Source organism: Lentibacter sp. XHP0401 (genome assembly GCF_025751535.1).
Lineage (GTDB): Bacteria > Pseudomonadota > Alphaproteobacteria > Rhodobacterales > Rhodobacteraceae > Lentibacter.
On sequence record NZ_JAOWLC010000014.1, the window covers coordinates 57,672 to 115,342 of the forward strand.

The 57,671-nt window shown below is 55.1% G+C and carries 46 protein-coding genes (2 of these 46 cut by a window edge); 7 read left to right on the forward strand and 39 right to left on the reverse strand.

Annotated features, from left to right (window positions below):
• The 13 genes from OE750_RS16290 to OE750_RS16350 all read right to left on the reverse strand — a co-directional run.
• Positions 1 to 370 carry the 5' portion of a 2,4'-dihydroxyacetophenone dioxygenase family protein gene (locus OE750_RS16290; protein ID WP_263765369.1) on the reverse strand. It extends 158 nt beyond the left edge of the window, so 370 of the gene's 528 nt are visible here — the first part of the coding sequence; the start codon lies at positions 368 to 370; the stop codon falls past the left edge of the window.
• A gap of 72 nt (positions 371 to 442) precedes the next feature.
• Complete coding sequence (locus OE750_RS16295; protein ID WP_263765370.1) at positions 443 to 1,099, reverse strand: GntR family transcriptional regulator; 657 nt, start codon at positions 1,097 to 1,099, stop codon at positions 443 to 445.
• A gap of 14 nt (positions 1,100 to 1,113) precedes the next feature.
• Complete coding sequence (locus OE750_RS16300) at positions 1,114 to 2,709, reverse strand: GMC family oxidoreductase (protein WP_263765371.1); 1,596 nt, start codon at positions 2,707 to 2,709, stop codon at positions 1,114 to 1,116.
• Between the two features lie 471 nt (positions 2,710 to 3,180).
• A complete protein-coding gene (locus OE750_RS16305) occupies positions 3,181 to 3,936 on the reverse strand; it encodes an alpha/beta hydrolase (RefSeq protein ID WP_263765372.1) in 756 nt (251 codons plus the stop codon).
• A gap of 524 nt (positions 3,937 to 4,460) precedes the next feature.
• A complete protein-coding gene (locus tag OE750_RS16310; protein ID WP_263765373.1) occupies positions 4,461 to 5,798 on the reverse strand; it encodes a tyrosine-type recombinase/integrase in 1,338 nt (445 codons plus the stop codon).
• An 882-nt stretch (positions 5,799 to 6,680) separates the two neighbouring features.
• Positions 6,681 to 7,214 carry a carboxymuconolactone decarboxylase family protein gene (locus tag OE750_RS16315; protein WP_263765374.1) on the reverse strand — a complete coding sequence of 178 codons (534 nt, stop codon included), beginning with the start codon at positions 7,212 to 7,214 and terminating at the stop codon, positions 6,681 to 6,683.
• A 4-nt stretch (positions 7,215 to 7,218) separates the two neighbouring features.
• Complete coding sequence (locus OE750_RS16320) at positions 7,219 to 8,091, reverse strand: carbon-nitrogen hydrolase family protein (protein WP_263765375.1); 873 nt, start codon at positions 8,089 to 8,091, stop codon at positions 7,219 to 7,221.
• Positions 8,088 to 9,743 (reverse strand): ABC transporter ATP-binding protein, encoded by a 1,656-nt coding sequence (locus tag OE750_RS16325; protein ID WP_263765376.1) that lies wholly within the window; start codon positions 9,741 to 9,743, stop codon positions 8,088 to 8,090. Before OE750_RS16325 ends, OE750_RS16320 begins: the two co-directional genes overlap by 4 nt.
• The gene (locus OE750_RS16330) at positions 9,740 to 10,606 is read right to left on the reverse strand and encodes an ABC transporter permease (protein ID WP_263765377.1); all 867 of its coding nucleotides are present in this window, start codon (positions 10,604 to 10,606) and stop codon (positions 9,740 to 9,742) included. Before OE750_RS16330 ends, OE750_RS16325 begins: the two co-directional genes overlap by 4 nt.
• Entirely contained in the window at positions 10,603 to 11,547 is a 945-nt protein-coding gene (locus OE750_RS16335; RefSeq protein ID WP_263765378.1) for an ABC transporter permease, read from the reverse strand. Before OE750_RS16335 ends, OE750_RS16330 begins: the two co-directional genes overlap by 4 nt.
• 72 nt (positions 11,548 to 11,619) lie before the next feature.
• A complete protein-coding gene (locus tag OE750_RS16340) occupies positions 11,620 to 13,203 on the reverse strand; it encodes an ABC transporter substrate-binding protein (protein WP_263765379.1) in 1,584 nt (527 codons plus the stop codon).
• Between the two features lie 31 nt (positions 13,204 to 13,234).
• Positions 13,235 to 14,725 carry a M81 family metallopeptidase gene (locus OE750_RS16345; RefSeq protein WP_263765380.1) on the reverse strand — a complete coding sequence of 497 codons (1,491 nt, stop codon included), beginning with the start codon at positions 14,723 to 14,725 and terminating at the stop codon, positions 13,235 to 13,237.
• Positions 14,722 to 16,050 carry an aspartate aminotransferase family protein gene (locus OE750_RS16350; RefSeq protein WP_263765381.1) on the reverse strand — a complete coding sequence of 443 codons (1,329 nt, stop codon included), beginning with the start codon at positions 16,048 to 16,050 and terminating at the stop codon, positions 14,722 to 14,724. The genes OE750_RS16345 and OE750_RS16350 overlap by 4 nt, the downstream gene beginning before the upstream one ends.
• 238 nt (positions 16,051 to 16,288) lie before the next feature.
• Here OE750_RS16350 and OE750_RS16355 point away from each other — a divergent pair, with 238 nt between their 5' ends.
• On the forward strand, positions 16,289 to 17,185 hold the full coding sequence (locus OE750_RS16355) for a MurR/RpiR family transcriptional regulator (RefSeq protein WP_263765382.1): 897 nt from the start codon (positions 16,289 to 16,291) through the stop codon (positions 17,183 to 17,185).
• An 18-nt stretch (positions 17,186 to 17,203) separates the two neighbouring features.
• A complete protein-coding gene (locus tag OE750_RS16360; RefSeq protein ID WP_263765383.1) occupies positions 17,204 to 18,679 on the forward strand; it encodes a M81 family metallopeptidase in 1,476 nt (491 codons plus the stop codon).
• Positions 18,680 to 19,017: 338 nt separating this feature from the next.
• On the opposite strand, the gene eda is transcribed toward OE750_RS16360, so the two are convergent.
• From eda to OE750_RS16440, 16 genes are all read right to left on the reverse strand, one after another.
• The gene (gene eda, locus OE750_RS16365; RefSeq protein WP_263765384.1) at positions 19,018 to 19,668 is read right to left on the reverse strand and encodes a bifunctional 4-hydroxy-2-oxoglutarate aldolase/2-dehydro-3-deoxy-phosphogluconate aldolase; all 651 of its coding nucleotides are present in this window, start codon (positions 19,666 to 19,668) and stop codon (positions 19,018 to 19,020) included.
• 3 nt (positions 19,669 to 19,671) lie between these two features.
• Positions 19,672 to 21,480, reverse strand: coding sequence for a phosphogluconate dehydratase (gene edd, locus OE750_RS16370; RefSeq protein ID WP_263765385.1), 1,809 nt, complete (start codon positions 21,478 to 21,480; stop codon positions 19,672 to 19,674).
• A gap of 99 nt (positions 21,481 to 21,579) precedes the next feature.
• Positions 21,580 to 24,981 carry a translocation/assembly module TamB domain-containing protein gene (locus tag OE750_RS16375; RefSeq protein WP_263765386.1) on the reverse strand — a complete coding sequence of 1,134 codons (3,402 nt, stop codon included), beginning with the start codon at positions 24,979 to 24,981 and terminating at the stop codon, positions 21,580 to 21,582.
• Positions 24,982 to 25,013: 32 nt separating this feature from the next.
• Positions 25,014 to 26,771: an autotransporter assembly complex protein TamA gene (locus tag OE750_RS16380; protein ID WP_263765387.1), complete on the reverse strand. Its 1,758-nt coding sequence runs from the start codon at positions 26,769 to 26,771 to the stop codon at positions 25,014 to 25,016.
• 223 nt (positions 26,772 to 26,994) lie between these two features.
• Positions 26,995 to 27,726 (reverse strand): peptidase, encoded by a 732-nt coding sequence (locus OE750_RS16385; protein WP_263765388.1) that lies wholly within the window; start codon positions 27,724 to 27,726, stop codon positions 26,995 to 26,997.
• Between the two features lie 35 nt (positions 27,727 to 27,761).
• Positions 27,762 to 28,559, reverse strand: a complete 798-nt coding sequence (locus OE750_RS16390) for a transglutaminase family protein (RefSeq protein ID WP_263765389.1) — start codon at positions 28,557 to 28,559, stop codon at positions 27,762 to 27,764.
• Positions 28,560 to 29,501 (reverse strand): alpha-E domain-containing protein, encoded by a 942-nt coding sequence (locus OE750_RS16395; RefSeq protein WP_263765390.1) that lies wholly within the window; start codon positions 29,499 to 29,501, stop codon positions 28,560 to 28,562.
• A gap of 1 nt (position 29,502) precedes the next feature.
• Positions 29,503 to 30,927, reverse strand: a complete 1,425-nt coding sequence (locus OE750_RS16400) for a circularly permuted type 2 ATP-grasp protein (RefSeq protein WP_263765450.1) — start codon at positions 30,925 to 30,927, stop codon at positions 29,503 to 29,505.
• Between the two features lie 403 nt (positions 30,928 to 31,330).
• Positions 31,331 to 33,370 (reverse strand): NADH:flavin oxidoreductase, encoded by a 2,040-nt coding sequence (locus OE750_RS16405; protein ID WP_263765391.1) that lies wholly within the window; start codon positions 33,368 to 33,370, stop codon positions 31,331 to 31,333.
• A gap of 27 nt (positions 33,371 to 33,397) precedes the next feature.
• Complete coding sequence (locus OE750_RS16410; protein ID WP_263765392.1) at positions 33,398 to 33,913, reverse strand: hypothetical protein; 516 nt, start codon at positions 33,911 to 33,913, stop codon at positions 33,398 to 33,400.
• Positions 33,906 to 36,704, reverse strand: a complete 2,799-nt coding sequence (locus OE750_RS16415; protein ID WP_263765393.1) for a 2Fe-2S iron-sulfur cluster-binding protein — start codon at positions 36,702 to 36,704, stop codon at positions 33,906 to 33,908. Before OE750_RS16415 ends, OE750_RS16410 begins: the two co-directional genes overlap by 8 nt.
• Positions 36,701 to 36,967 (reverse strand): sarcosine oxidase subunit delta, encoded by a 267-nt coding sequence (locus OE750_RS16420; protein ID WP_263765394.1) that lies wholly within the window; start codon positions 36,965 to 36,967, stop codon positions 36,701 to 36,703. The genes OE750_RS16415 and OE750_RS16420 overlap by 4 nt, the downstream gene beginning before the upstream one ends.
• Before the next feature lie 11 nt (positions 36,968 to 36,978).
• Positions 36,979 to 38,229 (reverse strand): sarcosine oxidase subunit beta family protein, encoded by a 1,251-nt coding sequence (locus OE750_RS16425; RefSeq protein ID WP_263765395.1) that lies wholly within the window; start codon positions 38,227 to 38,229, stop codon positions 36,979 to 36,981.
• Positions 38,226 to 38,894, reverse strand: coding sequence for a TetR/AcrR family transcriptional regulator (locus OE750_RS16430; protein WP_263765396.1), 669 nt, complete (start codon positions 38,892 to 38,894; stop codon positions 38,226 to 38,228). The genes OE750_RS16425 and OE750_RS16430 overlap by 4 nt, the downstream gene beginning before the upstream one ends.
• Positions 38,895 to 38,905: 11 nt before the next feature.
• Entirely contained in the window at positions 38,906 to 40,450 is a 1,545-nt protein-coding gene (locus OE750_RS16435) for a trimethylamine methyltransferase family protein (protein WP_263765397.1), read from the reverse strand.
• A 1-nt stretch (position 40,451) separates the two neighbouring features.
• Positions 40,452 to 42,854 (reverse strand): GcvT family protein, encoded by a 2,403-nt coding sequence (locus OE750_RS16440; RefSeq protein ID WP_263765398.1) that lies wholly within the window; start codon positions 42,852 to 42,854, stop codon positions 40,452 to 40,454.
• Between the two features lie 275 nt (positions 42,855 to 43,129).
• Here OE750_RS16440 and OE750_RS16445 point away from each other — a divergent pair, with 275 nt between their 5' ends.
• Both OE750_RS16445 and OE750_RS16450 read left to right on the forward strand, forming a co-directional pair.
• Positions 43,130 to 44,845 carry a bifunctional sulfate adenylyltransferase/adenylylsulfate kinase gene (locus tag OE750_RS16445; RefSeq protein ID WP_263765399.1) on the forward strand — a complete coding sequence of 572 codons (1,716 nt, stop codon included), beginning with the start codon at positions 43,130 to 43,132 and terminating at the stop codon, positions 44,843 to 44,845.
• 143 nt (positions 44,846 to 44,988) lie between these two features.
• Entirely contained in the window at positions 44,989 to 45,834 is an 846-nt protein-coding gene (locus OE750_RS16450; RefSeq protein ID WP_263765400.1) for a M23 family metallopeptidase, read from the forward strand.
• Between the two features lie 4 nt (positions 45,835 to 45,838).
• On the opposite strand, the gene OE750_RS16455 is transcribed toward OE750_RS16450, so the two are convergent.
• Positions 45,839 to 46,066, reverse strand: a complete 228-nt coding sequence (locus OE750_RS16455) for a DUF1150 domain-containing protein (RefSeq protein ID WP_263765401.1) — start codon at positions 46,064 to 46,066, stop codon at positions 45,839 to 45,841.
• 13 nt (positions 46,067 to 46,079) lie between these two features.
• Positions 46,080 to 46,499, reverse strand: a complete 420-nt coding sequence (locus OE750_RS16460; protein ID WP_263765402.1) for an Hsp20 family protein — start codon at positions 46,497 to 46,499, stop codon at positions 46,080 to 46,082.
• Positions 46,500 to 46,662: 163 nt separating this feature from the next.
• Here OE750_RS16460 and OE750_RS16465 point away from each other — a divergent pair, with 163 nt between their 5' ends.
• The 3 genes from OE750_RS16465 to OE750_RS16475 all read left to right on the forward strand — a co-directional run bounded on the left by OE750_RS16465 (position 46,663) and on the right by OE750_RS16475 (position 48,505).
• Positions 46,663 to 46,887, forward strand: a complete 225-nt coding sequence (locus OE750_RS16465) for a YdcH family protein (protein WP_263765403.1) — start codon at positions 46,663 to 46,665, stop codon at positions 46,885 to 46,887.
• Between the two features lie 66 nt (positions 46,888 to 46,953).
• Complete coding sequence (gene purE / locus OE750_RS16470; protein ID WP_263765451.1) at positions 46,954 to 47,442, forward strand: 5-(carboxyamino)imidazole ribonucleotide mutase; 489 nt, start codon at positions 46,954 to 46,956, stop codon at positions 47,440 to 47,442.
• Positions 47,435 to 48,505 carry a 5-(carboxyamino)imidazole ribonucleotide synthase gene (locus OE750_RS16475; protein ID WP_263765404.1) on the forward strand — a complete coding sequence of 357 codons (1,071 nt, stop codon included), beginning with the start codon at positions 47,435 to 47,437 and terminating at the stop codon, positions 48,503 to 48,505. The genes purE and OE750_RS16475 overlap by 8 nt, the downstream gene beginning before the upstream one ends.
• 6 nt (positions 48,506 to 48,511) lie before the next feature.
• Here OE750_RS16475 and OE750_RS16480 read toward each other — a convergent pair whose 3' ends face one another.
• The 8 genes from OE750_RS16480 to OE750_RS16515 all read right to left on the reverse strand — a co-directional run.
• Positions 48,512 to 50,692: a DEAD/DEAH box helicase gene (locus OE750_RS16480; protein WP_263765405.1), complete on the reverse strand. Its 2,181-nt coding sequence runs from the start codon at positions 50,690 to 50,692 to the stop codon at positions 48,512 to 48,514.
• Between the two features lie 130 nt (positions 50,693 to 50,822).
• The gene (locus OE750_RS16485) at positions 50,823 to 51,590 is read right to left on the reverse strand and encodes an amino acid ABC transporter ATP-binding protein (protein WP_263765406.1); all 768 of its coding nucleotides are present in this window, start codon (positions 51,588 to 51,590) and stop codon (positions 50,823 to 50,825) included.
• 16 nt (positions 51,591 to 51,606) lie between these two features.
• Positions 51,607 to 52,905 (reverse strand): amino acid ABC transporter permease, encoded by a 1,299-nt coding sequence (locus OE750_RS16490; RefSeq protein ID WP_263765407.1) that lies wholly within the window; start codon positions 52,903 to 52,905, stop codon positions 51,607 to 51,609.
• A gap of 3 nt (positions 52,906 to 52,908) precedes the next feature.
• The gene (locus tag OE750_RS16495) at positions 52,909 to 54,129 is read right to left on the reverse strand and encodes an amino acid ABC transporter permease (protein ID WP_263765408.1); all 1,221 of its coding nucleotides are present in this window, start codon (positions 54,127 to 54,129) and stop codon (positions 52,909 to 52,911) included.
• A gap of 145 nt (positions 54,130 to 54,274) precedes the next feature.
• Positions 54,275 to 55,294 (reverse strand): amino acid ABC transporter substrate-binding protein, encoded by a 1,020-nt coding sequence (locus OE750_RS16500; protein WP_263765409.1) that lies wholly within the window; start codon positions 55,292 to 55,294, stop codon positions 54,275 to 54,277.
• A 197-nt stretch (positions 55,295 to 55,491) separates the two neighbouring features.
• A complete protein-coding gene (locus OE750_RS16505; protein ID WP_263765410.1) occupies positions 55,492 to 56,211 on the reverse strand; it encodes an ATP12 family chaperone protein in 720 nt (239 codons plus the stop codon).
• On the reverse strand, positions 56,208 to 56,873 hold the full coding sequence (locus OE750_RS16510) for an HAD-IA family hydrolase (protein ID WP_263765411.1): 666 nt from the start codon (positions 56,871 to 56,873) through the stop codon (positions 56,208 to 56,210). The genes OE750_RS16505 and OE750_RS16510 overlap by 4 nt, the downstream gene beginning before the upstream one ends.
• Positions 56,870 to 57,671, reverse strand: the 3' portion of a protein-coding gene (locus tag OE750_RS16515; RefSeq protein WP_263765412.1) for an RluA family pseudouridine synthase. Its footprint extends 242 nt past the window's final position; 802 of the gene's 1,044 nt are visible here — the last part of the coding sequence; its start codon lies beyond the right edge, outside the window; its stop codon occupies positions 56,870 to 56,872. The genes OE750_RS16510 and OE750_RS16515 overlap by 4 nt, the downstream gene beginning before the upstream one ends.

The window sequence follows — 57,671 nt, forward strand, 5'->3', positions numbered from 1 at the left end:
TTTCCTCCACATCGTCGGGCACAACTAAGGTGTGGGTCTCACCGGGCGGTTCGTAGACATAGCCGCCTTCTTCCGCGACCCAATCATGTTCCAAATAGTGCCAACGCCCTTTCAAAACCCACCCATGAACCGGTTGTGGATGACGGTGGCGAGAAAGCACACCAGCTTTGCGAACCTTCAGAAGGTTCATCCAGTAGCCCTGCGAACGGTTCAGGCACAAAGGCCTGAACCATACGTTTTCAGCCTGAGGAACCCACAACCGTTCGTCGCAATTAGCAGCGTTGGGGATAACAATTTCTTCCAACGCATCTTTAGGAAAAGGCAGTTGGTAAGGTGTGCGAGGGTCGTGATCGTCGCCTTGAAGTGGCATTTCAATCTCCTTATGAAGTGCAAGGTAACATGTTTGTTAAACGTAGGTAGATCAACCGATCATGTCTGAAGGTTAGTCGGTTAGGATAATGTTGTAATAGGCACGGGTATTTTCGATATGACGCCGCAGAACTTCTTGGAGCCCCGTCAGATTTCCCGCACCAACTAGATCGCGGATTTCAAGGTGTTCCGTAATTGATGACTCGTTGTGCGTCTTAACTGTGGAAAATCGATGACGAAGAGCTGCGAAGGTTGATGATACCTGCGCCTCAAAAGTCGCCAACAGCAATGGAGACTGTGCGGCCTTAAACAGTGCAAGATGGAACTCCGTATCCAACTTCTGATATTTGTCTTGCTGTCCCTTCTCCAACGCATCTGTCATCTGCAAACATATATCAGTCAGCATTTTTTGGCAGTCGGCTTGGCCCACGTGAAGTGCAAGTCGTGCCGCCTCCAGCTCAAGAGCGGTTCGAAGGTGACACAACGATGTCAAATATTCGGGCTCAGGCTTGAAAACGTAAGTCCCTGACTGCGCACGGACCTCTACGAGACCTTCTGTCTGCAGACGCCCGAAAGCAGCTCGGATCGGAGCCTTCGTAACGCCGTATATATCCACAAGCTGGTTTTCAGATAGCTTCTCACCAAGCTTATAAGTACCGTCAATGATGTCACTACGAAGGCGTTCCAGAACAACCTCGGATATCTGTTTGGGTCTCTCGATCTTACTCATCCTGCAGCCTCCTCTTACTCGTTCAACATAAAGCGCGCAGCGCGCTCGGCGACAACAAGAGTTGTCGAATTGGTGTTGCCCGAGATGATCGTCGGCATCGCAGAAGCATCGGCAACGCGCAGCCCTTCGATACCTTTGACCTTCAAGTCGGCCGTCAAAACAGCTCGGCTATCATCTTCACGCCCCATGCGGACAGTCCCAACCGGATGGTAGACTGTTTTGACGAATTTTTTAGCGTGATCTTCCAGCGCGGCATCGTCCTGCAGGTCTGGCCCAGGAAAGACTTCTTTGGTAATAATTTCCCGGAGCGGTTCCTGATCAAGTATCTTGCGCGCAATCTTGAGGCCACCGACCGACAACCGTAGATCTTCTGGGTCTTCGAAGTAGTTTGGGTCCACCAATGGCTGTGTGTTCGCATTGTTGTTTGCAAGCCGCACTGACCCACGCGAGCCAGGCCGCAACACGCAAGAGTTGATCGTCAAACCATATGTAGGCTTAAGGTCGGTTGTGTCAGGGTCCAGATAGACCGAAGGCACACAAAACTGCTGTATCGTTGCTTCTTGTGACAGGTCATCGGGATGGAAAAACGAGCCCGCCTCGACACCATTTGACGCCACAGGCCCTGACTTGAACATCATATATTGAAGCCCGTTACGGATCTGGTTGAATCCTTTGTCCTGCCCGAAATATCCGTGTCCAGGCTTTGTGAATGCCAGCACTGGCACCTCGGTATGGTCCTGCAAGTTTTGCCCCACTCCTTCATGATCCACGAGGGTTTCGATCCCGTGCTCTTTGAGGTGAAAATGCGGACCAATCCCCGACAGCATCATAATCTTAGGCGTTGCTATTGCGCCTGCACAAAGAGCGATCTCGGAATTGGCTTTGACGGTTTCGGTCACGCCTTTGCGGGAATACTGCACGCCCGTCGCACGGCCGTTTTCTATAACGATTTTGTGGACTAAACAGCCCGTCAGCAGATCAATATTGCCAGTCGCCTTCATGGCTGGACGCAAAAAAGCAGATGACGCTGAGCAGCGTCGGCCGTTTTCAACCGATAGCTGAAAATACCCTGCTCCCGTCTGGCGCGGACCATTGAAGTCATTGTTAAATGGTATGCCCGCAGCCTGTGCTGCCAAAACGTAACTGCGGCTTAGATCGCAGATCTGCACCGGATCCGATACTTTCCATGGACCACCAATTGAGTGTAGTTCATCCTGCAAACGATTGTTATCTTCCATCTCCTTGAATATTGGCAAAAGTGCGTCCCATCCCCATCCCTCATCATCAGTGGCTTCTACCCAAGGCGTATAGTCGCCAGCCTGACCGCGGATGTAGACCATAGCATTTACTGAAGAACCTCCGCCCACCACTTTGCCAGTTGGCACCACGGGCTGACGACCGTGCAACCGCTGCTGAACAGTCGATTGATAAAACCACATGAATTTCTCAGTGCCGAGAAGCTTAACAAAGCCAGCAGGCATCGAGATAAGCGGATTTTTGTCGCTACCGCCCGCTTCAAGCACTAGAATTTTAGCGCCGGCATAGGCCAGCCGAGCCGCTAGAAGTGAGCCCGAAGACCCACCGCCAACGACGATGTAATCGTATGTCATATTTCCTCCCAGCGACAAAATCGCTTCCTTGCAACATTGGTAAAATGTAACATGTCAGTCTGTCAAGTTTTCAATTTGGACTTTTTTGAAAATTATACACCAGTCGCTACTGCACTTAAGTTTCACTTACTTTCTCTGTCGAGGGTATTTACAATTGTTTCCATTTGAACCACTCGATCAGCAGCATCCAGTCGCAATTATACGCCGAATAGACTGAATACCCTTCCGTTTTCAACGCCGCTCTGCGCGATACGAAGTGTAAAAAATGGCGCAACACATACTGCCATTTATGTCTGCGTTTTGCAGTTAGCCTTGTTGAGGTTCGGTCATCTCTCGAGCAACGGCAAAACGTCCCATGGGCAAGTGAGACGAGCCTTGGCTAGCTTTCTCCGCGGTGCTTTGTTCGCGCGTCATGACGTGGAGCAGATGATTTTCACAACCGATCTTAGCAAGATTAGATGAAACGGGGGCCTAACCATCGGCGATTTCTTGAAAGAACCGTCCCAAAGTATCGACAATGATGTCTTTGTCATTGTCCAACGTTGCGACATGGTATGATTCATTCAGCCAACGCAAGCGGACGTCATCAGATGAAACGTTTGCCAAAATATGGCGTGCGTTTGCAGCAGGCACAACATGATCTTCACGCGATTGGATAACCTGTATCGGGCAAGAAATACTCTTAAGTTTTGTATCCGTCCCCATGACCAGTGTCATCAAATGGCTCAACGAAGCTGACGGAATCTCTGTATAAGCAAGTTCTTTCGCGTTAGGATCCTTGATGTCAGAGCCGACACCTGGGAGGTATTCTGGCTTGGACGTCATGAACAGGACCTCGGCGATCTGATCATTCAGAATATGTGCCGCCGCGTTGATAGGCGCGATCGCCTGCACCATGTTAGGGTAACGCGCCGCAAGAGAGAGTGTAAGCGTTCCACCCATAGACAGCCCCGCCACAAACACCTTGGATCTGCGGGCGGCGAGATCCTTCAAGGCGCGGTCGGCTTCTTCTATCCAGTCCTCTTCATTGCTGGCTGCCATATCCTGCACCGTAGTTCCATGGCCAGGCAATCGGGCTCCGACAGTCGTGAAACCGAACCGCTTGTTCAACTGCTCGCCAACGTATCGCATGCTTTGCGTGGTCCCAGTAAAGCCGTGGATCAATAGCACCCCGATATCGTTGCCTGCGAACTCAAATGGTTCAGCACCTTCAAGAATATTTGTCATGTCGTATCTCCCACTTTCCCAACTAATGAATGCCGTCGGGTTTCCCCACGCTCATCGTGCGAACAATGAGATTATTTAGATGTCCTTACTTGTCTTAGCTTGAGAAATTTAGGTATGAAGTCAACAGGCGACATAGCCCCGTCGGCCTAGCTGACCTTTATCGTCAAGAACGGATGTTGGCGCGGCAACGTACTAATGTTTGCCCGGGGTGTGCATGACGTGATTATATAAAAGATAACATTTTCTTTTTTTAGGTGAGATTTCCTGAGGTGAAGATTCCTCCTCAATCCGCATTTAATTCCAAAAAAATTTTATGCTGGATCAGTTTCTATTGCTGGTGCAAAGCCCAGAAAAATCAGGCTGATCTATGCGTCTCCTATCCCCAAATGGCGCCCCAAAAGAATGCCGTTAAGACGCAAAGAAACGGTTCTCATCTTTGTCGCAAACACCACCTAGGCCCCATGCGGAACGTTTGTTATCTGGAGCGCTACTAGAGCCCCCCCCGAAGTTATCTGCCTATATAATTATGAAATCGGAGGACCCTCAATGGTCTCATACACATCAGCCAGACTGTTTAAAGCGGTTTTCTGAGGGTCTTGATACTCTACGATCCGCAAGTCGGATAAATAAGACTCCAGAGCTCGGCTCGTTCCTTCACGGCTGTGGTCAATACGGTGAGCCAGAATTCTATCGATCGTTCCTAGGTCGGTTCCAATCAATCGCAGGATTGATGCGGATGTCCGACGCAGATCATGTCGGTGCCATTCAGAAGTTCCACTTTGGCGTTGGATAGCTTTAGTTATCCGGTTCCAATTTCCAAGTGGCGTATTTTTCGTTGATGGAAAAACGAGGGCTTCAGGCATCTGCCGTTCGTAGCTCGGGAGCGATTTTAAAAGATCGAGTGCTGACCGGGATAAGGGCAAGGTCTGAGATCTTGGGAGCCCGCGCGTCGTTTTAACCTCAGGCTTGAACCATTCTTCTTTGCTGAAATCGACATGTTTCCAGCGCATCTGCACGACTTCATCCAGACGAGCGGCGGTTAACAGAATGAACTTCAATGCGATTGGTCGAACGTCAACAATACCGTTCATGCGCATTTTTAATTCTGGCCTTGCAGGATAGGTCAACCAAGGCAGAACCGCTGCAATCTCGTCACGTTCCAAAACGTGGTCCCGCTCACCTCGAATTTCCGGGTCTTCACTGGCCGGATCGATCGTATCGCGGAGATCCGGGACTTCAAGCGTTGGCAGCCGTTTTCGCCCAGATGCTCTGAAACGTTCACGGCCAGCAGCCCAATCGAGGACTGGCATCAAATAAAGGCGTGCTTTCTGAGTTTGACCGTTGGCGCTGCCCTTGCCGGAAAGGGGAATATAACCCAAAAGGGCATCAGCCAATTCATCCGCTGTGATGTCTACGACACGGCGATTTAGAAGCTTTGCAAATACTGCCTGAATTCGCCGTTCAGCTTCCGATCTGTCGGACTTTTTTGACGACTGCCAGATTTTCAGTGTTTCAGATTTAAGGCTCTTATACTCATCGATCAATTCCTGAAGTGTTGGAGCCTCACTACGTGCGTTTGCCTCCGCCTTAAGCACCTTATTAATGTTGCCCTTGGCACTTTTGATTTCAGCGCGTTTCTTTGCTGCCTGGGCACGAGCTTGTTTAAGAGAAATATCCGGATAAGCGCCGAGACTGACCCTCTGCTCAACACCGTCGAGGGAGCGAACACGAACCGAAAAAGTTTTATTCCCGATCGGAGTCATTCGCATCGTGAGCCCTGGCTCTCGGGTGTCGACATAATCCTCACGCTTTGCAGGAATATGTTTTTTAATGAATGCATCGGTCAGTTCGAGCTTGGCCATGTTGCGGTATCCTCAGCCTACTTAATACTACCCCCAGTATCTTGGGGACGCACTGGGGACGCAAATGGAGTCTGAGAGTTATCCACAGAATTCGTAAGAACTTCGCTCTGAAGCAGGTATAAAAGGCCTTGAATTTTTCGTAACTGTATGTTTTTAAAATATTTATACTCTGTAGAAATCATGCTTCTCAGCGAGTATTCCATACAACTCATTTCCTGTAGATTAAAAAGGATCAGGATTGAAAATCCTCGTGTCGGTGGTTCGATTCCGCCCCCGGGCACCACTTCAAATCATTGATATTTAAGTCGGAAATTCACCAGGCGGTGTGGAAAAGACCGGACTCCTATCTGGGGATGCATGGGGGCGCAATCCGTTTCGCACTCGTAGTCTTTAGAGAGTTCTCCGGATTCGGATTTCGGGGATTATCGCGGCTGCGGTCTGTCTGGAATATCCCATGCGACCGGACAGAAGAGAGGGCCCGAACAGCCCACCGCCAAAGGGGACTTCCCCTTCGAGGCGCAAATTTGGAAGCCGCTCAAATATCATGGGCATGGCAACTTCACTCACAAGGCAACGCGATACCCATGCGCCAGCGCGGAAATGCCGGACCGGCATCGAAGGCAATAGAAGCGCCTGTATCTTGCCTGATGTCAAAAATCCCATGTCGATCACTCCCATAACCCCCGACAACTCCCGCCAGGGGCAGGGGTGCACATGGGCATTTCTCAGTGATAATCCTGACCTCTACCAGGTCAGTTTTAAGTGACATTCAACATCCTATGTCCGGATCACCGGCTGGAAGAAATTACGTTCGATCCGGCAGTAGAAAACATTTGAGCACCTTCTGCGCGAATAGTGTTTGAGCCTGCCGCCTGAGCTCGCTCACACGAAATCGCCTAATTCAATCGAGATATCGGGATCAATGGGGGTTTTGTAGGTCTGAAGCAGGTAACCAAGTACCGAATAAAATCCCACCGTCGCGATCAGATCGATCACTGCTTCACGCCCAATGATGGACGCGAGTTCCGCCTCTTGCTCCAGCGACAATTGCTTTTCGTCGATCAGTGCATCAACCGCTCGCACGATGAGCCCATCTTCCCCGACTGGCATGTCGCGGATCGCTGCAATCCGTGCATCATCCATGCCGAGGGATCGCGCCCGACTTACGTGATGCGCCCATTCATAGTCAGAACCAAGCCTAACGCCGGTGCGCAAAATCACAACTTCTGCGCGGATCGGGCCAAGACTGCTATCTTTCACGATATGCTGGCGAAGTGGTGCCCAAGCCCGCAAAAGCGCAGGATGATGCGCCATGGTGCGGTAGACGTTCAGCGCTCCGGCAAACCCGCTGCGCATTTCTGCAATTTCGGCGGGCCATTGCGCATCGGTGAGAGGAGGGCATGGGGTGTCCATCATCCTCTCAATCCTCCAGCGGGTTGAAAAACGGCGCATAAAGCGCGAGGCGGCGGTCCGCCCAAATTCCGGTAAAACTGCGATAACGCGTAACCGCATCTAGATCTATCTGAAGGCGCAGCACGCCTTCTTTATCGTGATCCAGCTCACCTAAGAGCGTACCATCCGGTGCCAAACCACACGATCGGCCGAAAAACCGCTGATCACCGTGTGTTCCAGCTCGATTGCAGCTTAGAAAGAAAACGCCATTCTCAACCGCGCGCGTGTAGGCACGGTGAAGAAACAATCCTTCATCCATGACAGGAGCGCCATCAGGGCCGAAAGATGCCCAAACAGAGGTGACAATAGATGCGCCTTGCTGAGCAAGAATGCGTGTCACCTCAGGGAAGCGAATATCATAGCAAATCTGCATTCCCAGCCGGGTTCCCAACGCGGAAAAAACCGGGATTTTATCGCCCGGCGTGAAATAGAGTTTCTCGTTCTGCCACTGGTGGGTTTTTATATACTGAGTGATATTCCCTTCCGGCGTGATCAAGATCGAAGCATTGTAGATAATCCCATTGCGGAGCTGGTCTTGCATCCCAAGTCCCAAAACAAGCGTCACATGCTTCTCTGCCGCAAGACGGGCCAACGCTGCAATCTCCTCACCTTTTGGATCAGCGCAAGCAGCGCATAGCGCTTCGCCATAATGCGGAACATCTGAAACAAACGCCCCTCCCGGCACCAGCGGTTCTACATAACCTGTGTTGGCAAGTTCGGGGAAAACAATCAAATCGGCGCCAGCCTGCGCCTCAGCAGCAATGAATTCATAGATGCGGGCAAAGTTATGTGCGGGCGCGAGCGGTTTTGCATCAAACTGGACAAGACTGGCGTTTATCATACAAGCGCCCCAATGTTGCGGCCTTTTGCAAAATCCCAATCGCGGCCGGGCGCGGCATTGATCAAATCGCGAGTGTAGGCATGTTGGGGATGTGCCAAAACCTGTTCGGCGGGACCAAACTCAACAACCTTCCCACGCTGCATTACCATCACATCATCACAGATCTGAGCGGCAACGCGCAAATCATGGGTGATGAAGAGCACAGCGAGATTTTGGCGCTTTTGAACTTCTGCCAACAATTCCAATACCTGTGCCTGCACAGAGACGTCCAGTGCCGAAACGGCCTCATCTGCCACGATCACATCAGGGGACATCATAAGCGCGCGGGCGATTGCGATCCGCTGCCGCTGCCCCCCTGAAAATTGATGCGGGTAGCGATCCAGACTTTCACGCGGGAGGCGAACGATCTCTAGTATATCACCAGCACGGGCCATCGCTTCTGCTCGAGCTTCTCCCGAATTCAACGGCCCTTCAATGAGGCTTTCGCCGACTCTTAGTCGAGGATTGAGCGAGCGGTTAGGGTCCTGAAATATCATTTGCACGGCACGCCGCGCTTCTGCGAGTGCCTTTTGCCCTCTCAGAGGCACAATATCATTTCCATTAACGACTACAGCCCCACTCGTTGGGTCTTCCAGACGCAAAATGCATCGCGCGACGCTGGATTTCCCAGAACCGCTTTCGCCCACGATGCCCAGTGTCCGCCCTCGATCAAGCCGGAAGCTAACATCATTGACGGCATGCACCGAATGCTCCTCATGGCCAAGCAGTTTTGAGATGAAGGACTGAAAACTGAAAATTTTGTTGACCCCGATCAATTCCAGCACTTTCTCCTGCCCCTCTTGAGGCCGGGCCTTGCGCGGTGTCAGAGACGGCACAGCGGCCAAAAGATCACGGGTGTATTGCTCTTTTGGTTGACTTAGGACGTCTTGAACCTTTCCAGTCTCTACGATCTCTCCGTGGCGCATAACGCAGACACGATCCGCAATATCGACGACAACGCCCATATCATGGGTAATAAACAAAACGGCGGTGTTCTGCTCCTCTTTCAAGCGCTGGATCAGCTCGAGAATTTGCTTTTGTGTTGTCACGTCTAGTGCGGTCGTCGGTTCATCAGCGATCAGAAGCTTTGGTTTCAAAGCCAGCGCCATGGCAATCATAACACGTTGCCGCTGGCCCCCGGAAAGCTGGTGGGGGAAGCTATCATAAATCCGGGCAGGATCAGGAAGGCTCACCGATTCAAACGCTTCCAGCGCTGCGGCTTTGCGTTCGGGCTTGCGCATATCGCGGTGCGCGCGAAACACTTCATCCATTTGCAAACCGATGGTGAGCACCGGATTTAGCGCCGTCATCGGTTCTTGAAAGATCATCGCCATTTCAGAGCCGCGCAGCGCTCTGGTTCGGCTTGGACTGGCTTTGGTGATATCCTCATCATTCAAAAGCACCTCGCCGCCCGCCACGGCTAACTCACCGCGCGGCAGCAAATCCATTGAAACAAGCGATGTTACGGATTTGCCAGACCCGCTTTCCCCCACAAGACAAAGCGTCTCTCCAGGGAAAATATCAAAACTGATACCTTTCAAAATTTCCGCGGGGTTACGAGCCGTCGTTACGACCTTCAGGTCACGAACAGAAAGAACGGGAGCAGACGTCATATGGATCGTCCTTTCATCTTAGGGTCAAGCCTGTCGCGCAGCGCATCTCCCAGAAGGTTGATCGACAAAATGCACAGCGACAGAACGATTGCAGGCCAATAGACAAGCCAAGGGTTCAGCGCAAAGTAGAGCCTTCCTTCAGCCATAATATTTCCCCAGGTCGGGGTTTCAGTCCCTATCCCGACACCCAGAAATGACAATGCCGCTTCGGTCAGAATGGCGGATGCATAAATATATGTGCCTTGGACAATGAGAGGCGCGATGGTGGATGGCAAAAGGTGACGCCAGATCAGCCGCAAAGGCGGCGTTCCAAGCAAAACGGCTGCGTCAACAAATGTCTCGGACCGTGTAGAGAGCACACGTGAACGCACGAGCCGAACCACCTGTGGAATTTCAGGAAGCATAATCGCGATGATAACGGTTGTTAGCCCCGCATCCGTTAGGGCGACGATTGCGATCGCCAAGAGGATGCCCGGAATAGCCATCATCCCGTCCATCATTCGCATAAGCACTGCATCCAACCCACGGAACCAGCCAGCAAGCAACCCAAGCGGAAGCCCGATAACCAAGGCTCCGATCGACACTCCCGCCCCTACAAGCAAGGAGACCTGAGCGCCATAAATCACGCGCGAATAGAGATCGCGGCCATAACTATCGGTGCCCATCCAATATGTGTCATCCGCTGGCTTCAGTCGCATCATAGCATTTAGCTGGGTGGGCTCAAAATTGGCCACCGCAGGCGCAAACACCGCAATTGCGACGATTATAACAAGCACTACCAACGCCAACACTGTTGTCCAGTGTGGTGGATTCGTCAGCAGGCGGCTGCGTGGGGCTTTCTGGGCACTTTGCGATGGCTTCATTGGTAACGAATCCTTGGGTCTGTCAGTGCATAGGAAAGATCAATAAGAAGATTGATCACAACGTAGGTGCCTGCTGTGAGCAGGATAATTGCCTGGATCAGTGGGTAGTCACGGGCCAGAACCGCATCGACAACAAGGCGCCCAAGTCCGGGGATATTAAACACGGTCTCTGTCACAACCACGCCCGAGATCATCATGGCAAAGCCCGTGCCAACAACAGTAAGTATCGGAATCGCGGCATTGCGCAACGCATGGCGGAACAGCACAACAATTTCAGACAAGCCTTTGGCGCGGGCGGTGCGCACATAATCCTCACGCAGCACCTCCAACATAGAGGCACGGGTCATGCGAGAAACCAGCGCGATATAGATCGAGGCCAGCGCCAAACCGGGCAGGAATATACGATGCGCGAAGGGCCAAAAGCCATCTGCGAGAGGCTTGTAGCCCTGCACAGGAAACCAGCGCAAGTTGACGGCGAACACGCCAATCAACACATATCCGATAACAAAAATCGGAACCGAAAATCCGATCACGGAAAAAGCCATAACGGCGCGATCGGTCAGCCCACCGTGCCGCCAGGCAGCCAAAACACCCATTGGCAGGGAAATCAGCACCGTCAAACCCATCGCCGTTAGGGCAAGGGCAATGGTAGGCCCGATCCGCTGACCGATCATCTGCAAAACCGGCTGCTGTGAAATGAGGGATTGGCCGAAATCACCTTTGGCCATGCGTCCAACCCACGTAAAAAACTGGGTTGAAAGCGGCTCATTTAGACCAAGACTTTCCCTAATCTGTTCCAATTGCGCAGGTGTAGCCTGATCACCAGCAATCGCTTGGGCTGGGTCGCCGGGGGTAAGCCGCAGCAATAGAAAAATAAAGACCGCCACGAAAAACATCACAGGAATGGCTGTTAGTAGTCTACGCAGGAAATAACTTAACATTTCTGCCTCCATGGCGGCGCATAAAAATGACGGGCGGCGAAACAATCCACCGCCCGCAGCGATGTTAATCGTTTACTTGCTCACACCCCAGAACAAGGTGATTGGACCTGCCGGAACATCTTTCAGCTCAGTGCGCCAAGCAGCAACGGATTTGAACTCACCCGCGTTAAAGTAGAACGCATCATCCCAAGTGATTTTCTGGATTTCCTTGGCAATCTCTTTTTGCTCATCCAGCGATCCTGCCGTCAGATAAGCCGCACGCAATTCTTCAATGCGTGCATTCACGGGCCAGCCAGCCCAGGAATTATCATCACCCGAACCGTTGATCAGCGAATGGACCAATGGGTTCCAGATGCCTGCGACACCCCAATAGGTGAAGAAGAAATTCCAACCGCCATCGGCAACTGGCTGCCAGCCGTTTTTGCGCGACTGCAAAGTGGACCAATCCATCGACGCGACATCAACTGTGAAACCTGCTTCGCGCATGCGTTCGGCTGCGACAATCGGCTGCGTGGTTAGCACGGTCAGATCCGTAGGCTGCATCATCAGAACGGGCGTGCCGTCATAGCCGGAAGCCGCAAGGATCTCTTTGGCTTTTGCCATCCGCTCATCGGCTGTTCCAGCCAAATACTCCGCCCCCACGTCCGAGGCCAACGGCACTTCGCACCCATAGATGGATGGACAAAGCTGGAAGAAATCAGGGTTACCGATTGCAGTTTGCATGATGGTTTCCTGATCCAGCGCATACATTACAGCTTTGCGGACCTGCGGATTGTCAAAGGGAGGTAGACGGTGGTTGAAGCGCCCGGTTACTTGCGCGCCCAGCGGATTTTTGATTCCGGTTTCAACTTCGTCGTTCATCGCCAAAAGTGGCAGCAAATCAATGGTGACCTGTTCAATCAGGTCTACGTCCCCCGACTGAATCGCATTGATGGACGTTTGCATGTCAGGCATCGCCTGCCAAACCACCTTGTCCACATTCACAACCTTAGCTCCTGCAGTCCAGCTAGATGGTTCCTCGCGCGGGGTGTAGTCCATATTCTTTACGTAGACCGCCTGATCGCCCGGACGATATTCATCGGCTACAAACTTAAAGGGACCTGAGCCAACCATTTCGATTACTTGCTCGCCAACTGGCGTATCGGCCAAGCGTTTGGGCATAATAAATGCCGGAATTGGCGATGGTTTCGCCAAGAGTTCCAAAAGCGGGGCAAAGGGCGATTTCAGCTTGATCGTCAATACTTTGTCTGATGTCGCTTCTATGCTTTCCACATAGGTCATCATGGTGCCGCCGGACCCGTCTTTTTGCGACCAGCGATTGATCGAGGCCACAGCATCTTCAGCAACAACAGGCGTGCCATCATGCCATTGAAGCCCGTCGCGCAGAGTAAAGGTGTATGTCAGCATATCATCCGAAACGGCGAAATCAGCCATCTGCGGTTGTGGCTGATATTTATCATCCATGCCCAGCAAGGTTTCAAAAACCATGAACCCGTGCGTCCGAACAATCTGCGCCGTACTCAGATGTGGATCGAGAGAGCGCAGTGGCGCTTGCATCACGGCTGTGAGCGTGGTTTCGGCCCATACAGGCAACGCGGTGAAGGTGCTGGCAACCAGTGCTGCGCACCCAAGTGCTTTTAATCCGAACGTTTTCATTTACCTATCCTTGTTGGTTTCGTTTTTTGGTTTAGTGGTCGTTGGTATTGGAAGTCTGAACGACATCACGCCATGGGTAAGCGTGTGCCGTATCGAACTGGCGAAATGGGATCAAACGAACATCGGCCGGCCCCAAATCGGGCGTATCCACAACATGAATAGCCGCGGCCAGAGGTTCGTAGAAATCGCGGAAATGGGTCTTAGATCGCAGCAAGATCACATCGTAATCCTCTGGCTTCTCGTCAAATATATAAAACGGATCACCATCAACCGCGAAAGCAAAGTGCGAAACGACCGAGATCCGTATATTCCCCACCTCAATCAATGCGGTCAGCCCCAGATCTACCGGAGCCCCTTGCTGATAGCGGCCTGATACCGTGTATTTTTTGTATCCCGACCAAAGAATTTTTGCGCAAACATCAAGCGGGCCACCTGCTTCGGGCGCACTTTTGCCTCCAAGTGAAAGGTAGGCCTCATTGCCGATGCCCACCGCGTGGGCTTGCGCCGCACACTCAGGATCCAGCAAGAACGGCACGTTGATGCGCCCAATGTCGCAGCTCATTAAAGCGCGCAATATGTGGGTGGAATCATTCATTCTGTCGGCGTGTTCCAACAAAACAGTAGGCAGACCATTCGCTGGCTCTGCCTCGATAGCTTTCAAAGCGTCCTCTAGTTGGACAACAGGAATTGAGTGAGCCAACGCCTCTCTTGCTTGCCAAAGCTGCGCCGAAAGAACCTCAGCTTTTTCGCGAGCCGCGCTCTCCCCATCCCAATCAAGGCAAATCACAGACATGCCCGTGTTGGCGCTATCAGAATAGGCGAAGCCACCCATTACAGAGATATCGCAATCATTGGCTGCTTCAAGCGCGCGTGCGTTTGCGATAATTGAGGCCAATGGCTCGAGCCGCGTTGCGGACATGATCGAAGGGATAACAATGCCGGGTCGCGCCACAGCAAGTCCGGGCTTTTCTCCGGTAACCAGCATTCGTAACAATGCAGAGGCGGCCCGCTCGCCCGTTTGCCCCATATCGATATGCGGCGAATGGTGATAGGCAACCGCGATATCGGCCCCATCGAGTGTACGATCATCCACGTTACCGTGATAATCCAACGCCACAGAAATCGGCAGATCGGGCATAACTGCACGGGCGCGGTCAATTACATAACGCTCCACATCTTCAAAACCGGCTGCCCAGCAAGCGCCGTGAAGGTAAAGAACCAAGCCATCCAAATCGCCGGCTCCTGTCAAGCCTTGCACAAGTTCGTTGGCATAAGCAGTCACAGCGTCATCGCTTGCGGGACCCAGTGCACCGAGGAGTGTGTGAAAAAGGGGTACCATTTCTGCCCCGGTAGCGCCTAGCGCTTTCAGAACACCTCCCGCAACAGTGTTCGTTCCACGATACTTTTCAGGAATCTCTTTGCCGCGATAGCAAACCCGCTCAAAATCCGAGTAAGTGGAAATCTGGTGCACCGCCGTGACGGATTCCAAATTAAACCCAGCAAAGGCAATTCGATAACTCATTGCGCCGCCACAACCTCGTTGATGGCCGCCGCAATCCGAACAACAATTTCATCAATCTCTTCTGGCGTGCAAATATAGGGCGGCGCCAAAAGCACATGATCGCCATTGACCCCATCAATCGTCCCGCCCATCGGATAACATAAGAGTCCGCGCGCCATCGCGGCCTTTTTGATCTTGGCGAAGATCTTCAACCCCGGATCAAATGGTGTTTTGCTATCTTTATCTTTTACAATTTCAATCCCGCGAAACAGACCGCGACCGCGAATATCGCCCACGTGGGGTGATTGCCCTAGTTCTTTATCCAGCCCCGCTTGCAATCGCTCCCCCATCGCAACGACATGCTCCATCATTCCATCGCGGCTCAAAATCTCCACCACTTTATTCGATGCAGCTGCGGCAATTGGATGACCGATATAAGTGTGCCCATGCTGAAATAGCCCAGAGCCATCGCGAAACGCTTCAAAAATCTTATGCGATAGCAACACCGCGCCAATCGGCTGGAAGCCCCCGCCCAATCCCTTGGCAATAGTTACGATATCGGGCACGATATCCTCCTGCTCGAAAGCAAATATAGTGCCGGTCCGCCCCATACCGCACATGACTTCGTCGAGGATCAGCAGCACACCGTAGCGATCACAAACATCCCGCACCCGCTTGAAATAGCCTTCAACAGCGGGCACCGCCCCCATCGTGGCACCGACAACAGGCTCAGCAACAAATGCCATAACTTTATCTGGACCCAGCTCCCGGATCTTTGCCTCCAGTTCATCGGCTAGCCTGGTAGCGTAAACTTCCGCGGTTTCGATTGAGCGCTGATCGCGATAAGCGAAACAGGGTGAGACGTGGTGCGTCTCAGGTAAGATCGGCTGGAATTGCGCACGCCTCATCGCGTTTCCGCCGGTTGCCAATGCGCCAATAGTGTTGCCGTGATAGCTTTGTCGGCGCGCAATGATATGCTTTCTTTGCGGCTGCCCCGTTTCTACAAAATATTGCCGAGCCATCTTTAAAGCCGCCTCCACAGCTTCCGAGCCACCAGAAACGAGATAAACATGGTTCAATGGATCTGGAGCTAATGCAACCAACCGCTCAGCTAATTCTTCAGCGACATCGGTGGTGAAGAAAGAGGTATGCGCATAGGAAAGCACTGACATCTGCGCCCGCATCGCATCAAGAACCTCTTCATGGCTGTGCCCAAGGCAGCTGACCGCTGCACCGCCCGAACCGTCAATATATTCTCGGCCATCGCTATCGGTGATCGTAACGCCCTGCCCTAAAATAGCGCGCGGCATTTCTGCGCCAATGTTGCGGTGAAGGATCTTGGTCATATTGCTTCCTCGATTCGATTCTTGGCGGGCGGTTGCATCGCTTGCCCTCATAATGCCGACCGAAAACAACTTTGCAACATATGTTTCATATTAATTAAAAATGAAACGTCTAGCGCCAATGATTGCATCATGAAACACATAAATCTCAGACAGAAGCGCCATATGCTTATAATTTAGCCATATATATGTTGCTATTCGCGCAAATGCGGGACACAAAAGCAGTATGTGTTGAAAGGGAATGAAACAAATGTCGCAGGATAATTCCCTTAGGGACCAGATTATTGCCCTGTATGACGAGATGTCTCCGCAACTCCAGCAAGCCGCACGGTATGTCCTGGAAAACCCGCAAGAGGTTGCTCTCGTCTCCATGCGAGGGCTTGCCCGAAATGCTGGCGTACAGCCAGCAACAATGACCAGACTTGCAAAATTTATGGGCTTGGCTGGCTATGAAGACATCCGCGCATACTACGCCAAGGCAATACGAATGCGCGCTGACGGTTTTGCCGCGCGAGCGATGGAGCGGGAAACCACCGTACCGGATCAAGGCAGCGACCTTGCTCAGCATATGCTTCAAAGCCTCGCCGCCCAAATCACGAAGTTGAGCGAGCCGGAATCACTCGCCCGTATTCAAGCCGTTGCCAACCGTTTGAACCAAGCAAGACGGATCTATGTCCTCGGCCTTCGGTCATGCCATTCAGTCGCTTGGCATTTTCACTACGTGATGACATTGCTAGGTGAGAAAACCATACACCTTGATGGACCCGCAGGCACGGGAGGTGATGGCCTATTGCACGCCACGGACAAGGATGTGCTCCTTGTGGTTTCCATCAGTCCTTACGCCCTCCACTCGCTAGAACTTGCAGCGGCAGCGCGCGAACAAGGAATGGCTGTTATCACCATAACTGACAGTGAAGTTTCGCCTCTGATTGCGATTTCCGAAGTTGCTGTTCTGTGCTCCACGGAAAGCCAGACCTTTTTCCATACATTAACCCCTGCACTCGCCATATCAGAGGTGCTGTGTGGTCTGCTTGCCTCTCAAGATCGGCTGGGCGCTCTTGAGGCTCTCCAAAACGCAGATAGGCACCTTCAATCGCTCAATACCTATGCCAACAATATTCCACGCCGCAGAATCTGATCCTGAAAGGCTATTCACATGTCAAATGTTCGCCGCATAGCTATTGCTCGTATTTGGCATGAGGCAAATAGTTTCAATCCGGTGCTGACAACCTTGGACGATTTTCGCCGCCGCGAATGGACAAAAGGCGAAGATGCTCTGATCCAGGCACGAGACACCGCAACGGAGCTGGGAGGGTTAGTCAAATTCCTTGACGATCACCCCCATTGGCAAACAACAGTTTCCCGCTGCACTTCAGCCCCGCCACTAGGGCCCGTAACGAGCGATGCAATCCAGGCAATTACAGAAGAAATTCTGGAGGACTTGGCCGGCGTGAACTGGGATGGGGTCTATCTTTCGCTCCACGGCGCGATGGTCGCAGAAGGCGACCTTTCGCCCGACTACAGCTTCCTAACGGCAGTGCGAAAGGCTATCGGCCCAACCCCCGTGCTGGCGGTCAGCTTTGATATGCACGCCTGCCTTGATCCGTCGCTAATTAAATCAGCCGATATTATGTCAGGTTATCACACCTATCCGCATGTTGATATGGATGCCGCGGCCATTCGCGCCTTGTCTGCTATGGAACGCGCATTAGAGACGGGCCAAAGGCCGCAAATAGCACTGCGCCAGCTAGACTTTCTACCTTTGTCACATGGTATGCGGACGGACAAAGGCCCGATGGCCGAGTTAGTAGCGATGGGGAAAACAGAATGCACTACCGAGGGCTTGGAGGATGTCTCGCTTTTTGGCGGTTTCGCCTATGCGGATACGCCAAACACGCGGGCGATTGTGACAGCCACATACATTCCAGGCATTGATCCAGAACCAACGATCTCTCGACTATCCGCCGCATACATGGCCCGGCGCAAGGAATTTGGGATTACGTTGCCTGATGCCGCAACCGCGATCACAAAAGCCGTGAGCGACCTTGATTCTGGCGCGTCTTGGCCCATCGCATTGGTTGATCCTGCGGATAACCCTCTATCTGGAGGCATTGGTGATACAACGGCCCAATTCCGCGCTTTGGTTGACGCAGACCCGGACTATCCCACAGTCTTTTGCTTCTTTTATGATCCCGAGCTTACCCAGAAAGCGCATCAACTGGGTGAAGGGGCTGCGATTTCTTGCGCGCTTGGCGGGCGCATAATGCCAGAGTTTGGCCCGCCAGTGCTATTTGAGGGTATTGTAGAGCACCTAACAGATGGCCAATTTCGCAATCGTGGACCAATGGAGTTCGGGCGGCAAATTGATCTGGGGAGAACCGCAGTCCTGCGACGAGGCCAAATGCGGGTGGTCATTAGCGAAACCTGTCAAAGTGCCAACGATCCCGCGTGGTGCGATCTTCACGGCATAGACCTCAACGAGGTCGCAATTTTCGCAATCAAAGCAAAGAACCACTTCCGCGCAAGTTTCCAGGAGCTCTGCGCTCAAATCGTTGATCTGGACTGCCCCGGCCTCGCGCCAATTGACCTATCAACACTTCCCTACCGGAAAATCCCACCGGCCTTTTTTTGAGGTTTGTAGCTGACTAGAAAACGGCAACGAACATAAAATCCAAACCCACAAACCCTCGTTATGAATGAGGGAGCCTCGGAGAGCAGATCATGATCGTTGACTTAGGGCTGGTGGATGCTTTCATAGCGGCACTCTGCTAGGGAAATCTCGGTGAAAATACGGAGTCAGTTTTCAGCGACATTCAACAGCTCGCGCTTTAAGGGTGTTCCAAAGCTGACACCAACAACTCGGCAATACCCCTAAAAAGTATGAAGCCGGGATTAACCGACAGCACGCCTCTCCCCCATCCGAGCGTCCGGCCCATGCGCAGGTGCCTTCAAAAAGGGGCCAGCGCATCCTTAGTGACTTTTCAAACCGGCAGCTTCACGGGCGAGTGCTTCTATTTCGCTCCATTTTCCAGCGGTGATGAGGTTTTGGGGTGCGATCCAGCTTCCACCTGCGCAGGTGACATTGGGCAGGGAAAGGTAGCTTTGCGCGTTGGCTAGGCTGATGCCGCCTGTCGGGCAGAACGATACTTGCGGCAGCGGCGCACCGATGGCTTTGAGCGCGGGGGCCCCGCCTGTGGCTTCGGCGGGGAAAAACTTCAGCATATCATATCCGCGCTCGAGCAAAGCCATCACCTCACTTGCCGTGGCGGCCCCGGGCAGCAGCGGCAAACCTTCGGCTTCACAGGCGGCGAGGAGTTTATCGGTAGCGCCCGGAGCGACACCGAAAGTTGCGCCTGCCGCCTTTGCAGCACGCACATCATCGGGCGTAGTCAGCGTGCCTGCGCCGACATGCCCGCCAGCAACTTCGGCCATAGCGCGGATCGCATCAAGTGCTGCGGGGGTGCGCAGGGTCACCTCCAGAACAGGCAGCCCGCCTGCCACCAGAGCTTCGGCCAGCGGGCGTGCAGCGGCAGCATCGTTAACCACAAGTACAGGGATAACTGGAGCGATCTGGCAAAGCGCACGAGTCTGGCGGCTGGCGTCATAGGCAGACAGTGTCATAGGCTATTCTCCAAAGATTGAGGCTCCGGTATCAGCCGCACCAACGGCGTTTCGGAAAGCAGCAAAGAGCTCGCGGCCAACGCCGTGCTGGTTTTGACCCAGATCTGCAATGGAAGCTGGGCGGGACTCCACACCTGCGGTGAGAACTTCCAGCACACCCGTTGTGGCATCAACCCTCAACACATCACCGTCGCGCAGCTTGGCAATCATGCCACCGTCGAGCGCCTCGGGGCAGACATGGATCGCTGCGGGCACTTTGCCAGATGCACCCGACATGCGTCCATCAGTGACCAGCGCCACTTTCTGTCCGCGCCCTTGAAGGATCGACAGGACCGGCGTGAGGCTGTGTAGCTCAGGCATACCGTTGGCCTTTGGCCCCTGAAAGCGGACCACCACAACAAGATCACCCGTCAGTTCGCCCGCCTTGAAAGCAGCCTTCACATCGTTCTGGTCTGCGAACACCCGAACTGGAGCTTCGATGATCTGGTGTTCGGACGCAACGGCAGAGACTTTCATAACGGCTGTGCCAAGATTTCCTGAAAGCCGCGCAAGCCCGCCTGATGGCTGGAACGGGTCTGCCACGGAGCGCAAAATTTTGTCGTTGAGGCTTCGGCCCACGCCTGCCTGCCAGCTCAGCGTGCCGCTGGCCAGCGTGGGCTCTTGCGTGTAATGCGCAAGTCCTGTGCCCGCGACAGTCTTGGTATCTGCGTGCAGCAAACCCGCGCCAAGAAGCTCGCCTATCATATAGCCTAGGCCACCCGCCGCATGGAAATGGTTCACATCAGCAAGCCCATTGGGATAAACTCGCGCAATCAGCGGAGTCACTTCGGAGAGCTCGGCAAAATCCTCCCAATCCAGAAGTATTCCGCCCGCGCGCGCCATGGCGATGAGATGTATCAGCAGGTTGGTCGATCCACCGGTGGCGTTGAGCCCGACGATGCCGTTTACAAAGGCCTTCTCGCTCAGAATATCGCAGACGGGGGTGTAGCTGTCGCCGAGCGCGCTGAGCGATAGAGCGCGCTTGGCCCCCTCGGCTGTGAGAGCAGTGCGCAAAGGCGTGCTCGGTGTCACAAAGCTTGCACCCGGAAGGTGCAGGCCCATGAACTCCATCAGCATCTGGTTGGTGTTGGCTGTGCCATAAAACGTGCAGGTTCCCGGGCCGTGATAGGCGGCCATCTCAGCTTCCATAAGCGCGGCGCGGTCCACCTCGCCTGCCGCAAAGCGCTGACGCACCCTGGCCTTCTCGTCATTGGGCAAGCCGCTCGTCATTGGCCCCGCGGGCAAAAATACGGCGGGTAAATGCCCGAAAGCCTGTGCGGCAATCACCAAACCCGGCACGATCTTGTCACAAACACCGAGAAAAACCGCAGCGTCAAAAGTATTGTGGCTCAGCGCCACCGAAGCCGCCAGCGCGATCACATCACGCGAAAACAGGCTCAGTTCCATTCCCGCTTCGCCCTGCGTGACACCGTCACACATCGCAGGCACACCGCCCGCAACCTGCGCCGTGCCTCCTGCCTCACGCACCGCAGATTTGATCAGCGCAGGGTAGCTTTCAAACGGCTGATGCGCCGAAAGCATGTCATTGTAAGCTGTTACGATCCCGAGATTACCCGCACCCTCGCCGACAAGCCGAGCCTTGTCTTCGTCGGCGGCAGCATAGGCATGCGCCTGCCCGCTGCACGAAAGATGCCCACGGGCAACGCCTTTGGCACGCGCGGCATCCATTCGCTCCAGATAGTCGCGACGGGTGGTTTGACTGCGCATGATGATACGGTCGGTGACATGTTGAACCGTGGTATTCATCTTCATAGCCTATATCCTCACACGGTTGCGCGTTAGCGTCATTGTTCCCATGAATAACCAAGCGATCATAGAGACTTTTAGCAGTGCAACTTACCTTCGTCGCTCTCAGTAATCTTTTTCAAAAAACAAGCCGATGCCTGTCTCACCATCACTGTCAACAGAACCGCGCAGTTTTGTCGACTTGGAAAGATCAAGATTAAGGTTGATCTGGCTCTGGCCCTGACTGTCTATTTCTATGTCGGTATAGGCTTTATCGCTGATATATTTACCTGCCCGAACAGAAGTTTCTCCGTCTTCATCCGTGGTTACATCAAGATCATCGAAGCCAGTTTGCTGGCGCAATTTCTCGACGATACCAATACCGCCCTTGCCTGCCAGAGTTGCCACAGCAGAGGCCAGTTGCACCGCCTGAAGGGCAGAAATCGAGCTGATGTCACGTCCGAAAAGGAGACGCGCAAGCACCTCGTCGCTCGGCAATTCGGGCTCTGATGTGAAGGTGATTTCCGGTGCATCAGCCGGCCCCTCAAGAACCACAAGAATAACGTAGTCATCTGTGCTCGTGCCTGCAACCAAACGCAACTCAGGGGTAAGGCTACCTTGCATACGGGCGTAACCCTCTCGCAAGTCCAGCCGCTTCCCCAAGATATCAAGGCGTCCCCGTATCAAATCAAAGCGCCCTTTTGGGATGATATCAGCCGTTGTGCCTGTCAGTTCAAGCTGTCCTCCGAGTTCGGCATCAAGCCCTCGGCCACGCACAAAAATCCGGTTTTGCGCGATGATCTGCACATTGAGCCCGATGCCGCCCCCCGCAACAGCGCTTTCGCTTCCGCCAGTATTTAGAAGCCCAGCAAAGGAACGGGTCTGCCGCACGGCAGCGGGCTCGCTCAGATGGGTTATTTCGGGAATATCGCCGTAAGCACCGATGCCTGTTGACGGAACGCGTATCTCTGTTTCATCCAACAGGAGCCGCCCAGCCAAAGACGGGCTTGACGCGAGCGCCCCGCCCAGAGTGAGCGTGCCGTTAACCCGTGTGCTGTAAAGTTTAGGATCGCTGAGAATTGCATTGATCACCCCCAGCTCGATATTTGCTGTATATGGCGCTTGTAAGCCGAAGCCCCCTTGTGCGGTGATTTGCCCCCCAGATGTGACAGTTGCAATCGATCTGACGGTGGCATTGCCTCCATCGAGCGTGACTGTTGCGTCAATATCGGTGAGCGCATTTCGAAGGGCAGGCAACGAAAACCGTGTGCCGCTAGTGCGCACTTGCCCCCGCACAGACGAAAGAACGAGCGGCCCGTTAAGCTTCATGTCAAAATCGGCAAAGCCTTGCAGGGAATTTGGCTGCAAGCGCTGGTTCAAAAGCCCCAGCGGCACGCGGCCATTCAATGCGAGAGCTGCATTCTTTGCATTTGAAGCGATTTGCCCGTTGATATTGACCGTGCTGCCGCCTGGCCCTTTGGCGGCTGCATCGAGTGCCCATGCTTCACCAGTCTGTCGCGCAGTCGCTACGATGCTTGCAGGGCCGTTCAGATCGGGGACGATCCAATTGATAGAGCCAATATTGGCATCAAGCTTTGCGCTGATTGCTGCGTTTTGGGGCAAGGATATTGTTGCTGCCAACGCGATCGTCCTTGGACCTTTGGCATCAAGATCGACAGTCCAGCCAGACGCTGTTTCAGCGGCTGTTCCTTGCAACTGTGCGGGGCCGTTTAGCCCCGCAACAAACTGGCTGGCTTCATTCAGCGTTGCGTTGAAGTCTAGCTTGCTTTGTCCCGTTGCCAACCGCCCCTGTGCCTCGGCAACTCCGCCGCGCGCATTGATCCTAAAAGAGCGCAGCGTCAGGCCTTCTGTGCTACGAAGCACTGAAGCTTTCAGCTGGCTATTGCCTGCGATCAGCCCATCGACCTGCGCAATGCCAACGCTTAAATCTGTAGCATTGGCATTCAACTCCAGATCACCTTCGCCACTCAAAAGCGCGAAACGCCCCTTCAGATCGGCAATTATTGCGCCGTCAAGCTGTTGAGCTGCCAAAGCAGAAAAGCGGGAAATACTCGGCGCCTTTGCCTGCAGCGCGCCTTGAAGTGTCATCGCACTGTCCAGCCCCTCAACTGTCCCTGCTCCCGTTAACACAAGCTCTGTAGCTTCAAGCTCAAGGTTGCTCACAGCCAACGGTTGCCCATCGCGCCAATCAAGATCGGCTCCTATGGTGAAAGACGGACCAAGCGCTGCGGCAAGAGCTGCATCCGCGAGGGTTACCCCTCTTGCGTTGCCATCAATCCGCGCGGTGACCTGACGCGTATCGCCGCGCACAATCACACCGCTGGCCGCCATTCGCACTGTGTCAAGGCGCACATCTTCCCGCTCAAGGCCCAGTAATTCGGACTTAAGCGACCAGCTATCCCCTACACGGCTGTCAAAGCGCGCGGTAATTTCTGCACTTTGCACGCGCGTTTCAGGGCCGGACATTGGCAGAAGCGATGCACCTCCTGAAGGGTCTTGTAAAAGGGCATCAAGCTGAAAAGACTCAGGCAGGCCATCTGCTGAAAGGGCCACTTCACCGCTCAGGCGCAGCGCGGCAGCCGTGAGGGTTAGTTCATCAAGAGATGTGCGCCCATCATCAAACAGGCTAATGCGGCTCTTAAGGGCAACATTATCCCCCAAGAATGCGCGATACTCCGGAGCGAAGAGAGGTGTTAGGTCACCGGCTATATCAGCTTTGATCACGCGGTTTGGAACGTTCGCATCATCTGACTGGGCCTCGGCCTCCTGCCGCGCCTGCGTTCCGATCTGGCCTGCCAGACGCTCTTCACCATCGCTTTTCAAAACGACATCCGCAGTGAAATTATCAATCTCGGCCTCGCCTTTAAGAGACAGTTCCACCGGCGGCCTTCCAGGCAAATTGAGCATGTTGGCAGCAATACCATTCGCAGCTTCGCGGAGGGTCAGATCAAGCGCAAGCACGCGGCTTGTGTTGGAAAACCCTGCTTCAAGATTGAACACGCCCATCGGCCCGTCTTGGCGTGTAATTGCCAGCTTGGCCTCGCCCTGCCCTTCTGCCACGCTGACCGAACCTTTGATTGAGCCCGTAACAGGCGTGCCCACGACAGGCGCGCCCAGAACGACTTTTTTCACCGAAATCTGGCTTACCCGCAGGGAAACAGGCAATTCCGGCAAGGAAAATGTTGTAGCTTCCGGGCTTGGTGTATCTTGAGAAGGCGCAGGTGCGCGAGGAAGCTCCGCAAGCGCAGCAGAGAGTTCATTGATCTCTATATTACCCTTCAAAACGGACGAGCGGTTCCAATCAAGGACCGCGTCCGTCAGAGTGAGCCACACGCCTTGATCATCAGAAATCGTTAGCTTTTCCATCGTTACGCGCGAGCTTAGCGCCCCGCTGAAACCGGTTATAGTCACGTCACGCCCCAGCCCCGAGAGCGCTCCCTCCAGATACTCCGCTACAAAGCCTTTGTCCGCCTCTTCGCTTTGAGCGCTGGCTGACACTGTCTGCATGATCACAAGAAGGAGAGCGAATATCAGGCGCATCAAAAAGCCTGCCCGATGCCGACATAGACCTCGAAACTATTGTCGCTTTCTCCTGTAACGGGCACGGCCAGATCAAGCCTGATAGGGCCAATCCCTGTTTGGTAACGTAGCCCAATACCCGCGCCACTGTGCCACCCGCCGGAGCTATCGGGTGTGCTGTTTGCGCCGATATAACCGATATCATAAAAACCGACCGCGCCGAATGTTTCGTTGATTTTCATGCGCACTTCACCTGCGAGGCCCACAAAAGAGAGTCCGCCGGTTTCAACTCCGCCCGTGGTAATGGACTGGGATTGGTAGGAATGGCCCCGCACTGTACCACTCCCGCCAGAGAGAAAGAGAAGATCAGGTGGTGTCTCGGAAATGGAAGATCCGACGATTGTGCCGAATTGAAACCGTCCTGCCAGTGTGATTTTTTCACTAGCGCCGAAGCTGCGATAGGTGCGCATATCAACATAGCCGCGTGCGCCGGAGGCAGTGTCAGACAGGCCAAGATAGGGCATCGCTTCGGCACGCAAATAGGTTCCGTCAGTCGGATTTAATCTATCATTGCGCCCGTCCCATGTGGCCCCAAAACGCAGCATGAGGTGAGAAAACGTGCGCGCGCCCAGATCATCTTCCACATCGCTGTAGCGGTAGATCAATGCAGCATCGCCTGTCAGTGTTTCAGAGTAATAGCGGCTCAGCCCTGCCTCGATACTGGCATCACGCAAAAAATAGAGCGGTTCATCAAGCTGTTCGATTTCGGCGACAAACTTGAGGTCAACATCTTTATGAAAGGTTGATGGCCGAGTCAGGCTGGCGCTCAGACTGTAATCGACACCGTTGTTCTCGCTTGCGAGACCGGCCACTTCCGCGTCGATGCGAAAGCGCTCGGCTCCCCCCAACAAGTTGCGATGCAGCCAGAAGCCCGAAAGAGAAATCCCTTCGGACGAGTGCAACTCGGCGCCAAAGCCAAACCGGCGCGGTTTGGCATCGACCACGGCCAACTCGACATCCATCGCGTTGTTTGGGCCAAGCGCATCGGCCTCGCGCAGCGTCACCGAACTGAACGAACCTGTGCGCCTGAGGCGCGTGGCGGCGCGCTCCAGCGCGACGGGGTCAAACACTTCGCCCGATGGAACCGCTGCGATTTTGCGGATGCGGTTGAGGCGAACCTTGCTTTCACCTGTAACATTGAGTGTTCCGAAACTAACGCGCGGACCTGTCGCAATACCCAGTTCCACGTTAAGCTGTGAACGTGGATGATCCGCGACAACATTCTCGCGTGATATCTGCGCTTTCGCGAAGCCAACTGCGCGCCAGCCTTCGATGCCTGCTTGCGCGGTATCGCGGATCACAGCGAGTTCGGCAGGCTGGCCTGTGCGAAATCCCTCGGGTATTTCTGTTTGGGGCGCGAGAGGCGCGATCTCGGCCTTTCCAAGCTGAAACGCTGATCCCGTTTTGACAACCAGATCAATACGCGAGACTCGGCCCAGATTGGCCAAAGGTGGAATGTTCGCAGCCTCGCGCCCGTCAATAAGGATTGAAACGGCTGGCCCGTAGTAGCCGCGCTCGTAAAGCGCACTCACCAGTCGGGCATAATCTGCCTGTGCCGCGGCCAAAATATCTTGCGCGCTGCTCGCCCCTTCCCGTTTTGCGGCCAGAACCAGCGAAGCGCTGGCCAGTTCACTCTGAAGACCCTTGTTCTCGCGATCCAGCCTAAGATCGGCCTCAAAGGCGCCGACAGGCCCCGCCAAGAGAACAAAAACAATCAATATCAAATAGATATGATTCAAAACAAAATGAAACCGCACGCGCATTGATCGCCAGACCCCGATTATAGCCAGCCGCCAGATAAGTCTGGTCACTCGATCTTATGCCGAGCTTTTAATGGCTTAGAAAATAAGCTTGTCGGGCACAGATTTCAAGGCAGGATTAATGCAGAACACGGTGGCCGGCGAACTCTTGCAGCCGCAAACCGCGACTGAACATACCCGGCTATACCTCGTAATTGGGGAGCCGTTGAAACGCATCTCTGAGAGCATCGCCCCAGCCCGTTGCGATGGTTTGGTAGATTGGGTCGTCTGCGTTTATCCGCTTGGTGCGATCTGTCGTGAAGGAGCCGTTCTCGTAAATTTGCATATCAAACGGCAAACCAACTGACAGGTTCGATTTCACGGTTGAATCGAACGAGACCAGAAGAAGCTTTATAGCGTCGGCAAACTCCATCTTGCGGTCATAGGCGCGCACAAGAATGGGCTTGCCATACTTTGTTTCCCCGATCTGGAAGAAAGGCGTGTCATCGGTGATCTCGATGAAATTTCCCGCTGGATAGATCATGAAAATTGTAGGCTTTCCGCCATTAATCTGGCCGCCGACGATGACAGAGGCACCAAATTGATCGTCCGATGTCTGGCCTGTTGGAGAAGACCCGCTGATCACTTCGCGCAGGGTTGCGCCCACCAGTCGCGCCACTTGAAACATTGTTGGCTGGCGCAAAATGCTTGGATCCCGATCTTCCCCGGAAACAGAGCGCTCTTCCAGCAGGTTGATCATGGACTGTGTTGTAGCAAGATTGCCCGCAGTCATGATTGTGATCGCCCGCTCGCCCGGAACTTGCCAAGAGAACATTTTTTTGCTGACGGCAAAGTTATCAACGCCAGCGCTTGTCCGCGTGTCGGACATAAACACCAGCCCCTGATCAAGCCGCATACCTACACAATATGTCATTAAAGCCTTGCCCGAATGGAATCTCTCATGAAGGTCTACTGCTGAACTTGTAAAGATACCATGAGTGTTTCATCGGCCGTCCCCATACGAAGACCTTCAATGGGAGCCGCGTCACGTGCATCCCGCCCGATCGCGATGCGCACATATCTCTCATCTGGTGAAACACCGTTGGAAATATCGAATCCAACCCAGCCTAAACCGTCAATGCAGACTTCGGCCCATGCATGGGTCGCGTCCTGCGCGATTTGATCATTGATCATGAGATACCCGCTGACATAGCGCGCAGGCAGTCCCGAAAGGCGCGCAGCCGAAATGAATATCTGCGCATGATCCTGACAGACAGCATGGCCACCCTGCAAAGCTTCCTCCGCTGGCGTATCAACGCCTGTGCCGCCAAACTTATATGGTAAAGCCTCCAGTATCGCATTTGAAAGATTGTGTAGATCGCTGATCTGGTGCTCACTCGTCCCTGTAATACGGGGCAGCGCCCTGATAGCCTTTCCCGCGGCTGTCAGAGGTGTCTCCTGTAAGAAGTGCCAGAGCGGAACGACGCCGTAGACGGGGCCAAGAACACCGCTGTTGTTGAGCGTGTTCACATGACCAATTGCATGAATGCTTAAAACCTGTGCCCCGTGATCAATACTCACCAGATCAACATGATTTCCGTAGTGGTCTGTATAGCTTGCTTCAACTTTCCCGCCCGTCACTTCAACGGTCCAGTCAAGAACCTCTTGCATCGATGAAGGCATCGGGCGCAAGCGCACTTTTTGCAGCGCGTAATCAACGGGCGCGCTGTAGGCATATTCGGTGGTGTGGCTTATACTGAGCTTCATTTATCCGGTGAACCTGTAATCAATCTCGATCTGATGCGCGAGGCTGGCCGTGTTGCCGAGCAAACCACTGACAAACTCGTGCAGGCCGACTGAGAAAATCGCGTTTATATCGCGGTCAACAAGTTGCGCACGCAGCGCTTCCGCCATGTTCAGCGCCTCGCCTTGCGTGCCATATTCCTCAGCCAAATGGGCCAGACTGTTTACAATCTGTCCAGCGCAAAACGCGAGCGAGCGTGGCATCCTGCGATCAAGGATCAGAAACTCCGCAATCGCAGGCGCCGTGAAATCATCCTCGACAGCCCAGCGGAATGATCTGTGCGCAGAGACCGAGCGCAGGATCGTTTCCCATTGCACATTGTCCAGCCTGCTCCCGACAAAAGCAGGCGACGGCAGAAGCGAGTAATATTTTACGTCAATAATGCGCGCGGTGTTGTCCATCCGCTCGATGTAAGTTCCCAAGCGGCAGAAATCGTAGATGTCATTCCGTAACATCGTGCCGTAAAGCGCCCCGCGCACAAGGCCTGATTGCTGACGGATAGTTGCCAAGACAGCGGGCAATTCTGTTTCGGGGGTAGGGTCTTTCAAGAGATCGGTGAACAGCATCCATGTTTCGTTGACAGCCGACCAGACTTCCGTTGTCAGCGCCGTGCGCACCAGCCTCGCATTGTCACGCGCGGATTTTATGATGGACAAAACAGAGCTCGGGTTTGCCGTATCACGCAACAGGAAATCAACCACCTGCGCGCTGTCATAACCGTCATGACCGGCCTCGTAAACCGTACGCGCAGCCAAAGTAGTGATGACAGATTGCCACTCGGCCTCTGCATTCGTCGAGCGCGTCAAAGCAATGCGAAACCCCGCTTCTATAAGACGCGCGGTATTCTCCGCGCGCTCCAGTGAGCGGAACATCCAGTAAAGGCCACCTGCGGTTTTTCCCAGCATATCAGTCTTCCAATACCCAAGTGTCTTTTGTGCCGCCGCCCTGACTTGAGTTCACAACAAGCGAGCCTTCTTGCAAGGCAACCCGTGTGAGCCCTCCAGGTGTAATGTTGACCCCTTTTGGCGAAACCAAAGCAAAAGGTCTCAAGTCGACATGGCGTGGCGCTAATCCGCTTTCCGTAAAAATCGGAACGGTCGACAAAGCCAGCGTGGGCTGCGCGATATAGTTTGATGGCCGCGCGCGCAGTTTGTCGGCGAAATCTGCCAACTCTTTTTTACTCGCGGCTGGCCCGACCAGCATGCCGTACCCGCCAGATCCGTGCACTTCTTTCACAACCAGCTCGGCCAGATTATCGAGCACATATTTAAGGTTCTTAGGCTCGGAACACCGATACGTTTCGACGTTCTTCAAGATCGCGGGTTCACCTGTGTAAAAGCGGACAATATCGGGCAAATAGCTGTAAACCGCCTTGTCATCAGCCACGCCGGTTCCTGGTGCGTTCGCGATGGTAATGTTGCCCGCACGGTAAACATCCATAATTCCCGGAACACCCAGCATCGAGCTGGGATTAAACGTCAGCGGATCAAGATAATCGTCATCCACCCGACGATAGAGCACATCAATCGTCTTATAGCCTCGCGTGGTGCGCATCGCGATATGGCCATCCACCACCTGAAGGTCATGGCCTTCTACAAGCTCTACCCCCATCTGGTCAGCCAAGAAGCTGTGCTCAAAGTATGCCGAATTGTGAATGCCCGGCGTGAGGATGGCGACGCAGGGCCGCCCCGTGCAAGACTGCGGCGCACAGGCTTCCAGCGAACGGCGCAGGTTCTTGGGATAGTCGCTCACAGGCTGCACCTTAATCGCACTGAACAGCTCGGGAAACATCTGCAACATCGTTTCGCGGTTTTCGAGCATGTAGCTCACACCAGATGGCGTGCGCGCGTTGTCTTCCAACACAAAAAAATCTTCCTCGCCGGTACGGACAATATCGGTTCCAACAATATGAGTATAAACGCCGCCAGGAGGGCTAAAACTCATCATCTGCGGAAGGAACGCATCATTCTGGGCGATCAACTCGACGGGAATAATCCCCGCGCGTAAAATCTCTTGCCGATTGTACAAATCATGGAGGAAGGAGTTGATCGCATAGACCCGCTGCTCGATCCCTTTGGAAAGTTTGGTCCACTCGCGCGAAGACAGAATGCGTGGGACCAAATCGAAAGGAATCAGGCGCTCTTCGGCATCTGACTGACCATAGACATTGAAGGTGATGCCCGTTCTGCGGAAAAACGCTTCCGCTTCTTGGGATTTTTTGGCTAGGCGTTCGTTGTTTTGCCCTTCGAACCATTTTTCGTAATGTTCATAAGGACCGCGCGGTGCGCCAGACCTGTGCATCTCACTAAAGTGCAGATTCTCTTTTACCATCATTCGAGTGTAAGGGCATATCGCCAAACTTAGCAACGTGGCGTCTATTTTCTACGCCCGAACACCCAGCTTGTGCCTATAAAATAGGCGATAAACTCGACGCTGCTGCCGATTTTTGCAGCAGCGGTGTGCACCACAGCCCGATTTGTCTAGGTCTTCGGCACAATTACCGGAGTTATTTCTCCAAGATCAAAGCATTGCCCCGCCCTGTTTCCTCCCTGCGTCATCCCAAATTACTGTTCAGTTCTCTGCGCAACACCTCACCAAGACAGCAAATTGTGAGCCAACAGCCAGGCCGTTGTGCTAGGTTGGTCACAAGTCAGGATCTTGCCTGATGTTTGCACCTGAATCCTGTTGACGAAAAGACCGGTCGAACATCCCAACCAGTCGTCTCGTTCCAGAGCTACCAAAGCACCCCATGTCTCAGGGCATCATAGATTGCCGCATGGGTGTTGCGCGAGGAGATGGCATCGCCGATACGATAAAGCGAGAATGCGCCATCAGGGTTGGATATCGGGAAGAGTGCCCCCGAACCTTTTACGAGCGCCTCGTGATTGACCTCGCCAAGGTTTGTCGCCTCTGGCTTGAGCGCAAAGTAAAGTTCGTCTAGCGGCAGCGTGCCTTGGTTGACGATCACCTGATCATATTCTTTCCGCGATACATGGAGAGAATAATCCGTACCAATGGTTGCAAGAAGATGATTACCACTTTGCGCAAGGCTTTTGAGTGCACGCCCTACGGTAAAGAGCGCATCCTTGTTTTGCAGGCTGCGCATATAGGGCACGAGGTTCATGCCCATAACTTCGGGGGCAAAGCTACGATCCCGGGTCATCACTTCGACATGCCCGCCCGCTGCTGCGATGATTTCCGCCGCCATAAGCGCCGTATGATCTCCGGCATCATCAAAGATCAGCACGTTTTCACCGGGCTTGGCATCACCGGCAATAACGTCCCAACCCGTGATGGCCAGCTCGTTACCCTCTTCGAGTATCGTTACTTCCGGCAAACCACCTGTCGCGATGATCACCACATCAGGCGCAAGCGCGCGCACGTCTTCGGCCTCAGCATAGGTATTGAAATGAAAGCGCACATCACGCGCCGCGCATTGCGCCATGCGCCAGTCGATAATCCCGATCATCTCGGCCCGGCGCTTGTTTTGTGCCGTGAGGCGGATCTGCCCACCCGCCTCGGGCGCGGCTTCAAACACGGTTACATCGTGTCCCCGTTCAGCGGCCACGCGCGCGGCCTCAAGCCCTGCAGGGCCAGCGCCGACGATTACCACTTTCTTCGGAAAGCCCGAGGGCGCAATTTCGTGCGGCATACTCAACTCGCGGCCCGTGGCGGCATTGTGAATGCAAAGAGCTTCGCCCGCCTGATAGATCCGGTCCAAACAATAGGTCGCCCCCACGCAGGGGCGAATATCGTCTTCACGACCCTCGATGATTTTGGTCACGATCAGTGGATCCGCCATATGCGCGCGGGTCATCCCGACCATGTCGAGAAGGCCCGAGGCAACCGCATGCCGTGCCGTAGCTACATCGGGGATACGCGCGGCGTGAAAGGTCGGCATGCCCGTTTCTGTCCTCACAGAACCCGCAAAATCAAGGTGTGGCGCGGAGCGCATACCCTGAACAGGAATCACATCCGTCATGGCTGGGTCGGTGTGAATACGCCCCCGAATAACATTGAGAAAGTCGACCTGCCCACTGGCTTTGAGCGCGTGAGCAATCTTAAGGCCTTCTTCGGGGGTGATCCCGCCTTCCTCGACCTCGTCCGCCGTGTAGCGCACGCCGATGATCAACTCGGAGCCCACACGCTTGCGGATCGCGTCGAGCACCTCGAACCCAAAGCGCATGCGGTTCTCTAAGCTGCCGCCATAGGGCGCCACCCAGTCATTGGTGATGGGCGAGTAGAACTGATCAATCAAATGGCCGTAGGCCTGCAGCTCGATCCCGTCGAGGCCAGCCGTCTGCATACGCTCGGCGGCGTCGGCGTAGTCCTCGATGATGCGGGAGATGTCCCAGTCTTCCATCTTCTTCGGGAAGGCCCTGTGGGCAGGCTCGCGGCTGTGCGAGGGCGCAAGCGAGGGCAGCCAATCGCCCTTATTCCAGCCTGTGCGGCGGCCCAAGTGTGTGAGCTGGATCATCACCGCGCAACCGTGTTCGTGGCACGCATCGGTGAGCGCACGCATCCACGGGACCACCTCGTCTTTATAAGCGAGAATGTTGTTAAACACGGGCGGGCTGTCGCGGCTTACGGCGGCAGACCCTGCTGTCATAGTAAGCGCCACACCCGCTTTGGCACGCGTTTCATGATAGGCTCGGTAACGCTCGGTCGGCATGCCGTTTTCGGGATAAGCCGGCTCATGGCTCGTCGTCATGATACGGTTTTTCAGCGTCAGGTGTTTAAGCTGATAGGGTTGCAAAAGGGGGTCTTTGCTCATTTCCGGCCTCGTTGGTTTGCGCTTAGACTACACAGTCAGGCCTTTGATAAAAGAGGTGATATATGTAAGCGAAGCGGATTGCACCCAAAGCAAATGCCCCTCCCCAAACCCCACCAGTAGGGTAGGTATGCCTGCAAAGCGAATGGCTGCAGAAGGTGAGCCAGCTTCTAAGGGCGCGCCCGTGCCTTGTGCGAGGATGTCTCCGGATGCTGCGCCTGTAATACTTAGCGCGGCGTAAGCATCGCTCGCATCACTCAGCGCGAAACCCTCGGGCTGCCAGCCCATCGGGCGCACAAGTGGCACCTGTAAAACAAGTAAAGCACTATCACGCGCAATGCGAATTGCATACGGGTGCTCTCCGTTGACCTTTTCGCAGAGGCCGACAAGCTGTGATTTGGGCGATAATAACTTGAGACGCTGGCTCAAATCACCCGTCACCAGGCAAGCCTGTGCAGGTGGAGCCACAAGGCTTACTTTAGAATCACCAATACGGAGCGTTTGTGCACCATTTAGCGGCCCATCCGTCCAAATACGCTCATCCATTCAGCCGCTCTCCTTCCACATCATACGCACAAGGCAAAGCCACCCGCGCGACCCGGACCTGCCCATCATTGAACACGGCCACTTCCGAGCCAATCTGCGCTCGTCCGTCTTCCATCAGCGCAAGAGCGATGGGGCGGCCCAGATTCGGGCTCATGTAACTGGAGGTAACAAAACCCAGTGACCGGCGTGCACCTGTGATCGGAACAAGGTGTGCACCGGTCACGAGCGGCACGCCTTCAGCTTCGAGACCGACAAGCTGACGGCGGTCTTCCGCCTTGGCCTCAGGCGTGAAAAGAGAGCGTTTCCCGATGTATTCATCACCCCGTTTGTTACGTGGGCCAACCCATCCAAGATCATGCGGCATGGTTAGCCCGTCGGTATCTTTTCCAACCAGAATATAGCCCTTCTCAGCGCGCAAAATCATCACAGCCTCAAGCCCGATCCAGCGGCCGCCTGTGTGCGCCAGCACGTCTGTCAGAAGCGCGTGAAGCGCAGCCCCGTGTCGGGCGAGAACAGAAAGCTCATAGCTTTTGTCACCTGTAAAGCTGATCCGTGCGATACGCAGAAACCGCCCCTCAAATTCGGTTTCAATCACGCTCATATGCGCCATTTCGGGCAGCCCTATACCGGCACGTCTGAGCAGTTGGTCAGCTTTCGGCCCTGTGACAGTCAGTGTTACCAGGCCTTGTGTCACGTCATGTACCGCGACCCCCTTGCGCCCCAGCCTGTCCTGACGTGCATCTTCAAGAATGAAGCGCACGCTATCGACATGGCTGGATGAAGCCGAGAGGATGAAGCGGTCATCTGCCAAACGCAGCACCACACCATCGTCGTGAACAATACCGTTTTCGCCCAACATAAAGCCATAACGCGCACGACCTACCTTGAGTGTAGACATGCGAACATATCCTGTGAAATCCAGCAACTCCGAAGCTTTCGGTCCGACAATCTCAAGTTTTCCCAACGGCGAGGCATCAAAAACTGCAACGCTTTCGCGTGCGACTCTTGCCTCTATTTGCGCAAGCTCTTCTTCAGGGCCCGTGCCGTAAACCGAAGGGCGCATCCAGCCGCCATATTCACGGAACTTGGCGCCTTCGCCCCTATGCCCTGACTCAAGGAGCAGTCTCTTGGGGGGATTAAACAATTCACCTCGCCTACGCCCGGCGATCACACGCAGAGGCACGGGCTCAAACGGCGGACGGTAAGTTGTTGTTCCTGTCTCGGGAATACTCCGCTCTGTCACAGCAGCCATAGTCGCCAGCCCGGCAAAGTTTGCACTACGGCCCTGATCGGTGGCCATACCCAGCGTGGTATAACGCTTGAGATGTTCAACTGAGGTGAAACCTTCGCGCGCGGCGATACCCACGTCCTTGAGCGTGACATCGTTTTGCATGTCGATCCATTGACGGCCTGTCAGGGTAGGGTCAGGGCGGATTATCGCGCTTGGCGTCTGCGCTTCGGCAGGCGCATTCGGGGCCGCCCCCTGCCCGTCTGCCGCAGCAAAGCCTTCCCCGAGCGCTTCAGATAATGTGAAGCTCGCCTTGGCCGCGCCCACCACTTTCATGGCCGATGTATTCAAGCGTGGCACAAGTGCATCTTTATCGCTGTCCCAGTCGAGCTTACCTCCCGTCTGGCACCACAAATGCACCGTGGGTGTGTAGCCGCCAGAACAAAGGATAGCGTCACAAGAGATCACCTCACCGTTCACCACAGCTCCAGTAACATGATGTCGGCCCTTGGCGGCGGTCAGCTTTGCTCCCTGGCGCACATCGGCCAATGTCACTTCGCAACCAATTTCGCGCAGCGCTTCAACGATAGGCAAACTCGCATCATTGCCTGTTACCAACAGTATCTTGCGCCCCACGACAGTGCCGTGGACTTTCAGAAAGTAAAATGCCGCTTCGGCAGACATAACCCCGGGAAGATCATTATTGGCAAACCAGACAGGCCGCTCCAAAGCGCCTGCGGCAAGGATCACCTCCTTCGCCCTGATCCGCCAATGAACATCGGTTGCACCTTCACGCTTTTGCCAAGCAGCATAGAGACCATGATCGAACGCGCCCCAAAGTGTTGTGCTTTTGAGGACACGTCCGCCATTAGCCAGAACAGCAGCTTCAGTCGCATCACGGAAAGTTCGCCAATCTGCTCCGTTTATCAACCCGCCACGCCAGCGAAGGCTCCCTCCCAGCGCGCAGCCGTCATCAATCAGCCAGACAGAGCGTCCGGCTTCCGCACCAGCACTTGCTGCCGCCAGTCCCGCTGGCCCTGCTCCAATAACCATTAGGTCACAGACAGCATTGATCTGCGGCACATCTGCTGGCGGCTCAAAACTTGGTTTCACACGGCCCAAGCCTGCCATACGGCGGATCACCGGCTCATAGCGCAGCCACGGCAAGGCCATGAAGGTTTTGTAGTAAAAGCCGGCTGGAATGAAGCGATGGAAACGGTCCATCAAGCTAAAACGGTCACGCGCAGCATCAGGTGCCGCGTTAACGGACCTCAGCACCATACCGTCCCGTAAAGGAGTGGTCGTCGCGCGGCAGTTGGGCCAGTGCTCTGCACCCAGCACCACATCGATAATAGCGTTTGGCTCTTCCGCGCCCATGCCCCAGAGGCCGCGCGGGCGATGGTATTTGAAGCTGCGTCCGAGGATTTGCACTCCCGAGGCAAGAAGAGCCGAAGCGAGTGTATCGCCTTCAAAACCTGTGAGGTTCATGCCGTCGAAGGTAAAGCTCAACGGCTTCGCGCGATTAATCTGCGCGCCCTCGGTGCCATGCCGCCAGCCGCTCATGCTTCACCTCCCGGCAAGGCTTCACTGCTCAATACCTCGCGGCTCACAGTATTCCGGGTCATGATGAAATATTCACCGCAGGTGGTGTGCAACCAGACTTCACGGCTTGCGCCTTTAGGCGCTTTGTGGAGGTAGAGATATGCGGCCCAGTCTGCATCAGATACTTCAGCCGCTGGTTCGGGGCGCGCGTGGCCTGCTTCTACTGCAAAGTGAAACTCTGTTTCATCTCGCAGGCCACAAAAGGGACAAGGGAAAACTTGCATGTCTCGACCTCCTAATGCGCAATGCCAGAGCCGGCGGCTTCGTCAATCAGCCGCCCTCGGGCAAAACGCGAGAGATCAAACGGTGCGCTGATCTCGTGATGCGCACCCGTGGCGAGGAGATGCGCAAGCAAATAACCACCTGCAGGGATAGCCTTAAACCCGCCTGTTCCCCAACCGCAGTTAATAAACATCCCCTCGGGTCCGACAGGCCCAATGACCGGAGAACTGTCAGGCACAACATCAACAACGCCCGCCCATTGGCGTAGAAGTTTGAGCTGCCCGAAAGCGGGGAACATCTCCAAAAGCCCTGATATAACAGTCTCTTGCGCTGGCAAATTGCCTTTCTGACCGTGGGTTGGCACCCGGTCAAGCCCACCACCGATGACCAATTCGCCCTTATCGGACTGGCTCACATAGGTTCCTGTTCCGAGGTAAAGCAGAACCGTATCAAGACAGGGCTTCACCGGCTCGGAGACAAAAGCTTGCAGCGCGTAATTGTGGATGGGCAAGTCAACCCCCACTTGCTGGGTGAGCAAAGGAGTCGCACCAGCGGCAGCAATGCCGAGGCGTTCTGTTTCTATACGACCAAGGTTTGTTTGAACTCCTGTCACGGTGCCGCCTTGGGTGAGGATTTCTTCCACCTCGCAGCCTTCGATAATATCAACTCCCAGCGCCGAGGCCGCCCGCGCATAGCCCCAGGCCACAGCATCGTGGCGCGCGGTGCCCGCGCGCCCTTGCCAGATGCCGCCCATACATTTGTAGCGCGCGCCGTTTTGTGTGTTGATCAGGGGTACGCGCTTTTCGGCCTCGTCAGCGCTCATCAGGCGGCCATCGACACCATTGATCTGCATAGCATTGGCGATACGGTTGCAAACTTCCATCTGCGCGGGTGTGTGCGCGGCAATCAGCATCCCGCGTTGCGAAAGCATCACGTTGTAATTCAGTTCTTTGGACAGCCCCTCATAGAGCCGCAGCGAGAGATCGTAGAGTGCGACACTCTCGGGATAAAAGTAGTTGGAGCGCACAGCCGTCGTGTTTCGGCCCGTATTGCCGCCACCAATCCAGCCGCGTTCCAGAACAGCAACGCGGGTAAGCCCGTGGTTCTTCGCCAAGTAATAAGCCGTAGAAAGCCCGTGCCCGCCGCCACCGATGATCACCGCGTCATAGGCGGTTTTGGGCTTGGCCTTGCGCCATGCCTGCTGCCAGCCCTTGTGGTCTGCCAGCCCTTCTTTGAAGAGTGAAAAAGCCGAGTAACGTTTCATCCCGCCGTAACCTTGCGCGTAAATTCGGTAAACTCGGCGACTTCTTCGTCTAAAGGGGGCACGCCTGAAAAACAGTATAGATAGCCCGCAACCCGTGTAAGCCGCTCTTCTACCGTTTCAGCCAGATCAAGAGCGTAGTATCCAAGCTGCTGATAATAAAGAACCCGCGCGCGAATATCGGCTTCGTTGGCCTCATAACCGTGGCGTTCAAACATTTTGGCAATCGCTGCATGGCGAACCGTATCAGCCCGGTCGATCACACGGCGCACCGAGCCGTCACGCCGCGCCCATTCGCGCACCGCAAAATCAAGCTGGTGATTAAAGCCTTCAGGGTCCACGACACAGCGAAAGAAATTGTTGAGCGCGCCCGTGATCGTCTCGGCGGGTATCTCGGTGTGGCGCACCATGATGCCAGTGTTTGTCTTGTCCCAATCGTCGAGAAGTTGGTTGAGCAAGTCTTTGCGGCTCTTGAAATACCAGTAAAACGACGAGCGCGAAACATCGAGCCGCTCGGCAATCCCCAGCACTTTGACTTGTCCCACACCTTCGCTGATCAGAATGTCGCGCGCGACATTGAGCCAGTCTTCCCGCGTAACTTTGACATGCCCTCCGAGCGGGGGCTTGTCGGGGTCGTCGCGGTGTAAAATAGAAGATACTTTGGACATTGCGTTTCTTTTCAGCTTTCGGGCGAAGCGCCGCCCGCTTCTGTGCGCTTGGCGATATAGTCTTGTAGCGCAGCCAGCTTCGCTCCGTCCACCGCGGGGCGCTTATCGGCGGCAAGAATATCCTGCCAGACTTTTGTGGCACGCATGTTGGCATCCTCACTACCACGCTCTGTCCATGTGCCGAAGTTGGAATAGTCGTGCACATGCGGCGCATAAAACGCGCTGTTGTAGCGCTCCATGGTCTGTGTCGTAGCAAAAAAATGTCCCGAAGGCTGCACTTCACTCAACGCTGCGTCAAAGCCGATTTCATCGGGGCCCGCCTCGGCCCCTGCGCAAAGTTCGGCAATCATGTTAAGCACTTCGGCATCGGTGATGAGCTTTTCGTAAGACACACTCAGCCCGCCTTCAAGCCAGCCTGCGGAGTGAATGATGATCGTCGCCCCCGCCATCAAACAACCCCAGAGGCCCATCTGGTTTTCATTGGCCGCCTGCACATCGTTGAGGTTGGAAGCGGATCCCGCCGCCGAGCGCCAAGGTAAACCCGTGAAGCGTGCAAGCTGGCCAGCAGCAAGGCTTGCCTGAAAGTGCGAGGGTGTCCCAAAGGCCGGCGCGCCCGACTTCATGTCGACATTGGAGGTAAACGTGCCGTAGCAGACAGGCGCACCGGCGCGCGTAAGCTGGGCGAGCGTGATGGCCGCCAGCGCCTCGCAATGACTGAGCGTGATCGCTCCCGCCACGGTGATAGGAGCCATCGCCCCCATAAGCGTAAATGGCGTCACGATGCTCATCTGCCCTGCGCGAGCAAAGTCAATCAGACCCTGCGCCATCGGGATATCGAGTGTGCGGGGGCTGTTGGTGTTTATGATCGTGTAACAATGCGGTTCCGTATGGAACGCCTCATCCGTTAGCCCGCGAAAGCTGGCAAGCATCTCGAAACTTTCACGCACCTGCGGTGTGCCCCGTGAGAAGACGAATGGAAACTTGTCCGTCAGCGTAAGCTGGCTTTCCAGAGTGAAGTAGTGACGCAGGTTGGTCGCAATATCCTGCGGCTCGACCAACGGTGGCATCATCTGGAAGACATCGAAATGCTGGGTGAGTTGCAAGAGCTCGTTAAAATCCCGCGCCGTGCCAGGGCGGCGGCCGCGCACCAGATCTGTCGCATGGGGCGCGCCCGCACCAGGCTGGAAAACAAGGCTGCCAAGCTCCAGCGTGATATCACGCTCGCGCGCACCCGCGCGGCCCGTGATCGACTTTGGCGCGGTCGCAAGCGCAGCCTCAATCATCTCGCGGCCGATATAAACCATATCGCCCTCAACCCGCGCACCGCCAGCTTTGAAGATCGCAATCGCCTCTGGCAATAAAACCCGCATTCCCAGCTCTTCCAAAGTGCGCAGGGCCGTGGCGTGCATATTGGCAATCTGGTCATCCGAAAACACCTTCATCGGCGGAAACGGATTCTTCAGATTGCGATAGTTGGTCTTGCGTTCAAAAGGTGCAGCCTTAGCCTCGGCGCGACCGCGTCGCCTGGGTCTGCCGGTTGGGATTTCTTGTTCCATCTCAGCCTCGCATCGCTTTACCAGCAGGATCATAGGGCGACGCTGCGATAACCTTTGCGGCACGCTCGGCTCCCACGACATGCACCATAAGCTCTGTGCCCTCCACAGTCAGATCACTGTTCACCATCGCCATGGCATAAGATTTGCCCATCGAGTGGCCATAGCCTCCCGAGGTGACAAACCCGACAAGCGCATCGCCCGACCAGATCGGCTCATAGCCACTCGCATCTGCCCCATTCGCCTCCACTTCCAACATCACCAGTTTTTGCGCAGGACCCTTGCCGTTTTGCTCGGCCTGTGCAGCGGCTTTGCCGACAAAATCTTTGTCCCAGTCAATCCACCGGTCCATGCCCGTTTGCGCAGCCGTGTAGCCTTGGGTAAACTCGCCGCTCCAGATGCCGAAGCTCTTTTCAAGCCGCAGGGAAAGCAGCGCATTGAAACCGATTTCGCGTATCCCGAGATCTGCACCGGCCTTAAGAAGCATCTTGCGCAGAGTGATATGCTCGGCCGCGGAGCAATGGATTTCATAACCAAGCTCACCCGTGACCGAAAGCCGCCCGACCTTGCACTTGAGCAGGCCCAAGTCATAAGTCCCGCAGCCCATGAAACCCAGATCACCGATGGCATCGACGGTGAGCTTTTCCAAGACTTCGCGGGAGTTTGGCCCCGAAAGGGAAAATCCAACCATCGCGTCCGAGACATCACACAGGTTGACGTCTTCGCCCATGTGGTCCTCAAACCAGCGCATGTGCCACTCGCGCAAGTAGTAACTCCCCATGATCCACCACGTCCCGTCGCCCCAGTTAAAGACGGTGAGATCCCCCTTGAGCCGGCCCGTTTCCGAAAGCATCGGCGCAAGCCGCGCACGGCCCGCAGCGGGCAGCTTCGAGGCCATGATATGATCAAGCCAGGCCTCGGCCCCCTCGCCCGACACTTCAAACCGCGAGAAGCCTGCGATATCAAGAAGGCCCACTGCCTCGCGCACGGCTTTGCACTCGCCTGCCACGATGTCATGCGCGTTCGAACGCTTGAGTGTCGGCGTTTCGACAAAGTCTTTCGGCGCAAAGTAGAGCGGCACTTCAAGTCCGTAGCTTACGCCCCAGCGGCAGCCCGCTTCGGTCATATCCGAATAAGCAGGCGCCATCTTCAGCGGACGACCAGCAGGTAGCTGTTCATTTGGGTAGGTCATCACAAAGCGGCGGGTGTAAAATTGCCCCGTGGTTTCCTTGATAAACTGACGGTTCTCGGCAAAGTCACCAAAGCGTGCCACATCCATGCCGAAGACATCGGCCTCTGGCTCACCGTTGATCATCCACTCAGCCAGCGATTTACCGACCCCGCCGCCTTGCAAAAAGCCCGCCATCACAGCACAAGCGCACCAATAGCCGGGCTTTCCGCGCACGGGGCCAACAAGCGGGTTGCCATCGGGCGCAAAAGTAAAGGCACCGTTGACCCAAGTTTTCACGCCCACCTCTTGCAACGCAGGATAGCGCTCAAAACCAAGGGTCAGCTCGGTTTCAATACGGTCTGTTTGCTCCTGAAAAAGCTCGATACCATAGTCCCAAGGCGCACCATCCAGCGCCCAATGCTCATGGTTGATCTCGTAGATGCCAAGCAAAACACCCTTCTGGTCCTGACGCAGATAGGTAAAGCCCTCAAGGTCGACCGTCATCGGCACTTCGAAGTCGATCTCTTCAAGTTGCGGGATGGTGTCGGAGATGAGGTAGTGGTGTTTCAGCGGCGCAACAGGCAGCTCGATCCCTGCCATACGGCCCACCTGCTTGGCCCATAGACCAGCCGCGTTAACCACATGTTCGCAAGTGATCTCGCCTTTGTCGGTGATCACCCGCCAGCCATCAGCAGTCTGCTCGAGGCTCTCGACCTTGGTGTGCTCAAAGATGCTTGCGCCACGTTTTTTGGCTGACCCGGCATAGGCATGCACCGTGCCTGTCGTGTCGATATAGCCTTCGCGATCGGCCCACATGCCACCCAGAATGCCCTCGGTTGACATGATCGGGCAAAGTTCGCCTGCTTCTTGGGGGGTGACAAGGCGGCAGTCCTCAATCCCGATACTCTGAAAGGTGCGATACGCCGATTGTAGCCACTCCCACCTGTCTGGCGTGCCTGCAAGCGTGAGACCCCCAGTCATATGAAGGCCTATATCCTGCCCACTCTCAGCCTGTATTTCTTCAAATAGGTCAATCGTGTAGGCCTGAAGCGAGGCTATATTCGGATCGGCATTAAGTGCATGGAAACCACCTGCGGCGTGCCAACTCGAGCCAGCCGTGAGCACCGAGCGCTCCAATAGGCAGACATCCTTCCAGCCGAATTTGGCCAAGTGATAGAGAACCGAAGTTCCCACAACGCCACCACCAATAACCACAACACGATAATGCGACTTCATGTTTTCTCTCCCCGAGCGCCTTAAAGACGCGACAAACCGAACGCGACTCTCCCGTTTCTTAGATGTGATCTTCTGCGTAATGGACACATCTGTCCAGAAATTTTTTATTCACCATATTCACCTCGCGGCTGCGCCACAAATGGCTCACCGCAGCCAATTTTCATAAGAATGACACCCTTTGGCTTGAAAATTGCCCATCAACTGTAATAGCTGCCCGCAACCCTTATAAAACGAGCCGTCCCATACGCATGCGGCCTTAAAATAGAGTAGTACTTATGTTTGCACCCAACCTTGCCCCGATCCCAGAGCTCTATGTTTCCTACGAGAGCGCCCAGAAGCTGAAAGTGGAGGCTGCCGATCTGGTCAGCCATGACCTGACGCCGCGCCAGATCTGCGATCTGGAACTTCTCATGAATGGGGGCTTCAACCCACTTAAAGGCTTTCTGACCGAGGCTGATTACGACGGTGTTGTAGAAGAGATGCGCCTTGAGAGCGGTGCGCTCTGGCCAATGCCGATCACACTCGATGTGAGTGAAGATTTTGCAAAGGGCCTGGAGCTTGGACAAGATATTGCCCTGCGCGACCAAGAAGGTGTGATCCTCGCAACCATGACCGTCACCGACCGCTGGGAGCCGAATAAGGCCCGCGAAGCCGAAAAAGTTTTTGGCGCCGATGATGATGCGCACCCTGCGGTGAACTACTTGCACAACCAGGCCGGCAAAATTTACCTTGGCGGCCCCGTAACAGGTATCCAGCAGCCCGTTCACTACGATTTCCGCGGCCGCCGCGACACACCCAACGAACTGCGCGCTTATTTCCGCAAACTTGGCTGGCGCAAGGTAGTCGCCTTCCAAACCCGCAATCCGCTCCACCGCGCGCATCAGGAACTGACTTTCCGCGCCGCGCGCGAAGCCCAGGCCAACCTGCTCATTCACCCCGTTGTCGGGATGACAAAACCAGGTGATGTTGATCACTTCACGCGCGTGCGCTGCTATGAGGCCGTGCTCGACAAATACCCGCAGTCCACAACTTCGATGAGCCTGCTTAATCTGGCCATGCGCATGGCGGGTCCGCGCGAGGCAGTCTGGCATGGCCTCATCCGTGCCAACCACGGCTGCACACACTTCATCGTTGGCCGCGACCATGCAGGCCCCGGCAAAAATTCCGCAGGCGAAGACTTCTACGGCCCTTATGACGCTCAGGAGCTTTTCCGTGCGCATCAGGACGAAATCGGCATCGAGATGGTTGATTTCAAACATATGGTCTGGGTCGCCGAGCGTGCGCAATACGAGCCGATGGACGAAATCAAAGACAAAGACGATGTCACGATCCTTAATATCTCCGGCACAGAACTGCGCCGCCGTCTGGCCGAAGGTCTGGAAATTCCCGAGTGGTTCTCCTTCCCCGAAGTGGTTTCCGAGTTACGTAAAACCCGCCCACCGCGCAGCCAGCAAGGTTTCACCGTGTTTTTTACAGGCTTCTCCGGCTCTGGCAAATCGACCATCGCCAACGCCCTCATGGTCAAGCTCATGGAAATGGGCGGCCGCCCAGTCACACTGCTTGATGGCGATATCGTGCGCAAAAATCTCAGCTCCGAACTGGGGTTTTCTAAAGAACACCGTGACCTGAACATCCGTCGCATCGGCTATGTGGCGAGCGAGATCACAAAAAATGGCGGCATCGCCATCTGCGCTCCCATCGCGCCCTATGCCACCACCCGCCGCGCCGTACGCGAAGATGTGGAAGCATTCGGCGCTTTCGTGGAAGTGCATGTGGCCACAAGCATTGAAGAGTGCGAACGCCGAGACCGCAAAGGCCTCTACAAGCTCGCACGCGAGGGGAAAATCAAGGAATTCACAGGTATTTCAGACCCCTACGATGTGCCCGAGAACCCGGAACTCAGCGTAGAAACAGAGAATGTCGATGTCGACAACTGCGCCCATCAAGTTCTGCTCAAACTCGAAAGCATGGGCCTTATCGCAGCACAGTAAGAGCACCAACTCACACATAACAGGGCGCGGAAGCACAAGCTCCGCGCCTTGTTTCTTACCATGCGCACGCTCCGTTCAAACGATGCCTTGAGCCTGCAGCCGAAACTGGCCATTCTACTCGCGCAGTGTTTCTGGAGTAAAGCATGCGCATTTCATCAATTTTCGGTTTTGTGGCTGCTTTCTTCATAAGCACCCCCGCATGGGCCAATATCTCCTGCGACGACTATCAGGGCAAAGTCTGCCTTGAGGCCGTTCAGACAGACAGCGGCGTGACGTTTTTTGTCGAAAACCGCTACCCTCTTCTTGCCGTCACTCTCAAACTTTCGGTCGAGCTTGAAAACCTGCGCCGCCTTTCGGGGAATGACGGGCCTTTCGTCTTGCAAGGCGGAACACGCACCGAGCTTGCCGGATTTGGCTCTGTCAAAGCTGCGCCTTGGTCATACCGCTACCAATTTGATTGGAACCGCGGAGATCATCGCTCTGTGCCCGATGTAAACTATCACTATCGTCTGCCTTACGCCGCAGGTGCAACCTTCCCCGTGACCCAAAGCTGTTATGGCAGTTTCACACATCACGGAAGTGCGCGCTTTGCGATAGATTTTCTGATGCCCGTCAACACACCCATTCACGCCGCGCGCGAAGGCCTGATTGTTGATCTCAAGGAAGACTCCTCAACAGGCGGTGCAACGGGCAACTATCGCAATGATGGCAATTACATTGTAGTCAAACATGAGGACGGCACGCTTGCCCAGTATTTCCATCTCCGCCAAGGTGGCGCTGAGGTTACGCTTGGCCAAACTGTCAAACGCGGAGAACTCATCGGATACTCGGGAAACACAGGCCAATCTACAGCGCCGCACTTGCATTTTGATGTGGTTAAAGGTGGTAAAGGCCGCGAAAGCGAAACACTGCCTTTGAGCTTTGAAACGGCCTCAGGCACAGCAAGCTGCCCTCCCGTACCCTCGGCCTTTACAGCCGTGAACCGCTAGCCACTTAGTGAACTGTCACGGGTGTCATATCGTTCTGGCGCGCGAGCGCAAAGGCTAGTTTGCGGTCTTTCACAAGCGCGAGGCGTTCGCCCTCTGCGTCATGCACGGCATATATCTTTTCAGTCCCCGTCACTTGCGCGCGCACGTCATCGGGTAAGTCTTTCAAAGCCACTTCGCGCACATAAACAATCGGGTGCGTGGTGTCGTTGTCAAATTTATATGGTGTGTTCATTTCTCACCCTTCCTTATTTTGAGGCCACTTTGATCTTGATGGTCTGCACAACCTGCTCTGGCTCTGCCCGTGCGAGATCAATGTGCAAAAGCCCGTTTTCCATAAGGGCCTCGCCCACTTCGACACCATCAGCCAGCACAAAACTGCGCTGGAACTGGCGCGCCGCGATGCCACGGTGCAGGAAGATGCGCTCGTCGCTCTCCTCGCCCTGGCGCCCGCGAATGACGAGTTGCTTGTCCTCGATCGTGATCGCAAGATCTTCTTCCGCAAAGCCGGCCACAGCCAGAGTAATGCGATAGGAGTTGCGCGAGGTCTGCTCGATATTGAACGGTGGATATCCCTCATTGCCCGATTTTGCCGTACGCTCCAAAAGGCGCTCCAGCTGCTCAAAGCCCAGAAGGTAGGGGTGTGACCCCAAGGTAAGTTTACTCATGACACGCCCTTTTGCTTTAGCGACAGTGTGTATTTTACGGCCCCGTTTTGGCGACCGTCTGAAATATAATATGGGAAAGCAGGCCCCGCTCTGCAAGAGCTTTGCGAAAATGCAATAAATCAGTATCTTAAGGGCTACCGTTTCCAATGGAATCACCGCCCTCATGAATGCCCCCAATGACATCTCAATGAAAAACGAAGACGTGCTGCGCTTTGAGCTGGAAGTCTTCAAGCGCGAACACCGCGATCTGGACGAAGCAATCGAGGCGATGGTTGACAAAGGCACAGCTGATCAGTTCACCATCCGCCGTCTCAAAAAGCAGAAACTTCGGCTCAAAGACAAGATCTCGCGGATCGAAGACAGGCTCCTCCCCGATATCATTGCTTGAAGCCTGCGAGCATTGCACAGCCCCCAAAAGCGCCTATAGTGCGCGCTTCCTAAGGATCGGAGCCAGATCATGAGCGTTAAAGTAGGTATCATCATGGGCAGCCAGTCAGACTGGGCCACCATGAAAGAAGCCGCGACAATTCTGGACGAATTGGGCGTGGCTTACGAGACAAAGATTGTCTCTGCCCACCGCACGCCAGACCGCCTCTGGAGCTATGGCAAAGATGCCGCCGCGCGCGGATTGCACGTCATCATCGCAGGCGCAGGGGGTGCTGCGCATTTGCCTGGCATGATGGCCTCCAAGACCCGTCTGCCAGTGGTCGGCGTGCCGGTTCAAACCAAGGCGCTTTCAGGCGTTGACAGCCTCTATTCCATTGTCCAAATGCCCAAGGGCTTTCCCGTCGCCACAATGGCCATCGGCGCAGCCGGAGCCGCCAATGCGGGCCTCATGGCCGCGGGCATTCTTGCTTTGCAAGACGCGGCCTTGGCCACACGGCTTGATACATGGCGCGAGGGCCTCTCTGCCTCTATTCCCGAGGAGCCAACAGATGACTGAACCACTCGCTCAAGGCAGCACAATCGGCATTCTGGGTGGTGGTCAGCTTGGCCGCATGCTCTCAGTCGCTGCCGCACGGCTCGGCTTCAAAACATGTGTGTTCGAGCCCGGTGGTGACTGCCCCGCAAGCCATGTGGCCAACTATCATTTTCAAGCCAGCTACGAAGACGCGAACGCCCTGAGCAAGTTTGCAGAAAGCGTCGATGTCATCACCTACGAGTTCGAGAATATCCCCACGTCGGCGCTCGATACTCTTGAAGCGATCCGCCCCATTCATCCTTCCCGCGAGACGCTCCGCGTCTCTCAGGACCGCCTGATCGAAAAAGACTTCCTTAAAGGTCTCGGCCTCACAGTCGCGCCTTATGCCCCCGTCAACTCCGAGGCAGACCTACGGGCTGCTGTCGCCAAAGTTGGCCTCCCCGCTATCCTGAAAACATGCCGCTTCGGCTATGACGGCAAAGGCCAAGCACGCCTTGAAACGGAGGCCGATATCGCTCCCGCATGGGCGGCCATGGCCAATGCGCCCTCGGTTCTGGAAGGCTTCATCAGCTTCACCCGCGAAATCAGCATCATCGCCGCGCGTGGCCCGTCTGGCGAAGTGGCCTGCTATGACCCCGGCGAAAATGTTCATGAAGGCGGCATACTTCGCACAACGACTGTGCCTGCCGAAATTTCGGCCAGTATGCGCACCGATGCGGTCTTGCTGGCTGCGCGCGTTCTCAATGCGCTGGACTATGTCGGCGTAATGGGCGTTGAACTTTTTGTCACGCCTCAAGGTCTTATCGTCAACGAAATCGCGCCACGCGTTCACAACTCGGGTCACTGGACGCAAAACGGCTGCACTGTTGATCAGTTTGAACAGCACATCCGCGCAGTGGCGGGCTGGCCGTTGGGCAACGGCTCACGCCATGCTGATGTGGTGATGGAAAACCTAATCGGTGACGATATGGACCGTGTGCCGGAACTGGCCAAAGCGCCCGATGTCGCTCTGCACCTCTATGGAAAATCCGAGGTGAAGGCAGGGCGCAAGATGGGTCATATAAACCGCATCAAGCGCCCCTGAAACCTATCAGCCCTTGCGTTTGGGCGCAGCTGCGCCGCCTTTGGCCGTGCCTTCACCAGCTGCACGGCGGGCTTTGTTTTTCTTTGAATTCGGCTTGCCTTTAGATGGAGCTATGCCATCGCTCGGGCCTTTCTTGCCTGCGGTTTTCCAACGTGGCTTGCCGCCCTCGGCTGCGCCCGCATCACGGCCACGCGCGGGCTTGCTTGAACCGCTCTTACCTTTGAAGTCCATCCGTTCGCTCGGATTACTCGCGTTCTTCATTGCGGGCTTTTTGGCAGATGCTCTCTTCGGTTCGGTCACCACTCCCTTGGGGCGCGTGTCCTCTGGCCGCTTTGGCTTCGAGGGCGCGGAGCCTTTAGGTTTGTCATAACGTGGCTTCTCGCCCCAAGGCGTTTCGCCCTTTGGCTTACTCGGGCGTGGACCGTCACCTTTGGGTTTATCAAAGCGCGGCTTGTCACCTTTTGGTTTATCATACTTGGGCTTGTCATAGCTCGGCTTGTCACCGCGCGGTCCATCGCCCTTGGGCTTGTCGTAGCGCGGCTTGTCACCGCGCGGTTTATCATAACGCGGCTTGCTTTCACGCGGCTTGAAAGCTGGCTTGGGCAGATTGCCCAGATCAGGCGCTTTATCAAGCCTACTGATCTTCGCACCCTCCACGTTCATGCCGTCACCCAACGCACCAAGAAAGCTGGCAACGCTGGCTTCGCGAATTTCGATGTAGCTTTCATCTGCACCAATGCGGATGGCTCCAATATCGGTTTTGTTGAGCCCCCCAGCTGTGCAAACGGCTGGCAACACACGGCGTGGCTCGGCTCCTGCATTTTGCCCACCCGCCAGTGCAAACCAGACACTTGGGCCAAACGGCTCACGCGGCGCGCGCGGCTCGGATGCGCCGGAATTGGCCAGATCTTCAGGTGCAGAATGGTGTTCCTGATACAGACGTAGATAGGCCGCGGCGAGCTGCTCGGATGTGAAGGCCTCAGACAACATACTCACGCGTGCCGCCTCGGACTCCGGCACAGGCTCAAGCCACGCAGGGTCTGCCAGCATACGCTCCGCATCACGCTCAAGCACCGCATCCGCCGAGGGTGCTTCTGCCCAGTTGGCCTGCAATTTGGCCCAGCTCAAAAGCCGCTCCGCCTTTTTGCGCGCCTTGGGTGGCACGATCAGAACAGAGGTGCCCTTTCGTCCTGCGCGGCCTGTGCGACCAGAGCGGTGCAGCAATGTTTCGTGGTTATTGGGAAGCTCTGCGTGAATAACGAGGTCGAGCTTGGGAAGGTCGATGCCCCGCGCCGCAACATCTGTCGCCACACAAACCCGCGCACGCCCGTCGCGCATCGCTTGCAAAGCATGGGTGCGCTCGGATTGGCTCAGCTCGCCCGACAGTGCCACAACAGCAAACCCACGGTTTGAAAGCCGCGTGGTGAGGCGGTTTACAATCGCTCGGGTGTTGCCAAAAATGATCGTGTTCGGCGCTTCATGATAGCGCAGCACGTTTATAATTGCGTTTTCTGCATCGCGTTGCGCTACATTGAGCGCTTCATATGTAATGTCGGCGTGCTGCTTTTCTTCAGTCACTGTTTCAACGCGCACAGCGTCTTTCTGGTAGCTTTTCGCCAGTTTGGCGATGGCTGCTGGCACAGTTGCCGAGAACAAAAGCGTCTGGCGCTCTTCAGGCGCTTCGGAAAGAATAAACTCAAGGTCTTCACGGAAGCCCAAGTCGAGCATCTCGTCGGCCTCATCGAGCACAACAGCCTTCAGCTCCGAAAGGTCAATGCTGCCGCGCATGATATGGTCGCGCAGGCGGCCCGGTGTGGCCACAACAACATGCGCACCACGGTCAAGCGCGCGCCGTTCGTCGCGCATATCCATCCCACCGACGGTGGAAGCAATCTGCGCGCCGGTGTTGCCATAAAGCCAGATAAACTCGCGCTTCACCTGAAGCGCCAACTCGCGCGTTGGTGCAATCACCAGAGCCAGAGGCGCGGATGCAGGGCCAAAGGCCTCGGCATCACCAAGAACTGCTCCCGCAATCGCGAGGCCGAAGCCCACGGTTTTGCCTGACCCCGTTTGGGCCGAGACGAGCATATCAACGCCCTCTAGCTCTGGCTGCGTAACCGCAAGCTGAACGGGAGTGAGCGTGTCGTATCCGCGCGTTTCAAGCGCTTGGGAGAGGGCATTTTTCAAGGGAGGGCCTGCTTTGGGCTAAAGGTCTGGTCAAGCGCCCGCGTTTAAAGCCTTTTGCACCGTTTGTATAGGGGCAAAGCAAAAAGGCGGAGGCTTGGCCCCCGCCCTCATTGTCGCATGTATCAGTGCTTCAGTGACCGAGAATCTGGCTGAGGAACAGCTGCGTGCGGTCTGATTTCGGGTTGTTGAAGAACTCTTCAGGCTCGTTCTGTTCAACAATCTGGCCTTGGTCCATGAAGATCACGCGGTTGGCAACCTGACGGGCAAAGCCCATTTCGTGCGTTACGCAAAGCATCGTCATGCCCTCTTCGGCAAGCTCGATCATTGTGTCGAGCACCTCTTTGATCATCTCGGGGTCAAGCGCAGATGTCGGCTCGTCAAACAACATAATCCGTGGCTTCATGCAGAGCGAACGGGCAATCGCCACTCGCTGCTGTTGACCGCCTGAAAGCTGGCCGGGATACTTGTTGGCCTGATCGGGGATCTTTACCTTCTCAAGGAAATGCATCGCTGTCTCTTCCGCTTCCTTCTTGGGCGTTTTACGCACCCAGATCGGCGCCAGCGTACAGTTTTCCAAAATCGTCAGATGCGGAAAGAGGTTGAAGTGCTGAAAGCACATGCCGACTTCGGAGCGGATCTTGTCGATGTTCTTGAGATCGGATGACAAAAGCGTGCCGTCCACCTCGATTTTACCTTGCTGGTGCTCTTCCAACGCGTTGATGCAGCGGATGAGCGTGGATTTACCCGAGCCTGACGGCCCACAGATCACGATGCGCTCACCCTGATAAACTGTCAGGTCGATGTCGCGCAGCACGTGAAACGCACCATACCACTTGTTCATATTCTCGATGCTGATCGCGACTTCGTCGGACACTTTCATTTTTGCGGTCTCGGTCATTGCCTGAGCCCTCCCTTTAACGATGATCTGTCGCAAGACGGCGTTCTAGCCACTGCGAATATTGTGAAATGCCGTAGCAAACGACAAAGAACAGGACGGAAGCAAACATGAAGAGCTCCCAATAAACGCCGTTCCAATCGGTCGAGGCAAGGATCGGGCCGCGGATCATGCCGACGAGGTCGAACATGGAAATCACCGAAACCAGTGTGGTATCTTTGAACAGGCCCACCGCCACGTTCACGATCCCCGGAATAGAGATTTTGAGCGCTTGGGGCAGGATGATCAGACGCATGGCTTGCGGGTAATCAAGGCCGAGGCTGTCGGCGGCTTCATACTGACCTTTCGGCAAAGCTGCGAGGCCACCACGGATCACCTCGGCGATATAGGCCGCCGAGAACATGGTGATCATGATCACCACGCGCAGGAAGAGATCCACACCAGAACCGGGTGGGAAGAAATACGCCAGCATCACGTTGGCCACAAACAAGAGCGTGATCAGCGGTACGCCGCGCACAAACTCGATGAAAACCACACAAATGATCTTGATCAGTGGCAAGTCTGACTGTCGTCCAAGCGCCAAGGCGATCCCCAATGGCACAGAGAGTGACACACAGGTCAATCCGAGCATCATGTTGAGCATGAAACCGCCAAGGTCACGGCTTGGCACCGCTTTCAGCATCGCGGTATCATTTGCTCCCTCGGGAATAAGCATTCCGCCGATGATCCAGACGACAAGAGCCGCCGCAATTCCGCCAAAGAAACCTGTTGCAAAGCTTCCCTTCACAAACGCGGCATAGACGAAATACCCGACAACAAAGCCCGCGAGCGCCAAAAGCGGCGTGTAAATCGCACCGCCCCAAATGAGCCAATAGGCCGCAAAGGGAAACAACGCTGTCACGATCAAAAGCTTGCGCGGCAAGTCAAAGAACAGCACTGGTGCCAGAGCGACAAACATCAGCCCAAAAGCCAGTAAGGGCCGCCAGTATTCCTCTTGCGGATATTTGAACCCGAAGAGCAACTGGTTCCAGCGTTCGGTAATCACTGAAAAGCAAGCGCCCGTCGTGCCATCCAGAACTTCACGGCAAGCCGCAAGGCTCTCTGTGTTCCAAAGCCCGTTCAGCATCCACGGCATTGTCGATGCAAGAAGCTTGTAGATCACGAAAATAGACACAACAGTGAGAAGCCCGTTGAGCCATGTCGGGAAAAGGTTGTCTTGCAACCATTTCACAACACCGGTGGCCGAGCTCGGCGCTGGCTGTTCGGGGATGAAAGTATCGCGCACAAAGGCGACAGATTCTGAATGTGTATCTGACATGGCTCAGCGCTCCTTCATTTTCATGGCGTTGTTGTAGACGTTCATCAGCGCTGAAATCCCCAGCGAGATCACGAGATAGAACAACATCAGCAGCAAAACACATTCAATCGCCCGCCCAGTCTGGTTCAGCGTAATGCCTCCCAGTGTCGCGGTGATATCGGCATAGCCCACAGCAATCGCAAGTGAGGTGTTCTTGGTGATGTTGAGGTAGTTTGAAATCAGCGGTGGAATGATGACCCGAAGCGCCTGAGGCAGAACCACAAGATTCATAATCCGTCTAGGCCGCAAGCCAAGCGCTGCGGCAGCTTCGGTCTGTCCTTTCGAAACAGCCTGAATACCCGCACGCACGTTTTCAGCGATAAACGCACCGGTGTAGATCGAAAGAGCAAACCATAGCGCAATCAGAGGCGCGCCAATCTGGATGCCCCCCCTCAGGTTGAAACGGTTGGCAAGCGGATCGGGCGCATCAAGGCCGATGGGCTGCCCCATAATGAAGAAGGCAAGAACTGTAGGCACAATAAGCAACGCGAGCGTTGGCCAGCCCATAGGCAGAAGCTTGCCCGTTGAATACAAGAGGTTCGTAGCATACCGGCGATATCCGAAAACACCTATGATCGATGCAATAAATACCGCAACCACAACCCCGGATCCTGCGTTCCAGATCGGTGCAGGCGCATAGATCCCGCGGTTGGTGAGCGCGAAGTAGCCAAACAACAGGTCTTTTTCAGGATCTTCCCCAAGATAAGAGCGTGCGCCCGGCAGCACGGCAGTCAGCACCGTAAAGATAATGATGATCCAGATCAGAACAGGAATATTGCGGAATATCTCGACATAAACAGCCATAAGCTTGCGCACGAGCCAGTTATTTGAGAGGCGCAGAACCCCTGCAATCACCCCGAAAAAGGTGGCTGTGATGCAGGCCAGAAAGGCCACAAGTAAGGTATTCAGAATACCGACAAAAGCTGCCCGCAAGTTGCTTGACTGGCTGTCATAGTCAATCAGCGTCTGGTTGATGTCATAGCCCGCGGGGCTTCCGAGAAATTCGTAGCTGATATTCAGCCCGAGTTCGCGCAGATTTGTCATGAGATTGTTTGCCAGATAGGCAACAGCTACAATCAGCAAAACAAGCGCGATGCCCTGAAACGTAAACGAGCGGTAGCGCGTATCATTGAGAAGCATCGAGAGCCGAAACGCACCCTTTGGTGGGTCGGTAAGTGTCGTCATCAAGGACGTCCCTGTTGTTGGCTGGTTCCCATCTAAAGTCACGTCGTTGCGTGCAGGGTCACCAGTCTCTTATTTTTGTCGTTTGGTCGTGGTTAGAGAAGATACGAAAAGGGCGCGGAATAACCGCGCCCTTTCCAGTCAAATTTTAGCGGAAGGGGGGCGAGTAAAGAAGGCCGCCGTTTGTCCACTGTGCGTTGAGACCGCGAGCCAGACCGATCGGTGTTGATTCACCGATGTTCTTCTCGAAGATTTCACCATAGTTACCGCTTGCCATGATCGCTTTGGCAGCCCAGTCAGCTGGCAGGCCGAGCATTTCGCCCAAGTTGCCTTCTGTGCCGAGCAAACGGTTGATCTCGGGGTTGTTGCCGGCAGCGGCTGACATTTCGCCGATGTTGGCTGATGTCACACCGAGCTCTTCAGCTGTGATCAGAGCGTTAAGCGTCCAGCGCACTGTGTCTGCCCATTCATCGTCGCCGTGGCGAACAAGCGGGCCGAGTGGCTCTTTGGATACGATTTCCGGCAGCAGAACGTGGTCACCTGGTGCTTCAAATGTTGCGCGTGAAGCCGCGAGGCCTGATGCGTCTGTCGTGTAAACATCGCATGCGCCAGCTGTGTATTGCTGGATCGCTTCGGCGTTTGTTTCGATTGGCACTGGCTGGTAGCTGATGTTGTTTGCGCGGAAGAAGTCGGCAAGGTTCAGCTCTGTCGTTGTGCCTGTCTGGATGCAGACAGTCGCGCCATCAAGCTCTTTGGCCGAGCTTACGCCCAGTGCTTTCGGAGCAAGGAAGCCCTGACCGTCATAGTAGTTAACGCCTGTGAAAGTGAACTTAAGGTCCACGTCACGCGAGAATGTCCATGTGGTGTTACGTGCGAGCATGTCGATTTCGCCCGAGGCAAGCGCTGTAAAGCGTGTCTTGCCTGTTGTCGGTACGAATTCAACGGCTGTCGGGTCGCCCAGTACAGCTGCGGCAACAGCGCGGCAGACTGCAACGTCAAAGCCGTTCCATTCGCCGTTTGCATCTGGCGCAGCAAAGCCAACAAGACCTGTGGTTACACCACAGTTCAGCTTGCCACGTGCTTTAACATCGTCAAGCGTGCCGGCAGCAGCTACACCAGCCGCAAGGCCTGCGACTGTAAGCGCGCCAAGAAATACGGTTTTTTTCATGATTACCTCTTCCTGATTGTCCGCCTTTGAGCAGACGGTTTATCCCGGTTCTCCCAAACCAGGGTGATTTTTTCGGAGAGCTACCCCTCCAATGGCGACAAGTTTGTTCGCATTTTCAGGCAAAGGTCAAGACTAGCACTTGTAAAAAGTCCTTTAACAAGTGATCGAATTCCCTTTGATTTCCTTGATGTTAGGTCTCAAGATTTGCCTGCGGCGCTCAGATGGAAAAAATTGTAAGCATGTAAAAATTGCGTTCTTTTTGTCTCAGCCAATTCAGCCGCTTCGTCATCAACGCCCCATTGCTCTACCTGCCAAGTCTCATCGATTCTTGATATATTCCACAGGTTTTCAGGCACTCCATGGCCCTCTGCGGCCATCAAGCCAAGCACAAAAGAACCCGTCAGGCTAACCAGATCATGAAATCCCGTCAGAGCGAAAGAGTCCATTTTCTGGCTAATTTCCAAAGCACGCTGAAGAGTTTCTTCTGGCTGGGAGACAGGCATAACTCCGGTCGCTATCCGGAAAGGCATTCCATGGGTCTCATCTGCCCATTTTATAGGCACACCCCATGCCTCGGCCTGACGCGCTTGCAACTCGGCTGGCGAATCGGCACGATAACAAAGCAGGTCTGTCTCCGCATAGGCCGCAATCAGCCCCGCCACCTCGGCGTGCTGAACCGCCACTTTATCAAGCGCTGCATTGGCCGAACGCGTATAAGGCATATCCGCAGGCTTGATCTCTTCTTTCACAGCGGCCCATTCGTCGGCAACCTTTTGCGCCAAAGCCTCGTTTGGCAAAACAAGAGTCGCCTTCGCCGGAGTTTTCACAACCCGCCCGTCAAGCACAACAGAATATCCGTCCGCCTCCGGCTTTATGCTCACATCGCTCCAAAAGCGCTTAAGTTTCCATTCGCTCATGCTGGCACTCCCAGTAAGTCGTTCACGGCTGCATGCAGCTCGTCAAAATGGCTGATGAGCTTGTCCGCTTGCAAGGTGTTCGCGTCATGATAGCCCCACCGCACACCGACAGTGGCAATCCCTGCCGCGCGCGCCATTTCCATATCAAAGCGGGTGTCGCCCACCATCACAGCCTGATGCGCAGCAAGCCCCGTCTCGCGCAAGACAGCCTCAAGCATCGCAGGATGCGGCTTTGAAGGGTGATGGTCGGCCACCTGTTCGGAGACGAAATAGCCGGTCAGCCCGTAGCCCTCCAAAAGCTTGGTGAGCCCGCGCCGCGACTTGCCTGTCGCTACGGCCAAAAGCGTTTCGTCTTCCGCGTGCAACCGCGCCAAAGCCTCCAAAGCCCCGTCATAAAGCGGGGAAGACTCCGCCGTGCCCTTATCCGCTCGCAATTGCATGTATGACGCCTTGTAGCCTTCAACGAGAGCCACATGATGCGCGCTCAACTCCGGCGCAAGCACCCGCATCGCCTCGGGCAAGGACAAGCCCACAATCGCGCATATCTCGGCACGGCCCGGCGCCTCCTGCCCGATACTGCCAAAAGCCGCGCCCATCGCAGCGCAAATATCGTCCTGACTGTCGACGAGCGTGCCATCGACATCAAAAATCACAACTCTCATGACATCTCTTCAGTCGGGTCCGACAGCGTATCACTCTCTTCCCATTGGAACGTGGACCAAGTCTTTGTCATGTGCTCGGGCATCGCTGCCTTAAACTCCATAACCTGCTTGGTCTCGGGGTGCTCGATCCGCAGGTATCGCGCGTGCAGGTGCAGCTTCTTGCTGATCTCGCCACCAAGCTGCGCCCCCCAACCGTCTCCAAGGTTTTCTTGCCCCGAGCCGCCGTATTTACCATCACCAATGATCGGATGGCCAAGCTCGGCCATATGCGCGCGAAGCTGGTGGGTGCGCCCCGTCACAGGAACCATAGCCACCCAGGAACAGCGCTGGCCCGCGTTTTCGAGTACCATAAAATCGGTCTGGGCACGCTTCGCGCCCTCGGTCTTTGCAACATCGCGAGGGTGCACGCAAATCATCTTCTCGCCCTCACCCTTCGCACCATGGCCACCCGCTTTTACGAGGCCCCACTTGATCATTCCCATACGCGGATTGGGAACACCGGCAACAGCGGCCCAATAGATCTTGCGTGTCTCGCGGTGACGGAACGCCTCGGTCAGCGCCTTCGCCGCCAGCCGTGTGCGCGCCAGCACCAGAACACCCGATGTATCCTTGTCGAGACGGTGCACAAGCCGTGGCTTCTCATCCAGATCATACTTAAGCGCCTCGGCCAGCCCGTCCACATGCCGCGTCTGCTTCGAGCCTCCCTGTGTCGGCAGGCCCGCAGGCTTATTCAGCACAATCATCTGGTCATCACGGTAAATCACGCAAGAGCGAATGAGTTTGGCATCAGCCTCCGAA

Excerpts from the sequence above, each read along its gene's own strand:
- OE750_RS16295 (WP_263765370.1), bottom strand. The coding sequence starts at position 1,099 with ATGAGTAAGATCGAGAGACCCAAACAGATATCCGAGGTTGTTCTGGAA.
- OE750_RS16300 (WP_263765371.1), bottom strand. The coding sequence starts at position 2,709 with ATGACATACGATTACATCGTCGTTGGCGGTGGGTCTTCGGGCTCACTT.
- OE750_RS16305 (WP_263765372.1), bottom strand. The coding sequence starts at position 3,936 with ATGACAAATATTCTTGAAGGTGCTGAACCATTTGAGTTCGCAGGCAAC.
- OE750_RS16310 (WP_263765373.1), bottom strand. The coding sequence starts at position 5,798 with ATGGCCAAGCTCGAACTGACCGATGCATTCATTAAAAAACATATTCCT.
- OE750_RS16315 (WP_263765374.1), bottom strand. The coding sequence starts at position 7,214 with ATGATGGACACCCCATGCCCTCCTCTCACCGATGCGCAATGGCCCGCC.
- OE750_RS16320 (WP_263765375.1), bottom strand. The coding sequence starts at position 8,091 with ATGATAAACGCCAGTCTTGTCCAGTTTGATGCAAAACCGCTCGCGCCC.
- OE750_RS16325 (WP_263765376.1), bottom strand. The coding sequence starts at position 9,743 with ATGACGTCTGCTCCCGTTCTTTCTGTTCGTGACCTGAAGGTCGTAACG.
- OE750_RS16330 (WP_263765377.1), bottom strand. The coding sequence starts at position 10,606 with ATGAAGCCATCGCAAAGTGCCCAGAAAGCCCCACGCAGCCGCCTGCTG.
- OE750_RS16335 (WP_263765378.1), bottom strand. The coding sequence starts at position 11,547 with ATGTTAAGTTATTTCCTGCGTAGACTACTAACAGCCATTCCTGTGATG.
- OE750_RS16340 (WP_263765379.1), bottom strand. The coding sequence starts at position 13,203 with ATGAAAACGTTCGGATTAAAAGCACTTGGGTGCGCAGCACTGGTTGCC.
- OE750_RS16345 (WP_263765380.1), bottom strand. The coding sequence starts at position 14,725 with ATGAGTTATCGAATTGCCTTTGCTGGGTTTAATTTGGAATCCGTCACG.
- OE750_RS16350 (WP_263765381.1), bottom strand. The coding sequence starts at position 16,050 with ATGACCAAGATCCTTCACCGCAACATTGGCGCAGAAATGCCGCGCGCT.
- OE750_RS16355 (WP_263765382.1), top strand. The coding sequence starts at position 16,289 with ATGAAACAAATGTCGCAGGATAATTCCCTTAGGGACCAGATTATTGCC.
- OE750_RS16360 (WP_263765383.1), top strand. The coding sequence starts at position 17,204 with ATGTCAAATGTTCGCCGCATAGCTATTGCTCGTATTTGGCATGAGGCA.
- eda (WP_263765384.1), bottom strand. The coding sequence starts at position 19,668 with ATGACACTGTCTGCCTATGACGCCAGCCGCCAGACTCGTGCGCTTTGC.
- edd (WP_263765385.1), bottom strand. The coding sequence starts at position 21,480 with ATGAAGATGAATACCACGGTTCAACATGTCACCGACCGTATCATCATG.
- OE750_RS16375 (WP_263765386.1), bottom strand. The coding sequence starts at position 24,981 with ATGCAGACAGTGTCAGCCAGCGCTCAAAGCGAAGAGGCGGACAAAGGC.
- OE750_RS16385 (WP_263765388.1), bottom strand. The coding sequence starts at position 27,726 with ATGACATATTGTGTAGGTATGCGGCTTGATCAGGGGCTGGTGTTTATG.
- OE750_RS16390 (WP_263765389.1), bottom strand. The coding sequence starts at position 28,559 with ATGAAGCTCAGTATAAGCCACACCACCGAATATGCCTACAGCGCGCCC.
- OE750_RS16395 (WP_263765390.1), bottom strand. The coding sequence starts at position 29,501 with ATGCTGGGAAAAACCGCAGGTGGCCTTTACTGGATGTTCCGCTCACTG.
- OE750_RS16400 (WP_263765450.1), bottom strand. The coding sequence starts at position 30,927 with ATGGTAAAAGAGAATCTGCACTTTAGTGAGATGCACAGGTCTGGCGCA.
- OE750_RS16405 (WP_263765391.1), bottom strand. The coding sequence starts at position 33,370 with ATGAGCAAAGACCCCCTTTTGCAACCCTATCAGCTTAAACACCTGACG.
- OE750_RS16410 (WP_263765392.1), bottom strand. The coding sequence starts at position 33,913 with ATGGATGAGCGTATTTGGACGGATGGGCCGCTAAATGGTGCACAAACG.
- OE750_RS16415 (WP_263765393.1), bottom strand. The coding sequence starts at position 36,704 with ATGAGCGGCTGGCGGCATGGCACCGAGGGCGCGCAGATTAATCGCGCG.
- OE750_RS16420 (WP_263765394.1), bottom strand. The coding sequence starts at position 36,967 with ATGCAAGTTTTCCCTTGTCCCTTTTGTGGCCTGCGAGATGAAACAGAG.
- OE750_RS16425 (WP_263765395.1), bottom strand. The coding sequence starts at position 38,229 with ATGAAACGTTACTCGGCTTTTTCACTCTTCAAAGAAGGGCTGGCAGAC.
- OE750_RS16430 (WP_263765396.1), bottom strand. The coding sequence starts at position 38,894 with ATGTCCAAAGTATCTTCTATTTTACACCGCGACGACCCCGACAAGCCC.
- OE750_RS16435 (WP_263765397.1), bottom strand. The coding sequence starts at position 40,450 with ATGGAACAAGAAATCCCAACCGGCAGACCCAGGCGACGCGGTCGCGCC.
- OE750_RS16440 (WP_263765398.1), bottom strand. The coding sequence starts at position 42,854 with ATGAAGTCGCATTATCGTGTTGTGGTTATTGGTGGTGGCGTTGTGGGA.
- OE750_RS16445 (WP_263765399.1), top strand. The coding sequence starts at position 43,130 with ATGTTTGCACCCAACCTTGCCCCGATCCCAGAGCTCTATGTTTCCTAC.
- OE750_RS16450 (WP_263765400.1), top strand. The coding sequence starts at position 44,989 with ATGCGCATTTCATCAATTTTCGGTTTTGTGGCTGCTTTCTTCATAAGC.
- OE750_RS16455 (WP_263765401.1), bottom strand. The coding sequence starts at position 46,066 with ATGAACACACCATATAAATTTGACAACGACACCACGCACCCGATTGTT.
- OE750_RS16460 (WP_263765402.1), bottom strand. The coding sequence starts at position 46,499 with ATGAGTAAACTTACCTTGGGGTCACACCCCTACCTTCTGGGCTTTGAG.
- OE750_RS16465 (WP_263765403.1), top strand. The coding sequence starts at position 46,663 with ATGAATGCCCCCAATGACATCTCAATGAAAAACGAAGACGTGCTGCGC.
- OE750_RS16475 (WP_263765404.1), top strand. The coding sequence starts at position 47,435 with ATGACTGAACCACTCGCTCAAGGCAGCACAATCGGCATTCTGGGTGGT.
- OE750_RS16485 (WP_263765406.1), bottom strand. The coding sequence starts at position 51,590 with ATGACCGAGACCGCAAAAATGAAAGTGTCCGACGAAGTCGCGATCAGC.
- OE750_RS16490 (WP_263765407.1), bottom strand. The coding sequence starts at position 52,905 with ATGTCAGATACACATTCAGAATCTGTCGCCTTTGTGCGCGATACTTTC.
- OE750_RS16495 (WP_263765408.1), bottom strand. The coding sequence starts at position 54,129 with ATGACGACACTTACCGACCCACCAAAGGGTGCGTTTCGGCTCTCGATG.
- OE750_RS16500 (WP_263765409.1), bottom strand. The coding sequence starts at position 55,294 with ATGAAAAAAACCGTATTTCTTGGCGCGCTTACAGTCGCAGGCCTTGCG.
- OE750_RS16505 (WP_263765410.1), bottom strand. The coding sequence starts at position 56,211 with ATGAGCGAATGGAAACTTAAGCGCTTTTGGAGCGATGTGAGCATAAAG.
- OE750_RS16510 (WP_263765411.1), bottom strand. The coding sequence starts at position 56,873 with ATGAGAGTTGTGATTTTTGATGTCGATGGCACGCTCGTCGACAGTCAG.